34 protein-coding genes (1 of these 34 cut by a window edge) are annotated in these 41,214 nt (G+C 42.2%); 27 read left to right on the forward strand and 7 right to left on the reverse strand.

Annotation, left to right across the window (positions count from 1 at the left end; genetic code table 11):
* Positions 1-1,536: the 3' end of a glutamate synthase large subunit gene (gltB, locus tag AAEY97_RS11590; RefSeq protein WP_101088855.1), read on the forward strand. It extends 2,913 nt beyond the left edge of the window; 1,536 of the gene's 4,449 nt are visible here — the last part of the coding sequence; its start codon lies beyond the left edge, outside the window; the stop codon is at positions 1,534-1,536.
* 5 nt (positions 1,537-1,541) lie between these two features.
* Positions 1,542-2,948 (forward strand): glutamate synthase small subunit GltD family protein, encoded by a 1,407-nt coding sequence (locus AAEY97_RS11595; RefSeq protein ID WP_182744272.1) that lies wholly within the window; start codon positions 1,542-1,544, stop codon positions 2,946-2,948.
* 192 nt (positions 2,949-3,140) lie between these two features.
* On the opposite strand, the gene AAEY97_RS11600 is transcribed toward AAEY97_RS11595, so the two are convergent.
* Positions 3,141-3,809: a flagellar brake protein gene (locus AAEY97_RS11600; protein WP_101088853.1), complete on the reverse strand. Its 669-nt coding sequence runs from the start codon at positions 3,807-3,809 to the stop codon at positions 3,141-3,143.
* Between the two features lie 654 nt (positions 3,810-4,463).
* On the opposite strand from AAEY97_RS11600, the gene AAEY97_RS11605 reads away from it, so the two are divergent.
* Positions 4,464-6,464: a cytochrome c/FTR1 family iron permease gene (locus tag AAEY97_RS11605; RefSeq protein ID WP_101088852.1), complete on the forward strand. Its 2,001-nt coding sequence runs from the start codon at positions 4,464-4,466 to the stop codon at positions 6,462-6,464.
* Between the two features lie 128 nt (positions 6,465-6,592).
* On the opposite strand, the gene AAEY97_RS11610 is transcribed toward AAEY97_RS11605, so the two are convergent.
* Positions 6,593-7,006, reverse strand: a complete 414-nt coding sequence (locus tag AAEY97_RS11610; RefSeq protein WP_101088851.1) for a hypothetical protein — start codon at positions 7,004-7,006, stop codon at positions 6,593-6,595.
* Positions 7,007-7,245: 239 nt separating this feature from the next.
* Between AAEY97_RS11610 and AAEY97_RS11615 the strand changes: the two genes are divergently transcribed.
* The 14 genes from AAEY97_RS11615 (at position 7,246) to AAEY97_RS11680 (ending at position 23,349) form a co-directional block, all read left to right on the forward strand.
* Positions 7,246-9,618 (forward strand): TonB-dependent receptor, encoded by a 2,373-nt coding sequence (locus AAEY97_RS11615; protein WP_502959457.1) that lies wholly within the window; start codon positions 7,246-7,248, stop codon positions 9,616-9,618.
* Positions 9,619-9,629: 11 nt separating this feature from the next.
* Positions 9,630-11,783 (forward strand): dihydrolipoyl dehydrogenase family protein, encoded by a 2,154-nt coding sequence (locus AAEY97_RS11620; RefSeq protein ID WP_350998942.1) that lies wholly within the window; start codon positions 9,630-9,632, stop codon positions 11,781-11,783.
* A gap of 148 nt (positions 11,784-11,931) precedes the next feature.
* Entirely contained in the window at positions 11,932-12,825 is an 894-nt protein-coding gene (locus AAEY97_RS11625) for a DUF547 domain-containing protein (protein WP_502959458.1), read from the forward strand.
* Between the two features lie 115 nt (positions 12,826-12,940).
* Positions 12,941-14,218, forward strand: a complete 1,278-nt coding sequence (locus tag AAEY97_RS11630; protein WP_350998979.1) for an ABC transporter substrate-binding protein — start codon at positions 12,941-12,943, stop codon at positions 14,216-14,218.
* Positions 14,215-15,927, forward strand: coding sequence for an ABC transporter permease (locus tag AAEY97_RS11635; RefSeq protein WP_192114391.1), 1,713 nt, complete (start codon positions 14,215-14,217; stop codon positions 15,925-15,927). Before AAEY97_RS11630 ends, AAEY97_RS11635 begins: the two co-directional genes overlap by 4 nt.
* 2 nt (positions 15,928-15,929) lie before the next feature.
* On the forward strand, positions 15,930-16,598 hold the full coding sequence (locus tag AAEY97_RS11640) for an ATP-binding cassette domain-containing protein (protein ID WP_243756154.1): 669 nt from the start codon (positions 15,930-15,932) through the stop codon (positions 16,596-16,598).
* Positions 16,599-16,765: 167 nt separating this feature from the next.
* A complete protein-coding gene (locus AAEY97_RS11645; RefSeq protein WP_192114390.1) occupies positions 16,766-17,431 on the forward strand; it encodes a CDP-alcohol phosphatidyltransferase family protein in 666 nt (221 codons plus the stop codon).
* Positions 17,428-18,240, forward strand: a complete 813-nt coding sequence (locus tag AAEY97_RS11650; RefSeq protein WP_101088846.1) for a sterol desaturase family protein — start codon at positions 17,428-17,430, stop codon at positions 18,238-18,240. Before AAEY97_RS11645 ends, AAEY97_RS11650 begins: the two co-directional genes overlap by 4 nt.
* Positions 18,241-18,457: 217 nt before the next feature.
* Positions 18,458-19,543, forward strand: coding sequence for a methyl-accepting chemotaxis protein (locus AAEY97_RS11655; protein ID WP_350998949.1), 1,086 nt, complete (start codon positions 18,458-18,460; stop codon positions 19,541-19,543).
* 332 nt (positions 19,544-19,875) lie between these two features.
* Entirely contained in the window at positions 19,876-20,568 is a 693-nt protein-coding gene (locus AAEY97_RS11660; RefSeq protein ID WP_101088844.1) for a 5'-methylthioadenosine/adenosylhomocysteine nucleosidase, read from the forward strand.
* 84 nt (positions 20,569-20,652) lie between these two features.
* A complete protein-coding gene (locus AAEY97_RS11665) occupies positions 20,653-21,660 on the forward strand; it encodes a cobalamin biosynthesis protein CobD/CbiB (RefSeq protein WP_350998953.1) in 1,008 nt (335 codons plus the stop codon).
* Between the two features lie 198 nt (positions 21,661-21,858).
* Positions 21,859-22,248: a DUF2721 domain-containing protein gene (locus tag AAEY97_RS11670; RefSeq protein ID WP_101088842.1), complete on the forward strand. Its 390-nt coding sequence runs from the start codon at positions 21,859-21,861 to the stop codon at positions 22,246-22,248.
* A complete protein-coding gene (locus AAEY97_RS11675) occupies positions 22,245-22,871 on the forward strand; it encodes a trimeric intracellular cation channel family protein (RefSeq protein WP_101088841.1) in 627 nt (208 codons plus the stop codon). The genes AAEY97_RS11670 and AAEY97_RS11675 overlap by 4 nt, the downstream gene beginning before the upstream one ends.
* A 67-nt stretch (positions 22,872-22,938) precedes the next feature.
* Entirely contained in the window at positions 22,939-23,349 is a 411-nt protein-coding gene (locus AAEY97_RS11680) for a nuclear transport factor 2 family protein (RefSeq protein ID WP_081430168.1), read from the forward strand.
* 95 nt (positions 23,350-23,444) lie between these two features.
* On the opposite strand, the gene tyrS is transcribed toward AAEY97_RS11680, so the two are convergent.
* The gene (gene tyrS, locus AAEY97_RS11685) at positions 23,445-24,641 is read right to left on the reverse strand and encodes a tyrosine--tRNA ligase (RefSeq protein ID WP_350998956.1); all 1,197 of its coding nucleotides are present in this window, start codon (positions 24,639-24,641) and stop codon (positions 23,445-23,447) included.
* A gap of 125 nt (positions 24,642-24,766) precedes the next feature.
* Between tyrS and AAEY97_RS11690 the strand changes: the two genes are divergently transcribed.
* The 4 genes from AAEY97_RS11690 (at position 24,767) to AAEY97_RS11705 (ending at position 28,425) form a co-directional block, all read left to right on the forward strand.
* Positions 24,767-26,305, forward strand: coding sequence for a peptidoglycan DD-metalloendopeptidase family protein (locus tag AAEY97_RS11690; RefSeq protein WP_101088839.1), 1,539 nt, complete (start codon positions 24,767-24,769; stop codon positions 26,303-26,305).
* 35 nt (positions 26,306-26,340) lie between these two features.
* Positions 26,341-27,453 (forward strand): anhydro-N-acetylmuramic acid kinase, encoded by a 1,113-nt coding sequence (locus AAEY97_RS11695; protein WP_101088838.1) that lies wholly within the window; start codon positions 26,341-26,343, stop codon positions 27,451-27,453.
* Between the two features lie 114 nt (positions 27,454-27,567).
* A complete protein-coding gene (locus AAEY97_RS11700; RefSeq protein WP_197708487.1) occupies positions 27,568-27,954 on the forward strand; it encodes a DUF2750 domain-containing protein in 387 nt (128 codons plus the stop codon).
* A gap of 6 nt (positions 27,955-27,960) precedes the next feature.
* Positions 27,961-28,425: a hypothetical protein gene (locus tag AAEY97_RS11705; protein WP_350978698.1), complete on the forward strand. Its 465-nt coding sequence runs from the start codon at positions 27,961-27,963 to the stop codon at positions 28,423-28,425.
* A 137-nt stretch (positions 28,426-28,562) separates the two neighbouring features.
* Here the strand turns inward: AAEY97_RS11705 and erpA are convergent, their stop codons facing one another.
* Positions 28,563-28,913 (reverse strand): iron-sulfur cluster insertion protein ErpA, encoded by a 351-nt coding sequence (gene erpA, locus AAEY97_RS11710; RefSeq protein ID WP_011638424.1) that lies wholly within the window; start codon positions 28,911-28,913, stop codon positions 28,563-28,565.
* A 21-nt stretch (positions 28,914-28,934) separates the two neighbouring features.
* Complete coding sequence (locus AAEY97_RS11715) at positions 28,935-29,708, reverse strand: DUF6776 family protein (RefSeq protein ID WP_350998960.1); 774 nt, start codon at positions 29,706-29,708, stop codon at positions 28,935-28,937.
* A gap of 321 nt (positions 29,709-30,029) precedes the next feature.
* Between AAEY97_RS11715 and AAEY97_RS11720 the strand changes: the two genes are divergently transcribed.
* From AAEY97_RS11720 to nhaD, 4 genes are all read left to right on the forward strand, one after another.
* The gene (locus AAEY97_RS11720) at positions 30,030-31,754 is read left to right on the forward strand and encodes a chloride channel protein (protein ID WP_101088834.1); all 1,725 of its coding nucleotides are present in this window, start codon (positions 30,030-30,032) and stop codon (positions 31,752-31,754) included.
* Between the two features lie 514 nt (positions 31,755-32,268).
* Entirely contained in the window at positions 32,269-33,288 is a 1,020-nt protein-coding gene (locus AAEY97_RS11725) for an aspartate carbamoyltransferase (protein WP_101088833.1), read from the forward strand.
* A gap of 26 nt (positions 33,289-33,314) precedes the next feature.
* Positions 33,315-34,601, forward strand: coding sequence for a glutamate-1-semialdehyde 2,1-aminomutase (gene hemL, locus AAEY97_RS11730; RefSeq protein ID WP_192114386.1), 1,287 nt, complete (start codon positions 33,315-33,317; stop codon positions 34,599-34,601).
* Positions 34,602-34,924: 323 nt separating this feature from the next.
* A complete protein-coding gene (nhaD, locus tag AAEY97_RS11735; protein WP_059743998.1) occupies positions 34,925-36,172 on the forward strand; it encodes a sodium:proton antiporter NhaD in 1,248 nt (415 codons plus the stop codon).
* Positions 36,173-36,251: 79 nt separating this feature from the next.
* Here nhaD and AAEY97_RS11740 read toward each other — a convergent pair whose 3' ends face one another.
* Both AAEY97_RS11740 and AAEY97_RS11745 read right to left on the reverse strand, forming a co-directional pair.
* Positions 36,252-37,421 (reverse strand): general secretion pathway protein GspB, encoded by a 1,170-nt coding sequence (locus tag AAEY97_RS11740; RefSeq protein ID WP_350998964.1) that lies wholly within the window; start codon positions 37,419-37,421, stop codon positions 36,252-36,254.
* On the reverse strand, positions 37,421-39,088 hold the full coding sequence (locus AAEY97_RS11745; RefSeq protein ID WP_192114383.1) for an ExeA family protein: 1,668 nt from the start codon (positions 39,086-39,088) through the stop codon (positions 37,421-37,423). The genes AAEY97_RS11740 and AAEY97_RS11745 overlap by 1 nt, the downstream gene beginning before the upstream one ends.
* Positions 39,089-39,218: 130 nt before the next feature.
* Here AAEY97_RS11745 and AAEY97_RS11750 point away from each other — a divergent pair, with 130 nt between their 5' ends.
* The gene (locus tag AAEY97_RS11750; RefSeq protein WP_350998966.1) at positions 39,219-40,463 is read left to right on the forward strand and encodes a multifunctional CCA addition/repair protein; all 1,245 of its coding nucleotides are present in this window, start codon (positions 39,219-39,221) and stop codon (positions 40,461-40,463) included.
* 268 nt (positions 40,464-40,731) lie between these two features.
* Positions 40,732-40,998 (forward strand): Lpp/OprI family alanine-zipper lipoprotein, encoded by a 267-nt coding sequence (locus AAEY97_RS11755; RefSeq protein ID WP_011638433.1) that lies wholly within the window; start codon positions 40,732-40,734, stop codon positions 40,996-40,998.
* Positions 40,999-41,214 lie beyond the last annotated feature (216 nt).

Raw genomic sequence — 41,214 nt, forward strand, 5'->3', positions numbered from 1 at the left:
GATATTTATTCAATTGAAGATTTAGCTCAGCTGATTTTCGATTTAAAACAAATCAATCCAAAAGCCTTAGTGTCGGTCAAGCTAGTATCAGAACCCGGTGTTGGCACCATTGCAACAGGTGTTGCAAAAGCCTATGCCGATATGATCACCATATCAGGTTACGACGGTGGCACTGGCGCAAGCCCTATCACCTCGGTGAAATACGCCGGTTCTCCTTGGGAGCTTGGTTTAGCGGAAGTGCATCAGTCGCTAGTAGAAAATGGTTTACGTCATAAAATCCGCCTGCAAGTGGATGGCGGCTTAAAAACCGGTACCGATGTTATTAAAGCAGCCTTATTGGGTGCCGAAAGCTTTGGCTTTGGTACAGTGCCGATGATTGCGCTTGGGTGTAAATACTTACGTATTTGTCATCTTAATAACTGTGCAACAGGTGTCGCAACCCAAGATAAAAACTTACGCGAAAACCATTATCACGGCTTACCAGAACGTGTCATGACCTACTTTGAATTTGTGGCTCAAGAAGTGCGTGAATGGATGGCTGCATTAGGGGTAACTCAGTTCGAAGATTTAGTCGGACGAAGCGACTGGTTATATACACTTGAAGGTCAAACAGACAAGCAACGTGGTCTTGACCTTGCGCCAATTTTATATAAACCCAAAGTGCAGGCAAACTCGTCACTCACATGGAAAGAAATTAACCCTCCATCTGATATTGGCAAGTTAAACCAAACATTGGTTGCAGATTGCAGTGCTGCAGTTGATGCGGGTGAACCGTATTCAGGTCAATATGCAATCAACAATACCGACCGTTCAGTTGGCGCGGCATTATCTGGTTATATTGCAACTAAAATTGGTGTCGCAGGCGCAAAACAACCAATCAAACTTGGCTTTAGCGGTAGTGCAGGCCAAAGCTTTGGCGTATGGAATAGCCCTGGCCTTGAACTTAAGCTGTGCGGCGATGCTAATGATTATGTCGGCAAAGGTATGTCTGGCGGTAAGATCGTTATTCACCCACCTATTGGTAGCCCGTTCCAAAGTGAACGCAGTGCCATTATGGGGAACACCTGTTTGTATGGTGCTACTGGCGGCAAACTGTTTGCCGCGGGTCAAGCGGGTGAGCGTTTTGCTGTGCGTAACTCAGGGGCCATCGCGGTCGTTGAAGGAACGGGTGACAATGGTTGCGAATACATGACCAGTGGTATCGTGGTTATCCTAGGCAAAACGGGGGTCAACTTTGGTGCGGGGATGACTGGCGGATTTGCCTATGTATTTGATCAGTTTGGTCGCTTTAATCGCCGAGTAAACACCGAAATGGTCGATACTCAAAAATTAGAATCGACCATCCACCAGCAACACTTAAAAGGCCTGATTGAAACTCACTATGCTGAAACCGGCAGTGAACATGCTCATATGATTTTAAGTGATTTTGAAAACTGGTTGGATTGTTTCGTATTAGTTAAACCAAAGAATATTGCCGTTGCTGACCTGCTAAAAATTGAGCAGAAGAGTCCGGAATTAGTAGTAAAGGCAGGGTAATTATTATGAGCAATGACTTTCAATTTATAGAAGTGGGTCGAGTAGACCCCATTAAACTTGAAGCGAAAAAACGTGCTACACAATTTATTGAAATTTATCAGCCGTTTACGCAACCAGAAGTAAAACAACAAGCCGATCGCTGTCTTGACTGCGGTAACCCGTATTGCGAATGGAAGTGCCCACTGCATAACTACATTCCAAACTGGTTAAAACTGGCAGAAGAAGGTCGCATTATGGAAGCGGCAGACTTGGTGCATGAAACCAATACTCTGCCAGAAATATGTGGCCGGGTGTGCCCACAAGACCGTTTATGCGAAGGTGCTTGTACCTTAAACGACGACTTTGGTGCGGTCACCATTGGCAGTGTTGAAAAATACATTACCGATACTGCAATTGCCCAAGGCTGGCGCCCAAACATGAAGGATGTGACGCCACGTAAAGAGCGTGTTGCCATTATTGGAGCGGGTCCTGCGGGTCTTGGCTGTGCTGATGTGTTGGCTCGTAATGGTGTGCAAGCCGTGGTGTATGATAAATACCCACAAATTGGTGGTTTACTCACTTATGGCATCCCTTCTTTCAAGCTTGATAAAGATGTTATGGCCACTCGCCGTTCAGTGCTTGAAGGCATGGGCATTCAATTCAAAATGGGTGTGACTGTCGGCAAGGATGTGAGTTTTCAAAGCCTATTAGACGAGTACGATTCTGTCTTTCTGGGTATGGGTACTTACACGGCCATGAAAGCTAAACTGCCCAATGAAGACGCTCAAGGCGTGATTCAAGCGTTACCGTATCTTATTGGCAATACTCATCACATTATGGGTACTCACGACGATGCAACACCGTATTTAAGCCTTGAAGGTAAAGATGTGGTGGTGTTGGGCGGCGGTGATACTGCAATGGATTGTGTGCGTACAGCCATTCGTCAAGGCGCGAAGAGCGTGACATGTGCTTATCGTCGTGACGAAGCCAACATGCCGGGCTCTCGCCGTGAAGTGCAAAATGCGCGCGAAGAAGGCGTTAACTTCTTATTTAATCGTCAACCAGTGGCAATTAAAGCTGAAAACGGTCAAGTAGTCGGGATTGAATGTGTTGAAACTCAAATGGGTGAAGCTGATGCTAGTGGACGTCAACGCGCCGAAATCATTGCTGGTAGTGAGCAAGTATTAGCAACCGATGCGCTGATTATCGCCTTTGGTTTCCAAGCGAGCCCTGCTGCTTGGTTTAGTGATTTTGGCATTGAAACCAACGAATGGGGATTAGTTAAGGCCAAGAAAACCGACGACAACCCTTTTCAAACCACTAACCCTAAAGTGTTTGCCGGTGGTGATATGGTGCGAGGTTCTGATCTCGTTGTAACGGCTATAGCAGAAGGACGAGATGCTGCATTAGGCATTTTAAACTATTTAGATTAACAGCTTGCTAGCCTATATAGGGCTAAAGACAGGCTAAAGGTAGCTTACCTTTAGCCTACTTTCAGACTAACAATAAAAGCTGTAATACCGTGTTTGCTTGTGAATTTTCGCGCATCTTTTGATGCGTTTTTTTTTATCTTTTTTAAGGACGATAATTCACACTGATAGTCCACAACTAGGATTCACTTAGGGTCATGATTTTGTAGTTGAACTGACTAAAAAATAGCTGAAAATATTATCTTTTAATTGTGGATGCTCATCTGAAAATTTCACCCCAATATTCAATACACCTTCAATGTTTTGAACTTTGACCATGCTACCCGTTAAGATCCCTGAAAGATCAGTGTTAATAGAGATAGCCACATGTATCTCTTCGCCTTGTTCAATATTCACCGTTTTGGCGTCTACCGTCAGTAAACAGCCAGTAGAAGAAAAGTCGAGCATTTTTGCACTGATTTTATTGTCATTGTGCATAATAAACACTTCTTGCTCGATATTAACTCGCAACTGCTCTCTGACTTTTTTCTTGATGATGGTTTTAGGCACACTAAGGCACAGCATTCTAATCGGTTGATTAACCACAGAGAATATAGTCGACTTAAAAGCAATAATGTCTTTAAAACCACTATTCGTCATCGCCCTTACCACAATTTCAGCATTCACTAGCATATGTTGATAAGCCTCAGAAAAACCTTTATTGGGATACTCAATCAAGATAAACCGCCCAACCTGATAACCAATTAAGCTCGAACGTGACTGCACTGTTTTACCATTGGCAAAATGAATTTCAATAAACAATTCCATACCTATGTCAATTAGGCGAAGATCAGCATACAACGAAGCACTTACTGGCGTTGTCATTGGTTATTTACCATAGTGTTACTCATCATAATGGACCTCATTTCTATCAATCTATCGACTCCAATAACACTTAATAACATTAACATATCAGGTTTAGTTTGTTAGTAACTAGCGTAGTGCTAATCCTAGCTAACCTCAAGCCTGAGCAATCGATACAAAAATCATTAGCGGCCATGGATAATTATTTCGAGACTGGCTGATGTCGAAATTATGATAGCAAATTTGGCATGTATTTTATTAATAATACGTATTGGCACATCAATCGTTAACCTACAGTAAGTCCATAAAATGCAGATAACAGCACAAAGGCTGTTTCATAACCTTCAGTTATAAACATCTAAGGTCACTTATACCAAACAGCAATAATTAATACTGACTATTGTATATCAGCAAGGCACAAGGCTAATGCTTATATGGTACCAATATAAAAACTATCTAATTGTTATAAATAGAAAATATCTATTTAAATGCTGTCTCGACATAATTATCCATGGCCAACAATCTCACCTCAAACCGCTTTTTACACTGACAGTATTATCTAACAAGCCTTCAGAGTGATTGATTAGCCTCAAGCAAGAAAGTAGAATAGAAATCATTATCATTTATTTAATTTAGTTTAAAGAATAATTCCTTCATTCCTATTAAGGCAATACCTTGAATACTTTCTTAAGCAGCTTCACGTTATGGCGACAACAGCTCACATCTTCGGTCTTCAATAGATGCCTATTGATTGTCATTACTTCGGTGTTTTCAACTTCTTTATGGGCACAGAGCCCGGCAGTCTCGTCACAAGAGATATCACCAGAGACATCGCAAGATCTCTTAAAACAAACACGACAAATTCTTCAATTAGCTGAATACATTGGTGTTGATTACTCAGAAGCGGTGACCGAAGGTCGTATCTCTAATCCTGATGAATTTGCTGAAATGCAGCAATTTGCTAGCATCATTATCGAAAAAACTAACCTGCTCGCCAATGATGTGCCAAATTCATTAACAGCCGATGCATTGCAATTACAGCAAGCCATTGCAGAAAAAACATCACTGGATGTTATTCAAGGGCTTAGCCAAAAAATACGTAACCAGTTATTAAGCCAGTCTCCAGCATTAGTGTTACCAACACAGCTATTAGCCAAAGACCATGTTAAACAGCTGTTTATCGAAAATTGTTCGACCTGTCATGGTGATTTAGGCCAAGGCGATGGGCCTCTGGCAAAATCATTGTCACCAGAGCCAACCAATTTCACCGATCACGATCGAGCAATGAATCGTTCATTATTGGGACTTTACGATGCGATTTCCGACGGTTTAGATGGCAGTGCTATGCGTGCTTTTAGTGAGTTAAATGATCAACAGCGTTGGTCACTGGCTTTCTATGTAGGTAGTTTAGCTTTTGAGCCAACAGCTACTGCCACGGAGCACATCAAGCATGATGCGAATATTGAATTACAACAGTGGGTCAATAGCAATCCAACCCAGTTAATTCAGCAAAATGTCGGAATTGATAAAACCCAATTATCATTACTACGCTCACAACCTGAGCGACTGTTTCAACATGCTGACTCACCTATTTCAGTCGCGCGTACTAACTTGCAGGCTGCTGTAAAAGCATATAAAGCCAATGAGTTTGCTCAAGCACAAACCTTAGCAGTGAGCGCCTATCTCGACGGTTTTGAATTAATTGAAAACAATTTAGATGCTCATGACAGTAGTTTACGTAAATCAATCGAAAGCCAGCTGCTTAATTTTAGAAACATCCTAAAAACAGCAGGACAGGACAGCCAGGTAAATCAACAGTTGACCAGCATATTGGCTCAACTAGACCAAGCCGACACCCTATTAACAGGGCAATCACTATCGAATAACGCCATGTTTTCGGCTGCATTAATCATCCTGCTACGCGAAGGATTAGAAGCACTGCTCGTTATCATTGCTTTAATGACAGTGTTAATTAAAACCGAACGTCAAGATGCGATTAAATTTGTTCACTTTGGTTGGATATCAGCACTCGCTGCTGGCGTATTAACCTGGTGGGCAGCAGATAACCTAATTAGCATTAGCGGAGCCTCAAGGGAGTTAATGGAAGGCGGCGCGGCATTGCTAGCCGCTTTGGTGTTGTTTTATGTTGGTTATTGGATGCACAGTAAAACCCAAGGTTCTAAATGGCAAAGTTACATTAAAAATAATGTCGACCGCCATTTAAACACTGGCACCTTATGGGGTCTCACTGGGCTGGCATTTATTTCGGTCTATCGTGAAGTTTTTGAAACGATTTTGTTCTATCAATCATTACTGACACAAGCCATAGGCTCTGCCAGCAGCAATGAACAAGTCAGTTACTTGGTTTACGGCTTGCTAGCAGGTATGGCTATTTTAGCGGTGATTGCTTGGTTAATGATGCGCTACTCAGTTAAATTACCATTAGCCCGCTTCTTTGCGGTGAGTTCTTACTTCATGCTTATTTTAGCGTTTATCTTGGCAGGAAAAGGGATTTCAGCGCTACAAGAAGCAGCAGTAATTAGCCTTACTCCCTTCCCTATAGATGTGTCGATTAGCTGGTTAGGTATAGCATCAACATGGCAAGGCTTGAGTACGCAAATGGTGATTGTAGTGTTATTTAGCTTTTTGGTTATCCGTAATCGTGACACAAAATAATGTTTAGCTTTGACAACTAAACCTTGAGTGCTTAACGCTTAGCATTAGCGTTTAACATTGAGCGTCTAATAAAAAGGCCGGCTAAATATATTTAGCTGGCCTTTTTGTGTCGATAAATCGTTAGTAATTTATTTCACTGTAAACTTAGTGTCTTCATCTCTTAACATATACAACGCAAAACACGCGGCCCACATTGGCCATGCTGCAAAAAACAATAAATTATTAAATGCATCAAAATATAGATTAAATGCCGATAATGTTGAAGCGCCATGCATCAGAAAGATAACCCCGTAAGTAATACGCTTTTTAATACCTAATACAAACGCAAATACTAAGGCTAATTGCAGTGCGCCCATAACATAAGCAGCAACCTCACTCATTCCGCCGATGCCATAAAACTTTTCGAAAATCTTCATACTATGGCCAGGATTGACAAACTTATCTAATGTCCATACCAGCATCACCACAAACACGCCTAAGCGTAAAGAAAGTAACGACCACTGCAGTTTTTTCTGAGTATCATTGCTAATTGATGTTTGCATCTTAATTCCTTAAAAAATATATAAAATAACATCATCTAGGGTCTGTTGACCGTCTAAATAAGCTAAACTGACTATTACTGAAAATCATCAGCCGTTAATTGACCGAGTAAAACGCAACTATGTTGCACTAGCAGTTATGCCATTTAGATCTAACACAATGAAAATTGGCATAACATGATTGAAATAAACTTGTTAACAACAAGGTCTTTTTCACCAAGTTCATTACAGCAGAAAAAATTATGCCTATTTATCGTTATCCTAATCGTTCACTTACCGCACTCGCTATTAGCCTAGCCCTGTACTCATCAATAACGTCATCAATGGCTACAGCAGCCGAAAACCCTGAATCTATTGAAGTCATTCAAGTATCAGGTAAAGCGATTAACGATAAAGGCATGTCACCTAAAAACAGCAATGTTGATGGCCCATTTGGTGATGGAATAGCATTAAAAGATATCGCACGTTCGGTTACGCCTATCACCAGTGAAATGATTGAACAGCTCAACATCACTGATTTATCTGACATACAAAAAGTCAGCCCAAACAGTTATTCAGCCAGCGGCTTTGGCGCATCAAGCCTACCCACTATTCGTGGTCAGTTAGGTGAGTTATATCAAGACGGTGTGCGTCGCCAAGCGGGCAACAATGGCTTTGGTGTACCCATGTCATTTAACGCTGTCGAGCAAATTGATGTGGTAAAAGGTGCGCCGCCAGTGCTATTAGGCACCAGCCAACGTAACGGTGGATTTGTTAACATACATTCTAAAGTCGCGCCTACTGACGAGCAATTTAATAAGCTCACCCTATCTGGCGGCAGTTGGGATCATTACCGAGCTCAAATAGATGTTGGCACTGACATTGTCGCCAATCAAAGCGGTGTTCGCTTAAGTGCAGAACATATCGATAATGGCAGCTACTACGATTATTCAGGCTTTAAAAGCGACAGTATTTTTGTGGCATTTCGTTTACTGCCAGACGATGCCAGCACCTGGGACATTAATGTCGAATACTATGATGTTGAGTTTACCGACAACGCGGGGATTAACCGTCCAACTCAAGCATTAATCGACAACGGTTTATACGTTACAGGTCAAGGTGTACAACCTAACGGCAGTACTATTGCTGGCGCCAATGCTATCGTATCGCCAACAGGGTTAGTTGAGATAGATCGCAGCCAAGTATTAACCGACCCAGACAATATCAATAACGCCCAAACCTTCTTACTTCACAGTACTTATGTGCGTGAGTTAAGCGATAAAGCGACCTTTAAAAACATTACCTATTATCAGCATTTAGAATGTGAAGAAATTGCTCAAAATAGTTTTGTTGAAATTATTGATGGTGCAGATACTGCACAAAATAGAGTTGAATTAGCCTATACATGGAGCGATGCTCAAAGCACCATTACTGCGGTGGATATCCGCTACAACAAAGTGTTAGGTTACAGTCAATTTACCACCGAAGCTGACTTACCTATCGACTTAACTGGCCCCATTGAAAACCGCCGTATTCCACTTACTGCAGAGCAACAAGGTCGATTAGTTGAACTGCGCCCTGGTGTGTTTGTGTCACCCGGTGCCCAATACGATACCAATGCCGATGGCAGCGGCGATTTTTCATTATCTGACACCACTGACTCAACCAGTTGGCAAACCGGTCTAGCCATTCAACATAACAGCCAATGGACAGATAAGTTTTCCACCAGCGTAGGTTATCGTGCCGATTTTTATAATGTAGATGCGCGCGATGCTATTGCCCCACAAGGACAAGTTGCTGCTAGCGATTCGATAAGTGAAATGCTTGAATCTGGTCAAGTCAGTTTGAGCTATCGCCTTAGTGACGATATCACTACCTATGCCAGTGCCAGTTATAACGAATCAACCTCAAACAGTATGGCTGGCGGCACCACGTTAGGCGCCAACAACCAAATTAGTAGCCAAAACTTTGCCACCGAAAATACCTTAACCGAAGTGGGTATTAAATATTCACCCACGGACAGTGCTTGGTATGTTGACGCTGCCGTGTTTGACCAAAAACGCAGTCTACGTAACCGTGATGGCAGCAATACCGGCATTCGCACTAAAGGCTTTGAAGCCCAAGCTTTTTATGATGCCGATCCGTTTTGGTTAAGCGCGGGCTACAGTTATTTAGACGCTCGCTATGATGATTCAGCCAGTAGCCAAGATACGGTACAAGTTGCCGATACATTTGATAACTCAAGACCCGATATCATTCAAGGCACAGGTATTGGCGCACCAAACTTCGCTTCATTTGCACCGTCGGACCGCCGTGTACAAGGCTTACCTGAACAAACGTTCACAATTAATGGCGGAATGTCGATTACTGAGAAATGGAAAGCCGGTTTCTCCGGTCTATATACCAAGAGTTACCCATTGGACTATTTAGCGACTGTGTATATTCGCGATCAATACACGCTTAACATTAACACTCGCTATGATTTTACCGAGCAAACAAGTTTAAGGCTTGACGTCAATAACGTGACTAACCAAAAGAACTGGCGTCCGGTGTTTGAAGGCGGTTATTTCGGATCAACATTGGTTTTTCCTGAACTACCGGTTAGCGCTACCCTTACCTTACAGCACTCATTTTAAGGCTATAAATTATGTTTAAAAAAATTGTGTTATTACTGATTGCTGCATCATTAGTGGGATTATTTTTCCACTTTAACTTGCATCAATTACTGACCTTAGATGGCTTAAAAAGCTCGATGAATGACTTTAGTCAATTACGTGAAGAGTCACCTTTGTTGGTTATTGGCGGGTTCTTTTTATTGTATGTGGCAGTAACAGCATTGTCCTTACCTGGTGCCGCGATTCTTACCATTGCATCGGGTGCCTTATTTGGCATCGTCGAAGGATTAATTATTGCGTCGTTTGCCTCTAGTATCGGCGCAACACTAGCATTTTTAGTGTCGCGTTATTTATTGAGGGATTCAATTAAACAACGTTTTCCTGAGCGCTTAGCGGCTATTGATGCCGGCATTGAAAAAGAAGGTGGCTTTTACTTATTTACCTTACGTTTGGTACCAATATTCCCGTTCTTTTTAATCAACATGTTAATGGGTGTGACCGCCTTTAAATCGTGGACTTTTTACTGGGTAAGCCAAGTTGGTATGTTTTTAGGCACCTTTGTTTACGTTAATGCCGGTACCCAGCTGGCGCAAATTGACAGCTTATCGAACATTTTATCGTTTAACCTTATTGTGTCGTTTGCACTATTAGGTTTATTCCCCATTATTGCAAAAGGTATTGTTAACATGATCAAAAAACGTCGCGTATACAGCAAATGGACCAAGCCAGCTAAATTTGATCGCAACATGATTGTGATTGGTGCAGGTGCTGGTGGCCTAGTAACCAGTTATATTGCTGCCGCAGTAAAAGCTAAAGTGACCTTAATTGAAGCCGGCGAAATGGGCGGCGACTGTTTAAACTATGGCTGTGTGCCGAGTAAAGCGATTATTAAGAGCGCTAAAATTGCTCAGCAAATACGAAACGCCCATCATTACGGCTTAGAAGACAGCACTCCTGAATTTTCATTTAAAAAAGTCATGGCGCGCGTGCATCAAGTGGTTGCCGATATTGCTCCCCACGACAGTGTTGAGCGTTACACCAACTTAGGTGTCGACGTAGTTAAAGGCTATGCCAAATTAGTTGACCCATGGACAGTTGAAATTAGCCACCCAGACGGTCACACCAGCCGCTTAACCGCGCGCAGCATTGTTATCGCCACAGGTGCACGTCCGTTTGTGCCACCGTTACCAGGCATAGAAGAAGTCGGCTATGTTACCAGTGATACCTTGTGGGACGAGTTTGCAAAACTCGATACAGCACCACAAAAATTAGTGGTACTAGGCGGCGGCCCAATTGGCTCAGAACTGGCACAAAGCTTTGCCCGTTTAGGCTCACAAGTGACTCAAGTTGAAATGGCTGAGCGCATCATGATCAAAGAAGATCTTGAAGTGTCTGAGTTTGCGACCCAAGCCTTGCAAAAAAGTGGTGTGAATATTTTAACCTCACACCAAGCACTGCGCTGCGAACTGCGTGACGGTAAAAAATACCTTATCGTTAAACATCAAGAGCAAGAGTTAGCGTTAGAATACGACCAACTATTATGTGCAGTCGGTCGTAGTGCTCGCTTAAGCGGTTACGGCTTAGAAGAGTTAGGCATTGAAACAAACCGCACTATCGTCACCAATGAATACTTAGAAACCTTATACCCAAATATCTATGCGGCAGGTGACATTGTTGGGCCTTATCAATTTACTCACGTAGCAGCACATCAAGGCTGGTACGCAGCAGTCAATGGACTGTTTGGCCATTTGAAAAAGTTTAAAGTGGATTACCGCGTTATCCCATGGACTACGTTTATCGATCCAGAAGTGGCTCGTGTGGGTATTAATGAATATGAAGCCAAACAGCAAGGTATTGATTACGAAGTGACTCGCTTTGATTTTGCCGAGCTTGATCGTGCCATTACCGACAGTGCTACCGAAGGGTTTATTAAAGTGATTACCCCTAAAGGTAAAGATAAAATATTAGGTGTGACCGTGGTGTCTGAACACGCTGGTGATTTAATTGCTGAATTTGTGCTGGCGATGAAGCACGGCTTAGGGCTTAACAAGATTTTAGGCACCATACACAGTTACCCAACATGGGCTGAAGGTAACAAGTACGCTGCGGGTGAATGGAAGCGTAACCATGCACCAGAAACTGTGTTGCGCTGGTTAGAAAAATACCACACTTGGCGTCGTGGCTAACCCGACAGAGTAATCGCTAAGGCTCGTGAAAATGGGCCTTAGATTATTGCTCCTAAAAAGATGAAACTTAAGTAAATGCTCTTGATTATGACGCTTAGAAAATAACTCGAGATAACGGTTCTTACAAACTCAAAGTAGGTCTCAGATAATGAAAAAATTAACGCGATGTACTCAATCGTTTGTACTGACAGTCGGTCTATTGCTGAGCTTGCTTGGCAGTAATGCGGCTATTGCGGCTGTGGATGAGTCTGAAGCGCTTTCTGATGCGAATCATCTTGTGCAGAGCCAGACGAAAATGATGTTACATGATGAGTGGAACACCTTACTCAACCGTCATGTTAAACCGATTAATTCAGGTCACAGTAGCGCGATAGATTACGCAGCGACACAACAAGATCGAGCCATATTGACCAGGTATCTCAACCAACTGAGTCTGATAACCCAAGCAGAGTTTGATGCTTGGGATAAAGCATCGCAATTGGCATTTTTAATCAATGCTTACAACGCGTGGACCGTTGAACTTATCTTAACTAAATACCCTGATATAGACTCAATCAAAGAGTTAGGCGGTTTATTTAGCTCACCTTGGGATAAAAGTTTTATTCCATTATTAGGTAAAACCCGCAGCCTTAATGATATTGAGCACACACTCATTCGTGGTAGCGATCGTTACAACGACCCAAGGATCCACTTCGCGGTAAACTGTGCCAGCATTGGTTGCCCTGCACTGCGTGAAGAAGCCTACACAGGCGCTAAACTCGAACTGCAATTAACCGAGCAAACTGAACGTTTTCTTGCCGATAATAGCCGAAATTATGCCAAGGGAGACAGCTTGTATTTGTCTTCTATCTTTAAATGGTATGGCGATGACTTTACCAAAGGGTTTCGTAACACTCATTCGATTGAAGCGTTTTTACTGCTTTATTCTAATAGTAATAAAGGTGTTCTGACACTTACGCCAGCACAGCGTCAAGCGGCAGAAAAACAACAACTTGATATTGAATTTTTAGATTATGACTGGTCACTTAATGTTGCTGGCTAATTTACGCTGGCAGCATATCGTTAGCACAGCCTTTTACTGCAACCTTATAAAATCTAAGGTTGCAGTAAGCTTTGGGCTTAGTGCTTTTTTGCTTACTGCTAGTCTTTGGGCTGGTATGGCTAATGCATCTAGCAACGGTGTTGTAAATGTTGCAGACAAACCGTCAACACGAATTCAAACATCAACATCAATCCGTGAGTCTGCTCAAACATCACAAACATCACAAACATCACAGTCATCATGGCCAGAGGTTGAATCTCGAGGCGCTAATCAAGATGTGTACTTTCATGCTTGGGGTGGCGATCCGCAAATAAATCGTTATATTCAATGGGCCGCGAAACAAGTTAAGCGGCAATATCAGATCAATTTACACCATGTAAAACTCACTGACACCAGCGAAGCGGTCAGCCGAGTATTAGCCGAAAAATCAGCAAGCAATGATCATCAAGGCCAAGTCGATTTAGTGTGGATTAACGGTGAAAATTTTGCCGCCATGGCTAAGCATCAACTGCTAGCGCCAAATTGGGTTACGCAATTACCCAACTTTGGTTTAACCGATCCAGATAACAATCCCGCGATGACCCGTGACTTTGGCGTGCCAACACAAGGGATGGAAGCACCATGGGGTAAAGCTGCGCTGACGTTTTACTACGACAGCATAGTGACCACATCACCACCGCAAACTTTGCAACAACTAAGCCTATGGGCCAAACAACACCCAGGCAGATTCACCTACCCTAAGCCACCTGACTTTTTAGCCACCAGCTTTTTAAAGTACGCCTTAATTGTACTGAACAACTCACAACCTGAGGCGATTAAAAATCTGCTTTATCAACCCGCAACAACGCAAAGCCAGGCTTTGTTATTACCGGTATTGTGGCAATATTTAGATGAGCTACATCCGCATCTATGGCGCAAAGGTCAACACTTTATGTCCAGTGGCATGGAGCTACGTCGCTTAATCGGCGATGGTGAACTTGCCCTAGCGTTTACCTTTTCAGCCGCCGAAATTCCCGCGGCCGTTGCACGTTTTGAATTACCCGACAGCAGTCGTAGTTATCGTATGCAAGATGGCAGCTTGAGTAATATTCACTTTATCGCCATTCCCTATAATGCCACTCACCTGGACAGCGCTAAATTGGTAGTCAATTTTTTACTGAGTCCACAAGCTCAAGCACACAAACAGCAAGCGAATATATGGGGCGATACCAGCGTGTTAGCACTATCAAAGCTGACAGCCGAACAGCAAACTTGGTTTGAGCCAGCCGCTCAGTCACATCCCAGTGCCACTATTGCTAACCAAGCAATCAGCCCAGCGTTAAGTGAGCCAGATCCAAGTTGGAGTAAGGTTATTACAAAGCTATGGTTACAACGCTATGGAGTGATGCAATGAACACGGTAGCCAAGCTGTTTAATCCAATTGTGCGCTTCAGTCCATTTATGATGATGGCTTTGTTACTGATCCCGGTATTGGGTGGGTTAATTGGCGTTATTCTGCCTGCATTTGGTTGGATCCCAGCACTGGATCAAACCTATTTTAGCCTGAATGGTTTTAGCCAATTATGGCAAACACCAGGCATTGGCCACATGGCGTTATTGAGTATCACCACCAGCTTTGTTAGCACCTTGTTGGCCTTTTTAATCACAATATTGATCCTAGCAAGTTACTTTACCAGCCCGTGGCTGGGTTATATTCAACGCCTTTTAGGGCCAATTCTGGTTATCCCTCATGCTGCCGCGGCCATTGCTATTGGATTTCTGATTACCCCGTCGGGCATGTTGTCTCGCTTGGTATCGCCTTGGTTAAGTGGTTGGGATGCACCACCCGATTGGCTATATCCACACGATGCGATGGGACTGAGTATTATTCTAGGCGTGACCTTAAAAGAACTGCCTTTTTTATTGCTGATGGCGCTAGGCGTATTAGCACAACCCGACCTTGGGCAAACACTACGGGCGCAACATAAAGTGGCATTGAGTTTAGGTTATTGCCCAATGACAGCATTTTTAAAAGTGGTGTTGCCAAGCCTGTATCCTCACTTACGCTTGCCAATATTGGCAGTATTGGCCTACGCCAGTGCCAGTGTAGAAATCCCATTAATTTTAGGCCCCAACAATCCGCCGACATTGGCTGTAGCGATTATGCAGTGGTTTCATGACGTGGATTTAAGTTTACGGATCAAAGCGTCTGCGGGGGCGATATTACAAATTCAACTGACGTTATTCGTATTAGCCTGCTGGTGGTTACTGGAACGCTTGGTGAGTCGATTCGCTCAATCGATGTTAACCAATGGCCAGCGCGAATACGGCGGCGCTATCATCCAAAAGATAACCCATGTCATCACCGCCTTAATGTTGACCATCATAGGTTTGGCATTAGTGGGAATGCTGTTGTGGTCTTTTGCTGGCTTTTGGCATTTCCCTGATGCCTTGCCGCAACAATTTGTAATGCTGCACTGGCAAACGGCATTGCAACAAATGCACACGCCACTTATCGACACGGTACTGATTGCCCTCTGCGCAACCGCCCTAGCGATAACCTTAACCTTACTCACTTTAGAAGCGGAGCAGCACAGCGGAAAACCGCTATCGCTGCTGGGCAGTGTATTAATTTATCTGCCCTTGCTTATTCCAAGTATCGCGTTTTTATTTGGTTTGGTGTGGTTACTTGAGCAAGTAAACAGTCAACATACCTTTATCAATGTGGTACTGGCCCATTTGTTATTTGTATTACCCTATGTGTTTTTATCGTTGGCCAGTAGCTATCGTCGTTTAGACCCACGCTTTAGTATTGTTGCGGCCAGTCTTGGGGCCACCAAAGCAAAAATATTTTTCCGGATTAAACTGCCCATGCTAATTGGGCCGATATTCATTGCTTGCGCACTCGGTTTAGCCATTAGCTTTAGCCAATACTTACCAACCTTACTCACTGGTGGTGGACGCATCAACACCATTACCACTGAAGCTGTTTCGCTCGCCAATGGAGGAAGCCGCAGGATCAGTGCAGTATATGCGTTAATGCAAATGATCCTCCCAGCTTTAGGTTTTTTACTGGCTTGGCTATTGCCTAAAATGTTAGTCAAACACCACCAACAAGGATAATAATGCAAACATTCGCGAGTACAGCCAACGGCTCAAATACCACCTCAACATCAGAACTCACCATTGATGGGCTGATCTTGCGTCGTCAGCAACAAAACTTATTATCATTAAGCGCGACCATTCGTGGCGGTGAAATATTGACTATTATGGGCCCATCTGGCAGCGGCAAATCAACGCTATTAAACTGGTTAACAGGCATGTTGCCAGCGGGCTTTAGTGCTGAAGGTCAGCTGCATTTAAACGGCCAAAATATCACCACAACAGCCAGTCATTTACGCCATATTGGTTTGCTCTACCAAGACCCATTATTATTTCCGCATTTATCCGTGGCAGGAAACATCGGCTTTGCCATGCCGCCAAGCCCCAAAGCACAGCGACAAGCCGCAATTAGTGAAGCGTTAACCCAAGTGGGTCTGGGTGGATTAGAACAACGTGACCCGCAAAGTTTATCTGGCGGTCAGCAAGCTAGGGTGGCATTGCTGCGGGTATTGCTTAGCCAACCCAAAGCCATATTATTAGACGAGCCCTTTAGTAAGCTAGACAGTCAGTTACGTCAAGAAACCCGACAATTAGTATTTGATCAAATACGCCAGCATCAGCTACCTGCCATTATGGTGACTCACGATCAAACAGATGCCGATGCCGCTCAAGGTAAAGTCATCTCACTTTGAGTTGTGGTACTAAATGACTAAAACCCTACTCAAATAGAAAGTACTGTAATCAACTGTACTGATGTAGGTAATACACAGATAGCTAAAAAATAGATAAGTCGTGACATAACAAACTCGCGACTTTAAAAAATTGAACAGATAATCAAGAGATTAATTGGAATGACATCATGTTAGATAGATTTATCACCCCAGTAATAAAGCCACTGTTAGCCCCAGTTGTGCTGCTACTAGACAAAAAGAATGTCCATCCAGATCAGCTCACATTGGTCGGTTTCGGTTTAGGCATGTTGGCAGTACCGTTACTGGCATTACAACTTTGGTATGGCGCCTTGTTTTTTATCGCACTGAATCGGATTATCGACGGACTCGATGGCGCCCTTGCCCGTCACCAAAAACACACCAGTGCCGCAGGTGGCTATTTAGATATTTGTGTCGACTTTCTGTTTTATGCGGCCATTCCGCTAGGATTCGCCTTGGCCAACCCTAATGAAAATGCCTTAGCCGCGGCAGTATTGTTAACCGTATTCATTGGCACAGGCTCAAGCTTTTTAGCCTTTGCCATACCGGCCGAAAAGCTGAATCTGCCTCGACCACAATTTGCCAATAAGAGCTTTTACTTTTTAAACGGCTTAACTGAAGGCACCGAAACCATCGCCTTCTTTGTCGCATTTTGTTTGTGGCCGGCTTATTTCCCAGAACTTGCCTATAGCTTTGCATTTTTAGGCGCAATTACCATTTTCACCCGTATACATGGTGGCTATCACACTCTGAAAAATCATACGTTGAAAAAAAACACTTCAGTTAATCAATCTCAACGAGGTAAATCAACATGATGGACGATATTTCATCCATTCGACTCGGGGCATTTTTAACGATATTGATAATCATGCTTTTACTAGAGTTTTGGTTGCCTGCTAGGCATTTGCCCAATAGAGCCAACGCACCGAAACCAGCTACGCGTTGGGTAGGCAATATCGGTATATTGGTTATTTCAGCAATAGCAGCCCGAATGGTATTACCAATAGGATTAGCAGGTATTGCACTGTACTGTCAGCAACAACAATGGGGACTGTTCAATTATATTGCATTACCTGATTGGGCTAGCATCACCATAAGCTTATTGTTATTAGACCTGCTTATTTATTGGCAACACAGGCTGTTTCATCGTGTCCCATTATTGTGGCGATTACATAAAGTTCATCATGCTGACGTTCATGTCGACAGTACGACTGCGTTGCGATTTCACCCACTAGAAATTATCGCCAGCATTGGGGTTAAAGCATTAGCGATCATCCTACTAGGGGTACCAGCCAGTGCAGTGATCTTATTTGAGATTTTATTAAATGGTTTAGCCATATTTAACCATGCCAATATCCGACTATCACCAAGGCTAGAACGCGTCGTCAGAACCGTATTAGTAACTCAAATATTGCACCGAATTCATCACAGCCAAATAATGTGCGAAACCAACAGCAACTTTGGTTTTAGTATTGTGTGGTGGGATCGTCTATTTGGTACTTATTCTGCTAAGGCCAGTAAAGCAGACGAGGATATCGACATAGGATTAATTGAATACCAAAACGCGAAACAAAACGCTTGGTTAACAGGGTTGCTATGGATGCCGTTTACCCATAAAAAATAACAGTTTACGTTGTTCTTGACCAGCACTAATGATTAAGCAATAAACAGAATAATACTACGATCTTATTTAATTTATAAATAGGACTTGGTACGGTTAAAGGTCATAGATTAGAAGTATTTATTATGCATTTTTGTGATATGTGACTGCTGAAGCACTTGATTAATCGATGATAGTTTATCAAAATATTATTAATATATTGCTAAAGGATAAAGATACTATGATCGGTTTTACCCAAGGTTTGAAAACTAAAATAGCCGACTTAGAACACCAATTAGTCACTCATAAACAGCAACATTCAGATGAATTAAATCAATTACAACAGACTATTACGCAATTAAGCCAGCAGTTAAACCATTCTAATAGCCAATCTGAATACGATACCGCACGCGCTAATTTACAATTACTGGGCGCAACAATGCTCAATGATATTCGCGACACCACCTTGGCAAACTCAATTAAGTTAGACGAAGAAAAACAAATGCTATCTGAATTAGATAAGTTATTTAATCAAACACATGTCGCGATTGGCAACTTAAAAAAACGAGCTGGGCATCTAAATGACCATGCAGAAAAAAGCATGGCTACTGCCGCAGAATTAAGTCTTTCGGCTAATGGAATAAGTAGTTTAGTTTCATCTATCCAGCAAATTTCTGAACAAACCAATCTACTTGCTCTTAATGCAGCCATTGAAGCTGCACGAGCTGGTGATGCAGGCCGTGGCTTTGCAGTGGTGGCAAGCGAAGTGCGCCAACTGGCCAGTAATGCTCATGATGCCAGCGCTAATATTGAAAAATTAGTCGCCACAGTTATTGAACAAACTGAACAAATTAAGAATGTAGTCATTACCAACCAAACTTGCTCTAGGGATATTGCTGTATCTTCAGAACAAATTGATCAAGTGGTGACTGATGTATTACAAAGCTCAGGCGTGATGAAACGAGTCATTGGAGAAGCCTCTATGACCGCTTTCTTAACCACGGTAAAACTAGATCACAGCGTATGGAAAAGTAATGTATACAGCGTGTTGGCAAATAAAGATCTAAATGCCAGTGTTAACAGCCACACTGAATGCAGACTTGGTAAATGGTATTACAAAGGCGATGGTCAAAACTTTGCCAGTTTATCCAGTTTTAAAACTATCGAACAACCACATACAACCGTACACAGTGCAGGTAAAGCAGCTGTTATAGCCATGCAGTCGGGTAACGAGTCGACTATTTTGGCTCATCTTGAAACCATGGAACAGGCCAGTATCGATGTGGTTCGCGCAATCGATCATTTGCTCACGCAAAGCCAGCAGTAAAATTAACCTCACAACTTCATGAGTCTACAAAATAAATAATATCGTGTTGCATGATTTCCCCTCTAAATAACGTCAATGACACTTTAATCTGCAATCCTGAGGCTAGCGCCTTGGATTGAGGTTATTGTGCTGTCATTAATTAAGGTTAAAAAGAGCAATCACTTCCAATTACTATGGATTAAATTAGTCATAATAGAATAATATCAACACGAGGTTTAGCCACAAATAACCAATTAATGGGTCAATAAAATCACTGTCAGTTTTCACTAATTTATCGAGCTCATGGTATATTAGCGCCCATTCGAATTTGCTTATTCAGTTAAGGTTTACACATGAAAATCGGTATTATTGGCGCAATGGAGCCAGAAGTTGTTCATTTAGTTCAAGCTATTGTAGAACCAGTACATACAACAATTGCTGGCATCGAATTTATTAGCGGCACCATTGCCGGTAAAGACGTGGTTGTGACCCGCTCAGGTATCGGTAAAGTAGCAGCCAGTATTGCAACCACATTATTAATCGAAAAGTTTGCCGCAACCCATGTGATTAACACCGGTTCTGCTGGCGGTTTTGTCGATTCATTGGCAATTGGCGATATTGTCATTTCATCAGAAGTGCGTCATCACGATGTAGACGTCACAGCATTTGGTTATGAAATTGGCCAAATGGCTCAGCAACCTGCGGCATTTATGCCAGATAGCATCTTAGTCAATGCGGCCAAAAGTGCTGTCGCTGAATTAGGTGAAGTTAAGGCAATTGAAGGGTTAATTTGTACTGGCGACAGCTTTATTTGCGATCCTGTACGCACAAAAATTATGCGTGAAAACTTTCCAACGATGGCAGCTTGTGAGATGGAAGGCGCAGCGATTGCACAAGTATGTCACCAGTTTAACGTGCCATTTGTGGTTATTCGCTCGCTATCAGACAATGCAAACAATGACTCACCCGTTGATTTTGACTCGTACATTATCAAAGCAGGTATGCATTCAGCAATGATGGTTATCGCGCTATTACAACAGCTGTAATCGGTCTACACTTAGCTCGGGCCCGCTATGGGGACGAGCTAAGCAGGCTTCATAAACAATACAACAGCACATTATTGAGTCTCTATGGTCAATCAATTATTCAATCCTCAATTACTGAGCCAAGACGGCGGATTACTTCAGAGCTGTTGTATTTTATTTTGTGCCTTAATATTGGCTCGGTTTGCTCCTATTCCTAGAGAGCTGCAACCATTATTATGGTTTAACCGTTTAGCGGTATTAATTTCCAGTAAGGTTAACCACCCAGACCGAGCTGTGAGCCAACAACTTATCGCTGGGATTTTAGCCACACTTATTTTGATAGTACCTAGCGGGATTATCGTCAGTTTTTTACTCAGCCTTGCCGCCTACCCATGGTTTTTTGAGCTAATCATCTTGTATTTTTGTTTATGCGACTCAGCATTTAAACCCGTGGCTGAAAAGGTCGTTACAGCAATAAAAACCGGTAATAAGCAAGACGCAAAACAACTACTCACCCCATGGGTACGTCAGAATACTCAAGTGTTATCTGAAGTCGGTTTAAGTAAAACCACCATTGAAAAACTTTTTACCACTCCCATTTACGGCACCTTAGCGACTATATTGTTTTTTAGCTTAGGCGGCGCTTCCATGGCATTAGTAGTGCGGATGCTAAGACAACTAGAACATTGCTGGCCGCCATATCATCCACACTTTCATATTTTTTCGAGTTTTGTAGGCCAATTCAATCGGGTAATTTTTTTCATACCAACCTTATTATGGCATTGCTCGTTAGCGATTCAGTTTGGGCAACTGGGTATTAGGTCTATTTTTTCGCAGCCAATATCAGCTCAAACCAATAAAAATCAATTGAATAATCATTACAGCAGCTATGCATTAGCGGCTAAGTTATTGAAGATAGAGCTTGGTGGCCCCCAGCAATTTATCGAAAATGGTAAGACAATTCGGGTCGATTTACCGAAAGTAAAAGCGGGTCCCTTGCCAGATCATCGCTACATAAGCCAAGCAATCACAGTGACACAAACCGCGAACCTATTCTGGATAAGCTTAACGTTATTATTGCCATTAATATGGACAGGATTAAGATTACTTTAAACGTATAAATCTTGTTTTAAACAGGCTATTATTTAGCAATTATGAATCAATATTTGTCTATTTTGTCTGTGCGTCATATTCGCTTGTTAATATAAGAATATTACATCACAAGGTCATTGCATTTTTACAGCATATTAACCTTTTAAATAACAAAAAATTGATTATTGTCTGCTTAAAAACCTGTTTAGGAATATCGCTTTGTTGAACAACTTACATGTATCGTTAACGACTCCGGCATTATTATTCCCGGCAATTTCCTTATTGCTATTGGCCTACACAAATCGATTTTTTTCATTAGCGGCATTAATCCGCCAACTCAGTAACGACAAAAAACCAGTGCAAGGCGAGCAAATTAAAAATTTACGCCAACGCATCATTATCATCCGAAAAATGCAAGAAGCCGGTGTCAGCAGCTTTGCCCTATGTGTGTTTTGCATGATTTTGATTTATGTTGGTTTTAACCAAATTGGTTCGATAGTTTTTGGGTTAAGTTTGTTACTGTTATTGTATTCGTTAATTTTATCTGTAATCGAGATCCGTATTTCAGTAGATGCTCTGACCATTCACCTTGAAGAGTTAAGTAAATGAGTCAGTGGATTTACTTTTTTGATTTATGTGGTACTGCGGTATTTGCCCTTTCGGGAGCGTTAGCTGCGGGTAAGCATCGTATGGACCCCTTTGGCGTTATCGTGTTGGCTTCTGTTACTGCAATTGGTGGCGGCAGTATTCGCGATGCGTTAATAGGTGCCACGCCAGTTTTTTGGATCCGCGATCCTAACTATATTCTTGTCATTCTTGCGACCGTAATAACCTGCTTAGTGTTAGTGCGTAAACCGCATAAATTACCGCCACGCTCATTATCTATTGCCGATGCACTCGGTTTAGCACTATTTACCGTAATTGGTGCGGAAAAAGCCTTATTACTCGGGTTATCTGGTATGGTCGCGGTGGTAATGGGATTAATAACCGGTGTCGGTGGTGGTATTATCCGAGATTTGTTATGTAGGCAAATTCCAATGGTGTTGCGAACGGAAATTTACGCAACCGCTTCCATCGTTGGAGGGATCTGTTATACCTTAAGCATATTTGTCGGCATGGATAGCATGACATCGATGTTGATCGCTATGTTCAGCACGCTAATCATCCGTCTGAGTGCTATCCGCTGGCACTTATCTTTACCGGCTTTTGATTTGAAAACAAAGAGAATTTAATGTGCGAATAATCTTCATATTATGCTGTTTGCTATTGAGCTTTCCGAGCAAAGCCAATATTGGTGATATGCCACGAGAACAACAACTCGCGATGCAATACATGGAAGCGCTTACGGATCATGACTATACCGTCCTGCGTCGTTTCTACTCTCGCGACACGGTATTTTACGATAAAACAGCCAATACTACTTACACTGGCGGTCGGCATATTATTGCGTTTTTACAGCGGGCTCATGAAGGTGTATTAGAATACCGTTTAAACGTAGAACACATGTTTAATACCGGCTCTCTCGTGGTGATAATAGGCAGTTATCGATTACGAGGCCCCGGCGATCAATATGGTAAACCCGGTAAAATTATCGACCTTGCGGTACCAGGTGTCACCACACTAAAATTTGATAACAATACTGAGCGTTTAATTGAGCAAATGGACTTAATGGACTATCAAACCATGTCTGATCAACTTGAGTCTCAGTAGTGTTGCACGTATAAATTAGCCATAAATTAACCATGGTTCAGACATAAAAAAACGGCTTACATTATAAGCCGTTTTTTATTCGCTAACATCCGTGATTACTTTAAAATCACTTTAGCAAATTTGCGTTTACCCACTTGGAATACCGCTTCAAGACCTGCATTAAAAATTTGGCGACTGTCTTCAATCTTCTCGCCGTCCATTTTAACTGCGCCTTGCTTAATCATCCGCATACCGTCAGAGGTTGAACCCACAAGGCCTGCATCTTTAAGTAAGTTAGCAATAGCTAACCCGTCGCCCGCTTCTAATACCACTTCTTCGATGTCATCAGGGATGGCACCTTTTTGGAAACGGTCGATAAAAGCTTGATGAGCCGCTTGTGCTTGCTCTTCATCATGAAAACGAGCAATGATTTCTTTGGCCAACAAAATCTTGATGTCGCGTGGATTTGTGCCATTTTCAACGTCTAACTTGAATTGGGCTAACTCAGTTAACGGACGGAATGACAACAGTTCAAGATAACGCCACATTAAGTCATCAGAAATCGACATCAGTTTGCCAAACATTTCGTTGGCAGGCTCGCTCACACCAATATAATTATGCGCCGATTTAGACATTTTCTTAACGCCATCTAACCCTTCAAGCAATGGCATCATGATGACAGTCTGCGGCTTTTGGCCTTCAGATTTTTGCAGTTCACGACCCATAAGCAGGTTAAACTTTTGGTCTGTACCGCCTAATTCAACATCGGCTTTCAATGCAACCGAATCGTAACCTTGTAATAAAGGGTACATAAATTCATGAATCGCAATCGATTGACCTGATGCATAACGCTTTTTAAAGTCATCGCGTTCCATCATTCGGGCAACAGTTTGCTGTGATGCTAAGCGGATCATGCCAGCAGCGCCTAATGGCTCTAACCAGCTAGAATTAAATTCGATGCGGGTTTTTGCAGGGTCCAAAATTTTATAGACCTGCTCTTTATAGGTTTCGGCGTTAGCAAGCACTTGTTCACGAGTCAGTGGCGGACGGGTGCTGTTTTTACCACTAGGATCACCGACCATACCGGTAAAATCACCAATCAAGAAAATCACTTCGTGACCAAGCTCTTGAAAAGTAAGCATTTTATTCAAGATGACCGTGTGACCTAAGTGAATATCTGGAGCGGTAGGATCTGCACCTAACTTGATGCGTAAGGGACGCCCTTCTTTCAGTTTCTCAAGCAAATCCGCTTCAAGTAATATCTCATCGGTACCGCGCTTAATCTCTGCCAATACTTGATCTAAATTCGCCATCTCTACTGCAACTCCCAGGGCTTGCACAAAAAATAAAGAGGTCTATGTTACTTGTTAGCCACAGCAAATGAAAGAGTGTACACTTAGCCGATAATAACGAAAGAGAGAAATTGGTAACAGAGTCAATGGCAAAGCTTCTTACTTTATTCACATTGCTGCCAAAAGCACATCAAATCACATTATCTTTATTGGTGATTCTAACGACAATTATTCTGATGTTTCCATCGGAAGACGCTCAAGCATCTAAACAAACCCAACTGGTAAGTCAATCTGCTGACAAATCAGACATAGAAACCAATAAACGTTATGATATTCCATTAGCCTTTCGCAGCCCAACACCACCGGGTAATAATGACAGTGTCGCTGAAGATGAATCGATTGATTTCATATCAAATGATGCCCTTGCATCACGAGATAATAGCGAAGAGGTAAACAGCGGCGAAACCCCTGACGATGAAGCGTTTGCCCATCATCTTGCCATGTTGCAAACAAGTACCTCTGATATTGATGGCATGATCAATGATATCGATCAGCAAGTTGCCACTCAAAAAGCTAAATTAAAACAACAAGCGGCTAATGATGATTATAGCGTTGAATACTATGAAGTGGCTAAAGGCGATACCTTAGGCGGTTTATTTAGCCGTGCAGGACTCAGCGCGAAAGATGTTTATGACATTACCCAATTACCCTTAGCGAAAAAGAATCTACTAAAAATCATGCCGGGCGAAGAAATCGCCATCAGTAAAAATGCTCAAGGTGAATTACAAGAATTAACCTATCGCATGGATAAAGTGTCGACATTAATTATCAGTCAACACAATGAGCAATACAAAGAAACGGTTAACACTAAAGAAGTCGTTAATCGCACCTCGTTTATTAGCGCCAATATCAAAAGTAACTTTTGGAATGCCGCTGCCGATGCAGGCTTGTCTGGTAACCACATTATGGAATTGGCCAATATTTTTGGTTGGGATGTCGACTTTGCTCTAGATATTCGTAAAGGCGATCACTTTTCGTTGTTGTTTGAACAAGAATACGCCGACGGTCAATTTTTGCGTAATGGCAATATTCTCGCAGCAGAGTTTATTAACCAAGGTGAACGCTACACCGCAGTACGTTATACCGACGGTGAATACTATTCAGAAAATGGCAGTAGCATGCGCAAAGCTTTTTTGCGTTCGCCAGTAGACTTTAAATACGTCAGTTCTAATTTTAACCCCCGTCGCTTACATCCGGTAACAGGCCAAGTTAAAGCCCACCGCGGTGTCGATTATGTTGCTGCCATTGGCACGCCGATTAAAGCGGCAGGTAAAGGTAAAGTGGTTGAGGCCGGTTATAACCAGTTTAATGGCAACTATGTATTCATTAAGCACAACGAAACCTACACCACTAAGTATTTGCATTTAACTAAGCGCAAAGTAAACCGTGGTGAAACGGTTAAACAAGGCCAAATAATCGGTACTCTAGGTAAAACAGGCCGAGTCACTGGCGCTCACTTACATTACGAATTTATTGTAAATGGGGTTCATCGCAATCCACGAACCATCGATTTACCTAAATCAATGCCAATTGATAGCAGAGAGAAGAACAAATTCGCTGCACTCAGCAAGCAATTGATGACGCAACTAAAATCAAATCAACAACAGCAATTGGCAAGTAATTAATAAGCGGTTTTTTGCTGTTAACAGAGAGTCACTTCATGTCTAAGCCAGAGTATTTTATCGGTCTAATGTCAGGCACAAGCATGGATGGTGTAGATGCAGTATTGGTTGATTTTTCGGCCGAACATCCTGTGCTAATCGCCAGCCATACAGAAGCCATTCCAGCACATTTATTAAAAGGCTTACAGCGTTTATGTCAACCCGAAACAGATGAAATTAACCGCTTAGGTAGGCTCGATCGCAGTGTCGGCAAATTGTTTGCTCAGGCAGTAAATCACTTATTGGCAAAATCAACAGTGACTGCCGCTGAGGTGATCGCGATTGGTTCACATGGACAAACCGTGCGTCACATGCCCAATTTAGAAATGGGTTTTACCTTGCAAATTGGCGATCCAAACACCATTGCCATTGAAACCAATATCGATGTTATTGCTGATTTTAGACGTAAAGATATCGCCCTTGGCGGCCAAGGCGCACCGTTAGTTCCGGCGTTTCATCAACAAGTGTTTGCTCAGTCTGGTCATTCAAGAGTTATTTTAAACATTGGCGGCATTGCCAATGTTACTTATTTACCCGGCAATAGTGAGCAAGTATTAGGCTTTGATACTGGCCCAGGTAACAATTTAATCGATGCCTTTATTCAACAAAACTTAAACCAACCTTTTGATGAAGATGGTGCCTGGGCAGATTCTGGCACCACCCACCCAGACTTACTCAAGCAGCTATTATCACACTCTTATTTTTCACTAGCCTATCCAAAAAGCACTGGCAGAGAGTTATTTAATCAAGCTTGGCTTGAACAACAACTCGCTGACTATAGCCATTTAGATCAACAAGACATTCAATCCACTTTACTTGACCTTACCTGTCACAGTATTGCCAATGACATTAATAAATTGTCACCGACTGGCGAATTGTTTGTTTGCGGCGGTGGTGCGTTAAATAAAGCCTTAATGCAGCGACTAGCCACTTTAGTTCCCGGTTATAAAGTCGATACTACCAGCGCCTTAGGTGTTGATGCTAAGTGGGTTGAAGGGATTGCCTTTGCATGGCTAGCAATGCGTTATCACCATGATTTACCCGCCAACTTACCGGCCGTCACGGGTGCGTCACGCACGGCTATATTAGGTGGCCGCTTTAAAGCGAGATAAACACACCAATATGTACGGTTTACTTTTGCAATTGTGGCCTCAATGTTATGATGCCCACAAATTTGCCCAATCGTTTGAAATTGGGCAAAGCCGTAACTTAAGATGAGAGTCAATATGAGCAACAAAACCAAAAGTGTGTCTGAACTGATGAATCTAACGCCAGAAGGCCGTTACGATTATATGGTTGAGCAAATTAAAATAGAAAAAATCATTTGGACACTTCAAGATCAAGATGGTTGCGTCATGCTAACCACTGAAGATGAAGATTGCATTCCAATGTGGCCTTCTGAAGAAACAGCTGCACTTTGGGCAGTTGATGAATGGAAAGACTGTGAACCATTGGCCATTCCACTAGACGAGTTTCAAGAACGTTGGGTGAGCGGCATGGAAGATGATGATTTATTTATCGCTGTATTCCCGGTACAAGAAGACTTAGGTGTCGTTGTACCACCGTTTGAAATGGACGAACGTATTTCGCCAAAGAAACAACAAAAGCATTAATGTGTTATGACAATAATCAGCTCGGAATCAAACCAAATAGATAAAGTAACGGTCAAACCACGTTTACCAAAACGACTTATTGCCTTAATGGTTATCTATACATTATCGTCTGTCAGTGGATTAATGGCCGCCAGCTCACTATCAGAGTTAAGTGCAATGTTATGCATTTTGACCTTGATGATGGTATTGGCAATTATCGGTCGCCAGAAAGCGGGCTTATATCTTCTGCGGGTTTATTGTCTGTTGCAACTGCTGTTGTATAGCCTATTACCGATCATAATGTATGACCCAGATAATTTGGTTGCCGGACCAACGACATTTGATTTTGGTTTATTTCAAGCCGTAGTGCCTGATTGGCTTATATACTCAGTGCTGATTACGCTAGGTATTATACAAGTGTGGATTAGCTTTAATGCCAAAGTGAAAGCGTGGTTTAAACCGCGGATGAACCTCAACATTATGAGTAGCTAATAAGCGGTTGTATTATTTAGAGATGTTGTCCATAAATCAAAAAAGCCGTCAAAAGACGGCTTTTTATTATATAAATCCATTCTACAGTGAGATTGTTATCTCATTTATCGCGTGGTTTATCGCTGCTGTAAGACTCATTACACCGAGAAACTAGCCCCGCAGCCACATGTGGTGGTCGCATTAGGGTTTTTAACAAAAAAGCGTGAACCTTCAAGACCCGATGTATAATCCACTTCACCACCAACAAGGTACTGAAGACTCATTGGATCAACAACCAACTGCACACCTTGCTTTTCAATGGTGAAATCACCTTCGTTGACTTTTTCATCGAATGTAAAGCCATACTGGAAACCAGAGCAACCGCCACCTGTTACATATACACGTAGCTTTAATTCAGGATTCTGTTCTTCTTCTAACAGACCTTTTACTTTTATCGCCGCCGCATCGGTAAATTGGATCGGCATTGTTGCATCAACTTGTTCAGTCATTACTACCTCTTACTTCGGTGTCTACTGAGAATTATCCTTTACCTGACTATTTTGTTCAAGTATTACCCGCAGTTCTTTTTCACCCATCAACAGCTCTGGCACATTAAAGACTTGTTCAATCTCCCCGCCTTTCACCCCACGACTCGCAGCGACCTTCACTTTAACCATAATTCGTTGTAAATTAAAACCACTTGGCAGCACAAAATCGCTGTCCATTATTTGAAAATAATTAAACTCAAAATCCAGCTTTTTATTAATTAACTCGCTCAAAGACAGTTCGGCTGGCCCGCCATTTAGTGTGCCGAGCAACAATACTGTGGCGTTGGTTTTCACTTTCACTTTGCGTTTTTGCAACTGAGTTAAGATTAATCGTAACTGATATTGCTCGGGAGCTACACCTTGAGATAATTCCACCCCATGAATTGCCACCCCTTCAACATCAGCATCGGTAACCATAACACTGCGATAAAATGCTAATTCTTTTTCTAACGCTTTCTGTGCAGATAATTGCTGACTAAACATTTCTTGCATTTCTTTATTGGCATTATCAGCAATACTTAAGGCTAAATTTCGACTGGCAAGCGCTTGCGCTTGAGTCTCTAGTTCTTGCAATAATTTACGCTTACCACTGGCGCTATTTGGTGTAGCCTCTGGTGCAAATGAAAGCCATAGGTTAAAACTTATCGCTCCCAGCAAAAAACACACTACCATTAACCCTATTAAGTATATGCTTGATGTCCGGTTTTTGCGTTCTAAAACTTGCAGTCTGTCTAACCAGCGGTGATAATTTAACATTACGTTACAACCTTTTAATAAAATACAGTATGCTTGATGAAGCTTATTTGCTTAGGGCTTATATTTCTGTAGAGCTTAACATCTTGTTCAAATCCTATGCATTGTAAATAAGGTTCTAATGATAATAATTTGCTTGCCAAATAAAGCTTTACCAGCCAACGTAAAGAGCTAAAAAACATGCGCAGGCAGTACTTTGACCTGTTAAAAGGCGTTAGTGCAAATTGATGGAGAGTCATAACATGACACATACGCGTTATCGGTCAATCAATAAAAAATTGTCAAACACAACCCTAAAATATCAACAGACTTTAGAGTCAAACCGTGCAATTTAAGATAAATAAAGCCGCTATTATTCACGCCAAAAGAACTACGCGCAAATATCTACGTAACGAATTTAGAGATAAGTTATCTCAGGCTAAAATTAGTGTACAACTTTGTGCACTCGCACTGTTATTTGCCATCATCGCCTCATTAGTGATTATCTTATTCCGGTTAAGCTTGGTGTGGGCAGAACAATACCTGCATGCAGATTCCATGAGCCTTAGCTCAACCTTAAGCGATTGGCGCTCTTACTTACCTTTAATCGGCGCGCTGCTTATTTGGTTGCTGTCATTGTTGGGGTCAAAGCGTTACCGACGCATGGGCATTGCTTATGTATTGCATCGATTTAAATTGCACTACGGTAAGGTACCGCTTCAATCAGCTGCTGGACAGTTTTTTCAAGCATTAATCGCACTGATGACCAATTTTTCTGTCGGAAAAGAAGGCCCAGCGATTCACTTAGGTGCGGTGAGCGCAAGTGTTATGGCTGAGAAGTTCTCGCTACCAGACAATAGCGTGCGCATTATGTGTGCTAGCGGTATTGCCGCGGGTATTGCTGCCACCTTTAACGCACCGCTGGCTGCGGTTTTGTTTGTATTTGAAGTCATTGTACGAGAGTACAAAATTCATTACTTTTTCCCTATTATGCTATCTGCTATTTGCGGCGCGGTATCAAGCCAACTTGTATTTGGTAATATTCACGAATACGATTTGATCAATGTGATCCACATTCCACTCGATCATTATCCTATTTTACTCATTGGCGGGCTTGCGCTGGGATGTGTCGCTGCCCTGTTTAACTTTTCACTGATGAAAGTCACTGCCACTGGCCAGCACTGGCCATTAATTTATCGTCTGCTCATTGCTGCAGCAGTCACCACTCTAGTTGGTTTAGTCATGCCACAGGCATTAGGCTCAGGCGATTTTGCCATCAATGAAGCCATTAGTGAGCATCCTAGTTTGTTGTTTTTAATCGCGCTGTTATTAGCAAAAATGTTGGCGACCATTGCTGCTATTGGCTTTGGCGTACCAGGCGGACTTATCGGTCCGCTCTATGGTATTGGCGCCTTAATTGGGGCAATTCTAGCGTTAATCAGTAGCCTAATATTCCCGTCAATTGCGCCATATGTTGGCTTATATACCGTGATTGGGATGACGGCGATGATGGGGGTTTGCCTGAGTGCGCCCCTAGCAGCATTAGTTGCATTACTTGAATTAACCAACGATGCTTCGATTATTTTACCGGCCATGTTTGTCACCATCCCAGCATTTTTGGTGGCGTATCAGGGATTTAATACCAATTCTATCTTGCTAAAACAACTTGATATTATGGGGCTTGGTTACAAAATTGCTCCGCTTAACCAAGGGCTACAAAAGAAAGGTGTGAGGGTACTGATGGATAAACGCTTTGTCATTGTTAATGATGATGACGAACTGCTACTTGAAGTACTCAAACGGGCAGCAGGTCGCCCAGTACTAGTGCGTAATGCAGAGGGAGAAATTGAAATGCTGCGTCTTGAAATGCAGTCATTTGAAGATTCAACCACGCTATCACGCCTTCCTATGCCAGGGTTACCAGACACGGCCACCTTAAATGAAGCCTATGAAGCGCTGGTCGCGAAACGCTCCGGTGAAGTGTATATCTATCGAGGCACTAATCAGAAAGTGGTTGGGGTAATAAGTTGGGCTAATTTACTTCAAGAAATCCGCTCCGGGCAGGTATAGTCCCAGCCTATCCTCGGTATAAGCTCTCACCGAGTGAAAAAGGAATATACCTATCCAATCAACCTATTTTCAAAATAGGTCTATTGGCTAACAAGACGTATTAACACCTTGAAAGCGGTCCTTTTATTAGGAAATTAGACAACTTAAATAGTGAGGCGAAATGCTTTAACAAATATTCATTAACCCATACAGGGGCTGCTATAGCACAATGAAATTTGAGGTAGCTCGGTCAGTATGCCGCTCATTCAGTGCTGAATGAGTCATAAAGGCGCGCAACTTAATTCCATTAAAAAGTAAACTAAAGCCCTGCGAATGTTCTTCATAGCAGCAAGTGAATCTCAAAGTTCAGCACGGTTATTATATTTATCTGGCAGTTCTTTTCTGCTACAATTTTGCCTCAGCCACCCTACACATAACCTATATAACACTCTATATAATGCCCTATATAATAATACGGTAAAATAGCATGCTGTTCTGGTGAATATTTTGCCCCTAAACTTTGGAAATCAGGCTGATGACACAGTTCGAAGGTTCACATATCCTTTCAGTAAGCCAGTTAGATCTGGATTCGATTAACACTATTTTTAATGTTGCTAACAAAATGACCCCTTATGCTTTGCGTGAAAAACGCACCAAAGTGTTGGAAGGTGCTATTTTAGGCAATCTTTTTTTTGAACCTAGCACCCGTACTCGTGTCAGCTTTGGCTGCGCTTTCAATTTGCTTGGCGGACATGTACGAGAAACCACAGGAATGGCATCATCGTCATTATCAAAAGGCGAGTCCTTGTATGACACGGCTAGAGTACTATCAACTTACTCAGATGTGATTGCCATGCGTCACCCAGATGCCTACTCCGTCAAAGAGTTTGCTGAAGGCAGCCGAGTGCCAGTGATCAATGGCGGTGATGGACCAAATGAACATCCAACTCAAGCCTTGCTGGACTTATTTACCATCAAAAAAGAATTAAGCCATTCAGGTATGGGTATCGATGGTATGCATATTGCCATGGTAGGTGACTTAAAATATGGTCGCACTGTGCATTCACTTTCGCGCTTACTTTGTATGCATAAGGACATTAAGTTCACATTGATATCGCCAAGTGAGCTAGCAATGCCTGACTATGTGATCGCCGACATTGAAAATGCTGGCCATAAGATCACAATAACCGAACAACTTGAAGGTAATTTACATAACGCGGATATTTTATATCTTACCCGTATTCAAGAAGAGCGCTTTCCGTCACAGGAAGAAGCCAATAAATACCGGGGTAAGTTTCGCTTAAATCACAATATTTATACGCAACATTGCAAATCAAATACGGTGATTATGCATCCATTACCTCGAGATTCACGCGCGCAAGCAAATGAACTCGACAATGATTTAAACAGCCATCCAAGTTTGGCTATTTTTAGACAAGCCGACAACGGCTTACTTATACGTATGGCACTTTTTGCATTAACACTTGGAGTTGAAAACCAACTCGAAAAGTATGAGTGCCCAGTAAACTGGTATTCACGTAAAGCCGATAGATAATTGGCACACAATATTAAGGATTAGACATGACCCGTTCCGAAGTTTTATTTGAACAGGCTAAAAAAACCATTCCTGGTGGCGTTAACTCACCTGTACGTGCCTTTAATGGTGTCGGTGGTTCACCTTTGTTCATTGAAAAAGCTGATGGCGCTTATATTTTTGATGCCGATGGCAAAAAGTATGTCGACTATGTGGGTTCATGGGGACCGATGATTTTAGGCCATAATCATCCTAAAATTCGTCAAGCAGTGTTAGCTGCTGTCGAAAACGGCTTATCATTTGGCGCACCGACTGAACTTGAAGTAAAAATGGCTGAAAAAGTCATTTCAATGGTGCCATCGATGGAACAAGTTCGTATGGTAAGTTCGGGCACCGAAGCTACCATGAGTGCAATCCGTTTAGCCCGTGGATTTACTAACCGTGATGATATTTTAAAGTTTGAAGGTTGCTACCACGGTCATGCTGACTGCTTGTTGGTTAAAGCGGGATCAGGCGCATTAACGTTAGGCCAGCCAAGTTCACCTGGTATTCCAGAAGACTTTGCCAAGCACACTTTAACCGCGACGTATAACGACCTTGATTCTGTACGCGCTATATTTGAACAGAACCCAGACAATATCGCTTGTATCATCCTTGAACCCGTTGCGGGCAACATGAACTGTATCCCGCCAGTAGAAGGTTTTTTACAAGGCTTACGTACAATTTGTGACGAATTCGGTGCGTTATTGATTATCGATGAAGTGATGACAGGCTTTCGTGTCTCTATGAGTGGCGCACAAGGTCACTATGGCGTAACGCCAGACTTAACCACACTTGGTAAGGTCATTGGTGGTGGCATGCCTGTAGGCGCATTTGGTGGCCGTAAAGACGTTATGCAATTTATCGCACCAACAGGTCCAGTCTATCAAGCGGGTACATTATCCGGTAACCCAATTGCAATGACTGCCGGTTTAGCGCAAATGGACGCTTTGTGTGAACCCGGTTTGTATGACGCCCTTGCAGACAAAACTAAACGTGTTGCTGAAGGCTTTAAAGCCGCAGCAGACAAACATGGTATTCCATTAAATATTACTTATGTGGGCGGCATGTTTGGTTTCTTCTTTACTGAAGATAACACGCCAATGACGTCATTTGCCCAAGTCACAAAATGCAACATGGAGCATTTCCGTCATTTCTATCATGCCATGTTAGATGAAGGTATTTATTTAGCGCCAAGTGCTTATGAAGCAGGCTTCATGTCTATGGCTCATGGTGATGCTGAAATTGAATATACTTTAGCTGCTGTTGATCGCGTTTTTGCGGCAATGAAATAGCTCAACTTCATCAGTTAACCTCTTTTTAGGTTAAGCAAACTGTTGGTAACAAAAATAGGATAAATAACTACGTTGTTTATCCTATTTTTATTTATGTTAACAAATTCCTATTACCTTTCTCTGTGTTAATTATTTTATCCACGACTTTGGTCGATAATTGACGAAAAAACTGTGATCTATATTGCGAAAATGCCCGTGGTGTGATGTGATCGCCCCGCCAAACGGAAAGCTTAATTGAACCTTAAAAAAAAGGCTGAATTAGGTTAGCAAAAATTCATGGTAATGATGTTGATTACCTACAACACAAAGTTGGAATTGCAGTCATGCTACATACCTTTCTTATCTCACTTGCAGTGCTTGCGCTGTTAAGTATCGTGCTCGAAGAAGTTACCCATATTAATAAAGCCAAAACCACCCTGTTCCTTGGCTGTATTGCTTGGATCACCTTATTTATTGCCTCTGGTAGCCCAGAGAAAAGTAAACTGGTCGGTGAAGAACTCAATGAAAACTTATTAGAAATTGCCACCTTATGGCTGTTTTTAATGTCTACTATGACCTTTGTTGCTTACCTTAACGCTAAAGGTATGATCCAAGTACTGGTGCAAAAAATATTTCCGCAGCAAGTGTCTGTTCGCATGTTGATGATACAAGTTGGGATGTTTTCATTAGTACTGTCGACTTTTTGTGACAACGTGACAGCCACACTGGTGTCGTTAGGTTTACTGACCACCTTTAATTTAGACAAACAAATGCGTCGCCGTATGGCAGTGCTCATTATCTTTGCAGTAAACTCTGGTGGGGTTGCATTAATCACCGGCGATGTAACGACTCTGATGATTTTCCTTGCCGGTAAAGTGCATATTTCTGAATTATTAATTCTGTTCATTCCTGCCAGCATCAGCGTTATGATCCTAGCAATATTGTTCTCACTCAAAGCCGAAGGGCATGTGAGCACATCGCCAATTGAGCAAAACTACAATACCGTTGATATCGTCATTGGCTTGATTTTCTTCACCACCATCGTATTAACCATGGTACTTAACGTGCTGTTTGGTATTCCACCGGTATTGACCTTTTTATTCGGTTTATCAGTAATGTTCTTAGTCGGTACTACCCATAAGAGTAAAACAGAAGAAGTTCAGGTATTAGAATACATTCGCCAAGTTGAGTTCGATACCCTGCTGTTCTTCTTAGGTATCTTGTTACTGGTTGGTATGCTTAAAGAGATTGGTACGCTTAACCTATTAACAGAAGTCTATGGCATGTATAACCCAAGCATTTCTAACTTCTTTACCGGTGTCGGTTCTGCATTATTAGACAACGTGCCACTAACTGCAGCATTATTAAAAGCAGATCCCGTACTGACAACAGCACAATGGTTAGGCTTAACTTATTCGGTTGGTGTAGGCGGATCGTTATTAATCATCGGTTCGGCATCTGGCATTATCGCGATGAGTAAAGTTGAAGAGCTGACATTCGTAAGCTACTTAAAATATGTTCCAGCATTACTATTATGCTACTGCATAGGTTATGGATTAACGCTGTTTTTAGCCAATAACATTCACGGCTAATATTTAGTACGAGAGTTTTTCAGATAAAACAAAGGCGCTAATAGCGCCTTTGTTTTATGCCTAACATCCCAACATCGCCTTAAATTGCTGGCACTCTAAATTGCTCACCATCAATTTCTAATACGATATCTCGAGGACGAATTTCTACAATCGTCAGCTTATTCTTGATCATATCGCCCTGTTGTAATTCAACCCCATCGACATTTAACCAACGGTTACTTGGTTCTGTCGAATACACATGAGCATTAATATTAAACTCCGGTACTTGCAACTGCACACTCGCGGGTAAGTCACCATACTTAGGAATTTGCTGATTGGAAGGTCGAGGGATAGGATCTAATTTTGCTGAGGTCACTTGCTGATTCGCCGACTGTTCATATTCAACGTCTTTAAGCGCAGTTTCAAACGCAGCAATCAAATTACTCTGCTCTTTAATTGATGGTGCTTTAACAGAGGCAAAATCGACGTCTTCTGCGGCAGCATTTACTTGCAAGCGCAATGCCTCAAGCTCTGCTAAACCTCGGCGATTAGCCTTAGCACCCAATGCAATAGCTTCTTGCTGCTGCGCCTGTTGACGATTGCTCTCTTGTGTCTGATATTCATCAACGCTGCTATCTTGCCCGCTTTGATAATTATCCTGTTCATAACCTGCTTGCTGCTGATAGCTTGGTTGCTGAAAATTGGCTTGTTGGGCGTTGGTTTGTTGAGAGCTAAATTGTTGAGGGTTGAATTGCTGGGAGTTAACTTGTTGAAAATTGCGCTGGCCATCATTTGCTTGCAGATATAATTCATTCACACCAGAAGACTCAGCGTAACCATTGTTATTATAACTTGCCGCTTGCGTGTTCATTGCATTCGTATTGAAAGGTTTGGCAATAGGTAATGCCACCTTACCCGCTAAACGAATATCATCGTTATTTTGTACCGCAGATTCATTTTTGTTACCGGCTAATGCTTCAGGTGTTTTATGTGGTGTAACAACAGCAACTGGCGCCGTGACAGTTTGTTGTGCATTAACGCCATTATGCTGGATAGTTGATAACGATGCAGACGGTGACTGTAATAGCACACTCATGCCCCATGCAGCGCCAATGCCCAAAGCAATGGCTACAGCCAATACACTATACTTATTCAACTTATTTGAGCTGTTAGATTGCGATGTATATTGAGGCTGCTGCGTCGACATAATATCGACAACATCACCTTGTTGCTGCTTTTTACGGTTAACCGCATCCAATAGAATTGACATTAACTGCGCACCTCAGAGGTACTTAAACGAGGGCCTTGCTGGCTCAGATATAAGTTAAGCTGCACCAAAGTCTGATTGCCTGCTATACCGTCTGGCTTTAACCCATGCTGACGTTGAAAATTCATTAATTGTTGTTCTAAATCACTATCAAACTGCGTCAGTAGCCGTGCACGTCGCTTGTTGACTAACGCTAAGCTATTTTCGAGCCATTGCACTTGTGCCAAGCTAGAGGACTGACCAATCTCACGCGGCAAGACACTGTCTGGTTGCCACAAAATTTCAAAAGTGCCGCTAAAGTGGCGGTCAAACCAATCTTTATTCACCCAAAATTGTTGCTCGCCCAGTTGCAATAAAATCTGTTCGGCTTGACGCTCAACAATTACGCCATAAAACACGTTCGTTTGCGTATCTTGCAAGTAAACAACTGCGGGGTAATTAAGACGCATAATACTGTGCCAATTACCTTGTTGCTGATAACAGGCTAAATCTTGTTGCTGCGCAGCTTGGCAGGCAGACAAGCCGATAATAGGCTGTTTATTCCACAAGCCAAATAATCCGGCAAAGGCATTATCAATGCTACTGCTTTGTAGCATTGCTTGGCGCATAATTTGTTGTTGTGCATTGGCAACTGGAGTTGCTGCTTGTACTTGTTGAGTTTGTGCTGCTTGGTTTATCTGGCTAGGCATAACTGCAGGCGTTTGATTGGCTAAGCTAGATTGCGCTTGAACATCTGCTATCGCCGCATTCGCATTCATATTGTTTTCAATGGCTGAACGATTAAACAGATAAAATGATAAACCAAAAGCGAGCACCAACGCAGTAGCGGCAATAAATGGCCAGCGTTTATCGCCTGGTACATCAATATCACCCAATACTTCGACCGCAGCTTGATTAACCATTTTGTGATCAATCGGAACCTTAGCTTGTCCATAACCAGCCATTAATGCACGTTCACATAATAAGTTGGTTAAACGCGGAATACCGCCAGAATGTTTATGTAACGCGGTTATCGCCTTACGTGTAAATAGCGGCTCATGCCTACCGGCAACCTGCAAACGGTGCAACACATATAGAGCAATTTCATCTTTATTTAGCGGTAATAAATGATAGCGAGCGGTGATCCGCTGTGCTAACTGACGTAAGTCTTGACGTTTTAGCAGTTGTTGTAATTCTGGCTGGCCAATCAAAATCACTTGCAGCAGTTTTTTGGTGTTGGTTTCTAGATTGGTCAATAAACGCAGCTGCTCTAATACTTCCGAACGCAAATGCTGTGCTTCATCAATAATCAGCACCGTATTACGACCATTTTTGTGATTATTCAGTAAGTACATGCTGATTAAATCAGTCAACTGCTTTAACGTCGGATTTTCACCGTATTTAATTTCCAGCTCATCACATAGGGTGGCTAAGAGTTCAAGCTCTGTTAACGATGGGTTTAGAATAAACGCGGTGTCGGTATTATCGGGTATTTGTTGTAATAGACAGCGAGAAACAGTGGTTTTTCCAGTGCCGACTTCACCCGTTAATAATACAAAGCCACCGGTTTCACCTAGGCCGTAGGTTAAATGAGCCAACGCCTCACGATGACGGTCACTTAAGAACATATAATGAGGGTTAGGCGCGATAGAAAATGGATTATCGTTTAATCCATAGAAGGCTTTATACATTCGACCAAAAATCCTTATTTGAAACTGACGGCTCACGTTAATGCTTGTATGACAGCTTGTCAAAAGTTAGCCGTAAAAATCTAACTCTGATAAGATTTAAGCAACTTATTATTACACGTTGTGGTACGCCATGAAGATTTATTTAGTAGGCGGGGCCGTACGCGATACCCTTCTTAAACAAACTGTCGTTGATAAAGATTATGTGGTTGTTGGCAGCAGCGTAGAAGAAATGCTCACATTGGGTTATCAGCAAGTCGGTAAAGACTTTCCTGTTTTTTTACACCCTAAAACTCAGCAAGAATATGCGTTAGCCAGAACAGAACGAAAAACCGGTAAGGGTTATCAAGGTTTCAGTTGTGATGCCAATAAAGATGTCACTCTCGTCGAAGACTTATTGCGCCGTGATTTAACCATTAATGCCATCGCGCAAGATGAGCACGGCACACTGACGGACCCGTTCCACGGTATTGCAGACATTAACGCTAAAATACTTCGCCATGTGTCAGATGCCTTTGTTGAAGATCCTTTACGCGTGTTACGAGTGGCTCGTTTTGCCGCTCGATTTCACCACTTAGGGTTTACTATTGCACCTGAAACCTTACAGTTAATGACCGACATAGCTAATAGCGGTGAATTAGATCACCTCACCCCAGAACGCGTATGGCAAGAATGTGATAAAGCATTAAGCAGCCAAAGTCCGCAGGTTTTTTTCAATGTATTAAAGCAATGCCAAGCATTAACAGTGTTATTTCCTGAAATTGATGCGTTGTTTGGCGTGCCACAACCTGAAAAGTGGCATCCTGAAATAGACACTGGCATTCATACCCTCATGGTTCTCGAGCAAACGAGTCTATTAAGTGACAATAAAGCAGTACGTTTTGCCGCTCTAGTTCACGATCTAGGTAAAGCGTTGACCCCAAAACAAGATTGGCCGAAGCATTATGGCCACGGGCAGAAAGGTTTGCCGGTCATTAAAAAGCTTTGTGAACGAATTAGAGTGCCAAACGAATACCGTGATTTAGCATTATTAGTCAGCGATCAACACCAAAACATTCATAACGCGTTTGAACTAAGAGCAGAAACCATCGTCAAATTATTTGATAAAGGTGATTTTTGGCGAAAACCTCAACGCTTAACAGAGCTACTATTATGTTGTCATGGCGACTTAAGAGGACGAACTGGATTTGAACAATCTTCCTATCCACAAGCCGAATATTTACTACATTGCTATGAGTTAGCGAGCAACGTCGATGTGCAATCGATTATTGCCGCGGGTTACCAAGGATCGCAAATTAAAAGTCAACTTCAGCTAAATCGAGCCGAAACGATTAATAACTATAAAATACAATACATTGAAAGCAAGCAGCTACATTAGCTATTGCCTATTTAGGGTTTTATGAAAAAAAGCGGAAAAAAGCATTTTTTAACAGGGAATAAGCAATAAATCACTAAGATTTATATAAATTCGGCAATTAATGATGCTTTTGGCCCGGTAGACTTGCAATTTTCATTTATTTCGCTATTTTAAATGAACAATCTTATATTTGCCTATAGCAAATAAAAAAATCTGTGACATAATTACGCCGTTGCAAAGGCACATGCCGTTGCACTATTTAACAACCTATATATTAAGGGATTTACCCATGAACAAGAAAGTACTGATGATTGCTGGTGTTGCGATGACTGCTTTATTAGGTGGTTGTGCTAACACTACTGCTTTAGAAGAAAGCGTAGCAAACCTAGGTAACAAAGTTGATCAACTATCAGCACAAGTTGGTTCTTTAAAGTCTGAGCAAAGCAAGCTATCTGCTGATGTTAAAGGCGCTAAAGCTGCTTCTATGGACGCACAAGCTGAAGCTAAACGTGCTAACGACCGTTTAGACAACATGGCTTCTTCTTACAAAAAGTAAGAATAGTTATTAAAAATTAGCTTATTTACATAGGTTGATTATTAGGGCTTGATTGTTGATACCACTACTCTAAGTAGTACTTCAACATCAAGCCTTAATTATTTGTGCTTCGCGTAGAAAAGTAATAGTAAGCGGTATCAAGCGGTATCAAGCGGTATCAAGCGGTATCAAGCGGTATCAAGCGGTATCAAGCGGTATCAAGCGGTATCAAGCGGT

Source organism: Shewanella sp. TB7-MNA-CIBAN-0143 (assembly GCF_040310065.1).
In the GTDB taxonomy this organism is placed as follows: Bacteria; Pseudomonadota; Gammaproteobacteria; order Enterobacterales; family Shewanellaceae; genus Shewanella.

Coding starts and splice junctions, on each gene's coding strand:
- AAEY97_RS11595 (WP_182744272.1), top strand. CDS start 1,542: ATGAGCAATGACTTTCAATTTATAGAAGTGGGTCGAGTAGACCCCATT.
- AAEY97_RS11600 (WP_101088853.1), bottom strand. CDS start 3,809: ATGACAACGCCAGTAAGTGCTTCGTTGTATGCTGATCTTCGCCTAATT.
- AAEY97_RS11610 (WP_101088851.1), bottom strand. CDS start 7,006: ATGCAAACATCAATTAGCAATGATACTCAGAAAAAACTGCAGTGGTCG.
- AAEY97_RS11615 (WP_502959457.1), top strand. CDS start 7,246: ATGCCTATTTATCGTTATCCTAATCGTTCACTTACCGCACTCGCTATT.
- AAEY97_RS11620 (WP_350998942.1), top strand. CDS start 9,630: ATGTTTAAAAAAATTGTGTTATTACTGATTGCTGCATCATTAGTGGGA.
- AAEY97_RS11625 (WP_502959458.1), top strand. CDS start 11,932: ATGAAAAAATTAACGCGATGTACTCAATCGTTTGTACTGACAGTCGGT.
- AAEY97_RS11630 (WP_350998979.1), top strand. CDS start 12,941: ATGGCTAATGCATCTAGCAACGGTGTTGTAAATGTTGCAGACAAACCG.
- AAEY97_RS11635 (WP_192114391.1), top strand. CDS start 14,215: ATGAACACGGTAGCCAAGCTGTTTAATCCAATTGTGCGCTTCAGTCCA.
- AAEY97_RS11640 (WP_243756154.1), top strand. CDS start 15,930: ATGCAAACATTCGCGAGTACAGCCAACGGCTCAAATACCACCTCAACA.
- AAEY97_RS11645 (WP_192114390.1), top strand. CDS start 16,766: ATGTTAGATAGATTTATCACCCCAGTAATAAAGCCACTGTTAGCCCCA.
- AAEY97_RS11650 (WP_101088846.1), top strand. CDS start 17,428: ATGATGGACGATATTTCATCCATTCGACTCGGGGCATTTTTAACGATA.
- AAEY97_RS11655 (WP_350998949.1), top strand. CDS start 18,458: ATGATCGGTTTTACCCAAGGTTTGAAAACTAAAATAGCCGACTTAGAA.
- AAEY97_RS11660 (WP_101088844.1), top strand. CDS start 19,876: ATGAAAATCGGTATTATTGGCGCAATGGAGCCAGAAGTTGTTCATTTA.
- AAEY97_RS11665 (WP_350998953.1), top strand. CDS start 20,653: ATGGTCAATCAATTATTCAATCCTCAATTACTGAGCCAAGACGGCGGA.
- AAEY97_RS11675 (WP_101088841.1), top strand. CDS start 22,245: ATGAGTCAGTGGATTTACTTTTTTGATTTATGTGGTACTGCGGTATTT.
- AAEY97_RS11680 (WP_081430168.1), top strand. CDS start 22,939: ATGCCACGAGAACAACAACTCGCGATGCAATACATGGAAGCGCTTACG.
- tyrS (WP_350998956.1), bottom strand. CDS start 24,641: ATGGCGAATTTAGATCAAGTATTGGCAGAGATTAAGCGCGGTACCGAT.
- AAEY97_RS11690 (WP_101088839.1), top strand. CDS start 24,767: ATGGCAAAGCTTCTTACTTTATTCACATTGCTGCCAAAAGCACATCAA.
- AAEY97_RS11695 (WP_101088838.1), top strand. CDS start 26,341: ATGTCTAAGCCAGAGTATTTTATCGGTCTAATGTCAGGCACAAGCATG.
- AAEY97_RS11700 (WP_197708487.1), top strand. CDS start 27,568: ATGAGCAACAAAACCAAAAGTGTGTCTGAACTGATGAATCTAACGCCA.
- AAEY97_RS11705 (WP_350978698.1), top strand. CDS start 27,961: ATGACAATAATCAGCTCGGAATCAAACCAAATAGATAAAGTAACGGTC.
- erpA (WP_011638424.1), bottom strand. CDS start 28,913: ATGACTGAACAAGTTGATGCAACAATGCCGATCCAATTTACCGATGCG.
- AAEY97_RS11715 (WP_350998960.1), bottom strand. CDS start 29,708: ATGTTAAATTATCACCGCTGGTTAGACAGACTGCAAGTTTTAGAACGC.
- AAEY97_RS11725 (WP_101088833.1), top strand. CDS start 32,269: ATGACACAGTTCGAAGGTTCACATATCCTTTCAGTAAGCCAGTTAGAT.
- hemL (WP_192114386.1), top strand. CDS start 33,315: ATGACCCGTTCCGAAGTTTTATTTGAACAGGCTAAAAAAACCATTCCT.
- nhaD (WP_059743998.1), top strand. CDS start 34,925: ATGCTACATACCTTTCTTATCTCACTTGCAGTGCTTGCGCTGTTAAGT.
- AAEY97_RS11740 (WP_350998964.1), bottom strand. CDS start 37,421: ATGTCAATTCTATTGGATGCGGTTAACCGTAAAAAGCAGCAACAAGGT.
- AAEY97_RS11745 (WP_192114383.1), bottom strand. CDS start 39,088: ATGTATAAAGCCTTCTATGGATTAAACGATAATCCATTTTCTATCGCG.
- AAEY97_RS11750 (WP_350998966.1), top strand. CDS start 39,219: ATGAAGATTTATTTAGTAGGCGGGGCCGTACGCGATACCCTTCTTAAA.
- AAEY97_RS11755 (WP_011638433.1), top strand. CDS start 40,732: ATGAACAAGAAAGTACTGATGATTGCTGGTGTTGCGATGACTGCTTTA.